Annotated in this window: 44 protein-coding genes; 4 read left to right on the top strand and 40 right to left on the bottom strand. The window is 72.2% G+C overall.

Going from position 1 to position 48,300, the window contains the following annotated elements:
• Positions 1-63: 63 nt before the first annotated feature.
• The 12 genes from coaBC to pyrR form a co-directional block, all read right to left on the bottom strand.
• Entirely contained in the window at positions 64-1,317 is a 1,254-nt protein-coding gene (gene coaBC, locus ACFYNS_RS25385) for a bifunctional phosphopantothenoylcysteine decarboxylase/phosphopantothenate--cysteine ligase CoaBC (protein ID WP_388605233.1), read from the bottom strand.
• 104 nt (positions 1,318-1,421) lie between these two features.
• A complete protein-coding gene (rpoZ, locus tag ACFYNS_RS25390) occupies positions 1,422-1,700 on the bottom strand; it encodes a DNA-directed RNA polymerase subunit omega (protein WP_019356160.1) in 279 nt (92 codons plus the stop codon).
• Between the two features lie 68 nt (positions 1,701-1,768).
• Positions 1,769-2,365, bottom strand: a complete 597-nt coding sequence (gene gmk / locus ACFYNS_RS25395; protein ID WP_360290405.1) for a guanylate kinase — start codon at positions 2,363-2,365, stop codon at positions 1,769-1,771.
• 37 nt (positions 2,366-2,402) lie between these two features.
• Positions 2,403-2,726, bottom strand: coding sequence for an integration host factor (locus tag ACFYNS_RS25400; protein WP_019356158.1), 324 nt, complete (start codon positions 2,724-2,726; stop codon positions 2,403-2,405).
• Between the two features lie 317 nt (positions 2,727-3,043).
• The gene (pyrF, locus tag ACFYNS_RS25405) at positions 3,044-3,913 is read right to left on the bottom strand and encodes an orotidine-5'-phosphate decarboxylase (protein WP_388605236.1); all 870 of its coding nucleotides are present in this window, start codon (positions 3,911-3,913) and stop codon (positions 3,044-3,046) included.
• Complete coding sequence (locus tag ACFYNS_RS25410) at positions 3,910-5,025, bottom strand: quinone-dependent dihydroorotate dehydrogenase (RefSeq protein WP_360290401.1); 1,116 nt, start codon at positions 5,023-5,025, stop codon at positions 3,910-3,912. The genes pyrF and ACFYNS_RS25410 overlap by 4 nt, the downstream gene beginning before the upstream one ends.
• 171 nt (positions 5,026-5,196) lie before the next feature.
• The gene (carB, locus tag ACFYNS_RS25415; RefSeq protein ID WP_360290399.1) at positions 5,197-8,517 is read right to left on the bottom strand and encodes a carbamoyl-phosphate synthase large subunit; all 3,321 of its coding nucleotides are present in this window, start codon (positions 8,515-8,517) and stop codon (positions 5,197-5,199) included.
• Entirely contained in the window at positions 8,510-9,664 is a 1,155-nt protein-coding gene (carA, locus tag ACFYNS_RS25420) for a glutamine-hydrolyzing carbamoyl-phosphate synthase small subunit (protein WP_360290428.1), read from the bottom strand. Before carA ends, carB begins: the two co-directional genes overlap by 8 nt.
• A complete protein-coding gene (locus ACFYNS_RS25425; protein WP_360290397.1) occupies positions 9,664-10,263 on the bottom strand; it encodes a hypothetical protein in 600 nt (199 codons plus the stop codon). The genes carA and ACFYNS_RS25425 overlap by 1 nt, the downstream gene beginning before the upstream one ends.
• Positions 10,264-10,277: 14 nt before the next feature.
• The gene (locus ACFYNS_RS25430; RefSeq protein WP_360290395.1) at positions 10,278-11,573 is read right to left on the bottom strand and encodes a dihydroorotase; all 1,296 of its coding nucleotides are present in this window, start codon (positions 11,571-11,573) and stop codon (positions 10,278-10,280) included.
• Between the two features lies 1 nt (position 11,574).
• A complete protein-coding gene (locus ACFYNS_RS25435; RefSeq protein ID WP_360290393.1) occupies positions 11,575-12,615 on the bottom strand; it encodes an aspartate carbamoyltransferase catalytic subunit in 1,041 nt (346 codons plus the stop codon).
• Between the two features lie 178 nt (positions 12,616-12,793).
• Positions 12,794-13,432, bottom strand: coding sequence for a bifunctional pyr operon transcriptional regulator/uracil phosphoribosyltransferase PyrR (gene pyrR / locus ACFYNS_RS25440; protein WP_360290391.1), 639 nt, complete (start codon positions 13,430-13,432; stop codon positions 12,794-12,796).
• Positions 13,433-13,671: 239 nt separating this feature from the next.
• Here pyrR and bldD point away from each other — a divergent pair, with 239 nt between their 5' ends.
• On the top strand, positions 13,672-14,172 hold the full coding sequence (bldD, locus tag ACFYNS_RS25445) for a transcriptional regulator BldD (RefSeq protein ID WP_019356149.1): 501 nt from the start codon (positions 13,672-13,674) through the stop codon (positions 14,170-14,172).
• Between the two features lie 309 nt (positions 14,173-14,481).
• Here the strand turns inward: bldD and nusB are convergent, their stop codons facing one another.
• From nusB to rpsD, 14 genes are all read right to left on the bottom strand, one after another.
• Positions 14,482-14,907, bottom strand: coding sequence for a transcription antitermination factor NusB (gene nusB, locus ACFYNS_RS25450; protein ID WP_019356148.1), 426 nt, complete (start codon positions 14,905-14,907; stop codon positions 14,482-14,484).
• 2 nt (positions 14,908-14,909) lie between these two features.
• Complete coding sequence (gene efp, locus ACFYNS_RS25455; RefSeq protein WP_075002913.1) at positions 14,910-15,476, bottom strand: elongation factor P; 567 nt, start codon at positions 15,474-15,476, stop codon at positions 14,910-14,912.
• A gap of 84 nt (positions 15,477-15,560) precedes the next feature.
• Positions 15,561-16,718, bottom strand: a complete 1,158-nt coding sequence (locus tag ACFYNS_RS25460; protein WP_360290388.1) for an aminopeptidase P family protein — start codon at positions 16,716-16,718, stop codon at positions 15,561-15,563.
• Between the two features lie 154 nt (positions 16,719-16,872).
• Entirely contained in the window at positions 16,873-17,847 is a 975-nt protein-coding gene (locus ACFYNS_RS25465; RefSeq protein WP_360290386.1) for an AAA family ATPase, read from the bottom strand.
• A gap of 260 nt (positions 17,848-18,107) precedes the next feature.
• The gene (gene aroB, locus ACFYNS_RS25470) at positions 18,108-19,208 is read right to left on the bottom strand and encodes a 3-dehydroquinate synthase (protein ID WP_360290384.1); all 1,101 of its coding nucleotides are present in this window, start codon (positions 19,206-19,208) and stop codon (positions 18,108-18,110) included.
• A complete protein-coding gene (locus tag ACFYNS_RS25475) occupies positions 19,205-19,738 on the bottom strand; it encodes a shikimate kinase (protein WP_360290382.1) in 534 nt (177 codons plus the stop codon). The genes aroB and ACFYNS_RS25475 overlap by 4 nt, the downstream gene beginning before the upstream one ends.
• Positions 19,735-20,919: a chorismate synthase gene (aroC, locus tag ACFYNS_RS25480; RefSeq protein ID WP_360290380.1), complete on the bottom strand. Its 1,185-nt coding sequence runs from the start codon at positions 20,917-20,919 to the stop codon at positions 19,735-19,737. The genes ACFYNS_RS25475 and aroC overlap by 4 nt, the downstream gene beginning before the upstream one ends.
• Before the next feature lie 214 nt (positions 20,920-21,133).
• Positions 21,134-22,054, bottom strand: coding sequence for a shikimate dehydrogenase (locus ACFYNS_RS25485; RefSeq protein ID WP_360290378.1), 921 nt, complete (start codon positions 22,052-22,054; stop codon positions 21,134-21,136).
• Between the two features lie 15 nt (positions 22,055-22,069).
• A complete protein-coding gene (gene mltG, locus ACFYNS_RS25490) occupies positions 22,070-23,932 on the bottom strand; it encodes an endolytic transglycosylase MltG (RefSeq protein WP_388605241.1) in 1,863 nt (620 codons plus the stop codon).
• A gap of 139 nt (positions 23,933-24,071) precedes the next feature.
• Positions 24,072-24,575: a Holliday junction resolvase RuvX gene (gene ruvX / locus ACFYNS_RS25495; RefSeq protein WP_388605243.1), complete on the bottom strand. Its 504-nt coding sequence runs from the start codon at positions 24,573-24,575 to the stop codon at positions 24,072-24,074.
• Positions 24,575-27,250 (bottom strand): alanine--tRNA ligase, encoded by a 2,676-nt coding sequence (gene alaS, locus ACFYNS_RS25500; RefSeq protein WP_360290372.1) that lies wholly within the window; start codon positions 27,248-27,250, stop codon positions 24,575-24,577. The genes ruvX and alaS overlap by 1 nt, the downstream gene beginning before the upstream one ends.
• Positions 27,250-27,663, bottom strand: a complete 414-nt coding sequence (locus ACFYNS_RS25505; RefSeq protein ID WP_388605245.1) for a DUF6167 family protein — start codon at positions 27,661-27,663, stop codon at positions 27,250-27,252. The genes alaS and ACFYNS_RS25505 overlap by 1 nt, the downstream gene beginning before the upstream one ends.
• A gap of 6 nt (positions 27,664-27,669) precedes the next feature.
• Positions 27,670-28,110: a DUF948 domain-containing protein gene (locus ACFYNS_RS25510; protein WP_276474285.1), complete on the bottom strand. Its 441-nt coding sequence runs from the start codon at positions 28,108-28,110 to the stop codon at positions 27,670-27,672.
• A 251-nt stretch (positions 28,111-28,361) separates the two neighbouring features.
• A complete protein-coding gene (gene rpsD / locus ACFYNS_RS25515) occupies positions 28,362-28,973 on the bottom strand; it encodes a 30S ribosomal protein S4 (RefSeq protein ID WP_360290368.1) in 612 nt (203 codons plus the stop codon).
• A gap of 55 nt (positions 28,974-29,028) precedes the next feature.
• Here rpsD and ACFYNS_RS25520 point away from each other — a divergent pair, with 55 nt between their 5' ends.
• Complete coding sequence (locus ACFYNS_RS25520; RefSeq protein WP_360290366.1) at positions 29,029-29,832, top strand: DUF2470 domain-containing protein; 804 nt, start codon at positions 29,029-29,031, stop codon at positions 29,830-29,832.
• A 170-nt stretch (positions 29,833-30,002) separates the two neighbouring features.
• Here ACFYNS_RS25520 and ACFYNS_RS25525 read toward each other — a convergent pair whose 3' ends face one another.
• From ACFYNS_RS25525 to ACFYNS_RS25540, 4 genes are all read right to left on the bottom strand, one after another.
• Positions 30,003-31,358 carry a replication-associated recombination protein A gene (locus ACFYNS_RS25525; protein ID WP_360290364.1) on the bottom strand — a complete coding sequence of 452 codons (1,356 nt, stop codon included), beginning with the start codon at positions 31,356-31,358 and terminating at the stop codon, positions 30,003-30,005.
• Positions 31,359-31,426: 68 nt separating this feature from the next.
• Positions 31,427-32,062, bottom strand: a complete 636-nt coding sequence (locus ACFYNS_RS25530; protein ID WP_360290362.1) for a vitamin K epoxide reductase family protein — start codon at positions 32,060-32,062, stop codon at positions 31,427-31,429.
• Positions 32,063-32,129: 67 nt separating this feature from the next.
• Positions 32,130-33,392 (bottom strand): histidine--tRNA ligase, encoded by a 1,263-nt coding sequence (hisS, locus tag ACFYNS_RS25535; protein WP_388605248.1) that lies wholly within the window; start codon positions 33,390-33,392, stop codon positions 32,130-32,132.
• Positions 33,393-33,403: 11 nt separating this feature from the next.
• The gene (locus tag ACFYNS_RS25540) at positions 33,404-34,129 is read right to left on the bottom strand and encodes an MBL fold metallo-hydrolase (RefSeq protein WP_075000326.1); all 726 of its coding nucleotides are present in this window, start codon (positions 34,127-34,129) and stop codon (positions 33,404-33,406) included.
• Between the two features lie 213 nt (positions 34,130-34,342).
• Here ACFYNS_RS25540 and ACFYNS_RS25545 point away from each other — a divergent pair, with 213 nt between their 5' ends.
• Both ACFYNS_RS25545 and ACFYNS_RS25550 read left to right on the top strand, forming a co-directional pair.
• Entirely contained in the window at positions 34,343-35,161 is an 819-nt protein-coding gene (locus tag ACFYNS_RS25545) for a peptidylprolyl isomerase (protein WP_360290426.1), read from the top strand.
• 193 nt (positions 35,162-35,354) lie between these two features.
• Positions 35,355-36,584: a DUF349 domain-containing protein gene (locus ACFYNS_RS25550; RefSeq protein ID WP_388605250.1), complete on the top strand. Its 1,230-nt coding sequence runs from the start codon at positions 35,355-35,357 to the stop codon at positions 36,582-36,584.
• A gap of 284 nt (positions 36,585-36,868) precedes the next feature.
• On the opposite strand, the gene ACFYNS_RS25555 is transcribed toward ACFYNS_RS25550, so the two are convergent.
• From ACFYNS_RS25555 to pdxT, 10 genes are all read right to left on the bottom strand, one after another.
• Complete coding sequence (locus ACFYNS_RS25555) at positions 36,869-39,466, bottom strand: bifunctional (p)ppGpp synthetase/guanosine-3',5'-bis(diphosphate) 3'-pyrophosphohydrolase (protein WP_360290355.1); 2,598 nt, start codon at positions 39,464-39,466, stop codon at positions 36,869-36,871.
• 235 nt (positions 39,467-39,701) lie between these two features.
• Positions 39,702-40,286, bottom strand: coding sequence for an adenine phosphoribosyltransferase (locus ACFYNS_RS25560; protein ID WP_360290353.1), 585 nt, complete (start codon positions 40,284-40,286; stop codon positions 39,702-39,704).
• A 4-nt stretch (positions 40,287-40,290) separates the two neighbouring features.
• Positions 40,291-41,475, bottom strand: a complete 1,185-nt coding sequence (secF, locus tag ACFYNS_RS25565) for a protein translocase subunit SecF (protein WP_360290351.1) — start codon at positions 41,473-41,475, stop codon at positions 40,291-40,293.
• A gap of 1 nt (position 41,476) precedes the next feature.
• On the bottom strand, positions 41,477-43,279 hold the full coding sequence (gene secD, locus ACFYNS_RS25570) for a protein translocase subunit SecD (protein ID WP_388605253.1): 1,803 nt from the start codon (positions 43,277-43,279) through the stop codon (positions 41,477-41,479).
• 138 nt (positions 43,280-43,417) lie between these two features.
• Entirely contained in the window at positions 43,418-43,966 is a 549-nt protein-coding gene (yajC, locus tag ACFYNS_RS25575) for a preprotein translocase subunit YajC (RefSeq protein WP_360298482.1), read from the bottom strand.
• A 164-nt stretch (positions 43,967-44,130) separates the two neighbouring features.
• Positions 44,131-45,189, bottom strand: a complete 1,059-nt coding sequence (gene ruvB / locus ACFYNS_RS25580) for a Holliday junction branch migration DNA helicase RuvB (protein ID WP_360298480.1) — start codon at positions 45,187-45,189, stop codon at positions 44,131-44,133.
• 4 nt (positions 45,190-45,193) lie between these two features.
• Positions 45,194-45,817 carry a Holliday junction branch migration protein RuvA gene (gene ruvA, locus ACFYNS_RS25585; RefSeq protein WP_360298477.1) on the bottom strand — a complete coding sequence of 208 codons (624 nt, stop codon included), beginning with the start codon at positions 45,815-45,817 and terminating at the stop codon, positions 45,194-45,196.
• The gene (ruvC, locus tag ACFYNS_RS25590; RefSeq protein WP_388605256.1) at positions 45,814-46,398 is read right to left on the bottom strand and encodes a crossover junction endodeoxyribonuclease RuvC; all 585 of its coding nucleotides are present in this window, start codon (positions 46,396-46,398) and stop codon (positions 45,814-45,816) included. Before ruvC ends, ruvA begins: the two co-directional genes overlap by 4 nt.
• Positions 46,399-46,671: 273 nt before the next feature.
• Positions 46,672-47,424, bottom strand: coding sequence for a YebC/PmpR family DNA-binding transcriptional regulator (locus tag ACFYNS_RS25595; protein ID WP_360298471.1), 753 nt, complete (start codon positions 47,422-47,424; stop codon positions 46,672-46,674).
• A gap of 59 nt (positions 47,425-47,483) precedes the next feature.
• Positions 47,484-48,074 (bottom strand): pyridoxal 5'-phosphate synthase glutaminase subunit PdxT, encoded by a 591-nt coding sequence (pdxT, locus tag ACFYNS_RS25600; protein WP_360298488.1) that lies wholly within the window; start codon positions 48,072-48,074, stop codon positions 47,484-47,486.
• Positions 48,075-48,300 lie beyond the last annotated feature (226 nt).

The raw sequence follows: 48,300 nt of genomic DNA on the forward strand, positions 1-48,300 counted from the left end.
GCGGTGATTCCGCGTCCACTCCTCGGGACGCCCGCCGCGCCGCGGATGACCGAGGGCCCCGGTTCAGTCCTGGGACAGCCCCGGGAGCCGCTCGGCGATCAGGTCCCAGACGGTATCCGCGAGTGCCTCCTTCGGCCCGTGCGGAACCGGCGTCTCGCTACCGTCGGTGCCCAGCACCACGGCCTCGTTCTCCGCCGAGCCGAAGGTCCTGCCCTCCCCCACCTCGTTGACGACAAGCAGGTCGCAGCCCTTGGCGGCGAGCTTGGCGCGGCCGTGTTCCAGCACCCGGTCCGTCTCGGCCGCGAAGCCGACCACCACCTGGCCGGGGCGGGTGCGATGCGCGGCGAGCTCGGCGAGGATGTCGGGGTTCCGGGCCAGCGCCAGTGGCTCGGGCTCCTGGCCGGCCTTCTTCTTGATCTTCCCGGTGGCATAGCCGGCCGGGCGGAAGTCGGCGACCGCCGCGGCCATCACCACCGCGTCCGCGTCGGCGGCCGCCGACGTCACGGCGGTGCGCAGCTCCTCCGCGCTGCCCACCCGCACCAGGTCCACGCCCGCCGGGTCCGGCAGTGCGCTGTTGGCGGAGACGAGCGTCACCCGCGCCCCGCGCGCCGCGGCGGTGCGGGCGAGCGCGTACCCCTGCTTGCCGGAGGAGCGGTTGCCCAGGAAACGCACCGGATCGAGCGGCTCACGGGTGCCGCCCGCGCTGACGACGACATGGCGTCCCGCGAGGTCGGGGCCGACTCCGTCCGCTCCGCGCTGCAGCACCCGCCGGCACACCTCGAAGAGCGCCTCCGGGTCCGGCAGCCGCCCCTTGCCGGTGTCCTTCCCGGTCAGCCGCCCGACGGCGGGCTCGACGACCAGCGCGCCGCGGCGCCGCAGCGTGGCGACGTTCTCCCGGGTGGCGGGGTGCTCCCACATCTCGGTGTGCATCGCGGGGGCGAAGACGACGGGGCAGCGTGCGGTGAGCAGGGTGTTGGTGAGCAGGTCGTCGGCGAGTCCGTGTGCGGCCTTGGCCAGCAGGTCCGCGGTCGCGGGGGCGACGACGACGAGGTCGGCGCCCTGGCCGATCCGTACGTGCGGCACCTCGTGCACCGTGTCCCACACCTCGGTGGCCACCGGGTGGCCGGTCAGCGCCGACCAGGTGGCGGCGCCGACGAAGTGCAGCGCCGAGGCGGTGGGCACCGCCCGGACGTCGTGCCCGCTCTCGGTGAGGCGCCGGGCCAGCTCGCACGCCTTGTAGGCGGCGATGCCGCCGCTCACTCCCAGCACGACCCTCGGCTTGCCGGCTGCCGTCCGGCCGTCCCGCTGCTGCGTCACTCGTCTCTCCCCACATGCCCGTACACGTGCCGTTATGCCCTTATGACACACCAGGGGCCCGGCAGCCGCGCTGCCGGGCCCCTGGTGGAAGCGGTGCCGACCGGCTACGGGACGACCGGCGGAGCCTCCACGGGCTCGGAGGTGAGAAGTCCGGCGTTGATCTCGCGGAGTGCGATGGACAGCGGCTTCTCGTGCACGTGGGTGTCCACCAGCGGGCCGACGTACTCGAGGAGGCCCTCACCGAGCTGGGAGTAGTACGCGTTGATCTGACGCGCGCGCTTGGCGGCGTAGATGACGAGGCTGTACTTCGAGTCGGTGGCCTCGAGCAGCTCATCAATCGGCGGGTTGATGATGCCCTCGGGCGTGGTGATGGAAGAGGACACTCTCTGCCTTCCGAAGGGTGGATGGAGCGGGAATCGACGCACGGGCAGCGCGCCGGGCGCGCTGGAGGTCAGCCGATACGCATCAAGGCTAGCAGCTCGGCGCTTACCTCCTCGACGGAGGTGTTGACCAGGGTCCGGTCGAACTCGGCCTCGGCCGCCAGCTCGGTGCGGGCCGCCTCCAGCCGCCGCTCGATGACCTCGGGCGCCTCGGTGCCCCGGCCGGTCAGCCTCCTGACCAGCTCCTCCCAGCTCGGAGGGGCCAGGAAGACGAGGTGCGCCTCGGGCATGGACTGCTGGACGAGCCGGGCGCCCTGCAGGTCGATCTCCAGCAGGACGGGCTCCCCCCGTTCGAGGTGCTCCAGTACCGCTCCCCGGGGGGTGCCGTAGCGGTTGCCCGCGAACTCCGCCCATTCGAGCAGGTCGCCGTTGGCGATCAGCTTGTCGAACTCCTCGTCGTCCACGAAGAAGTACTGCACACCGTGCCGCTCGCCCGGACGGGGCCTGCGGGTGGTGGCGGAGACGGAGAGCCAGACCTCTGGGTGCGCCTTGCGCAGGTGTGCGACGACCGTGCTCTTGCCGACCCCGGAGGGGCCGGAGAGCACGGTCAGCCGCGATGTGCCGACCGGGGGTGCCGGGGTCTCCCCCCGGGGAACTGCAGAACTCATGCAGCGATTATCCCGGTTTACGGGAGTGCCCGGGACCTCAGGCGTTGGCGCCACCGAACTCGCGCTCCAGCGCGGCGATCTGGTTGGACCCCAGACCGCGCACCCGGCGGCTCTCGGAGATCCCCAGTCGCTCCATGATCTGCTTGGCGCGGACCTTGCCGACGCCGGGCAGGGACTCCAGGAGCGCGGAGACCTTCATCTTGCCGATCACGTCGTTTTCCTGGCCCTGCTTGATGACCTCGTGCAGGGACGCGCCGGAGTGCTTGAGCCGGTTCTTGACCTCGGCGCGCTCCCGGCGAGCCGCGGCGGCCTTTTCGAGCGCGGCTGCGCGCTGTTCAGGGGTAAGGGGCGGAAGAGCCACGCCTGCGTCACCTCGGATGTCGAACTGTCGGATACGGATCGGTGAGGAACCTAGTAGGCCCGCACCTGCGGAGCAACGAGCAACGCGCCTGTTGGCGGTGCTCTGGACGGAGACTAGCGGGCATGAGCCCCGGAGTCAGCGAGAACAGACGAAAAGTCCAGGTCAGCCTCTGCCGACCCGGACTTTTCGGGACATAATTGGTGTGTTTTCAGCTCTCAGCGTGGGATCTTGGAAGCCGCGCGGCCCGCACCGGGCCGGGACCCGGCACGGAAAGCGACCCGATCCGGTGCGTGGACGGCCCCGGAAACCACGACGGCTCAGGTCACGGCAGTGCGGACCGCGTCCGCGAAGGCCGTCGCGGAATCCCTCAGTCCGTTTTCGTCGGGGCCGTGCCGGAGCACACCCCGGCTGACGCTCGGCACCACATTGCGGACCACGCCCCCGAAGACCGCGGGCAGGTCCGCGGGGGTCGCCCCCTGCGCCCCGATGCCCGGCGCGAGCAGCGGGCCGTTCACCGCCAGGTCGAACGCCGACAAATCACCGAGCGTGGCGCCGACGACCGCGCCGAAGGAGCCCAGCGGCTCGGCGCCCGCGTTCCGGTCCGCCAGCCGGCGCAGCACCGTCGCCGCCACCGTCGAGCCGTCCTCGCCGACCGCGCGCTGCACCTCCCGCCCCTCCGGGTTGGAGGTGAGCGCCAGCACGAACAGCCCCGCGCCGCTCGCCGCGGCTGCCTCGGCGGCCGGCGCGAGCGCGTCGAAGCCCAGATAGGGGCTCACGGTGAGCGCGTCGGAGAAGAGCGGGCTGCCCGCGTCGAGGTAGGCCGCGGCGTAGGCGTCCATGGTGGAGCCGATGTCGCCGCGCTTGGCGTCCATCACGACCAGTGCCCCGGCCGCCCGGGCCTCGGTCACCGTACGCTCCAGCACGGCGACGCCGCGCGAGCCGAAGCGCTCGTAGAAGGCCGACTGCGGCTTGAGCACGGCCACCCGGTCGGCCAGCGCCGCCACGACGGTGCGGCTGAACCGCTCCAGCCCGGCGATGTCGTCCGTCAGGCCCCAGGCGTGCAGCAGGGAGGCGTGCGGGTCGATCCCCACGCACAGCGGCCCCCGGGCGTCCATGGCGCGGCGCAACCGCGTCCCGAAGGGCTCCGGGGCCTCGGCGCCCCCCGTGGTCGTCCCCTGAGCTGTCATGCGGCGCCCTCCTGGCGGCGGTGTTCGGCGCCGACGGCCTCGGCGAGGGTGGCGTAGGGGCTGGCCGCCAGCAGCCGGGCCAGTCCCCGGTGCATCCGGCGCATCCAGAACGGGCCCTCGTACAGGAACGCCGTGTACCCCTGCACCAGGGTGGCGCCCGCCAGAATGCGGCGCCAGGCGTCCTCGGCGGTGCCGACACCGCCGACGCCGACCAGCACGAGCCGGTCGCCGACCCGCGCGTACAGCCGTCGCAGCACCTCCAGCGAGCGGTCGGCGACCGGCGCGCCGGACAGCCCGCCGGTCTCCGCCGCCAGCTCCGGGGCGCAGCGGAGGCCGAGCCCGTCCCGGGCGACGGTGGTGTTGGTCGCGATGATCCCGTCCAGGTCCAGCTCTACGGCCAGGTCGGCGACGGCGTCGACGTCCTCGTCCGCCAGGTCGGGCGCGATCTTGACCAGGAGCGGGACGCGGCGCGCGGGCACGGCGCGGTCGGCCGCCTCCCGTACGGCGGTCAGCAGCGGCCGCAGATGCTCGGTGGCCTGCAGGTTCCGCAGGCCGGGGGTGTTGGGCGAGGAGACGTTGACGACCAGGTAGTCGGCGTGCGGCGCCAGCGCCTCGGTGGAGGTGACGTAGTCGGCGACCGCCTCGGACTCCGGTACGGCCTTCGTCTTGCCGATGTTGACGCCCAGCGTCGGGCTGAAGACGGGTTCCCGGGCGGCCAGCCGCGCCGCGACGGCGGCCGCGCCCTCGTTGTTGAAGCCCATCCGGTTGATCAGCGCGCGGTCCTCGACCAGGCGGAACAGCCGCTTCTTCGGGTTGCCCGGCTGGGCGCTGCCGGTGACGGTGCCGACCTCGACGTGGTCGAAGCCGAGCATGGCGAGCCCGTCGATCCCCTCCGCGTTCTTGTCGAACCCGGCGGCGAGGCCGAACGGGCCGTGCATGCGGCGGCCCAGCGCCTCGACGCGGAGGCGCCGGTCGCGCGGGGCGAGTGCCGCTGCCGCGAAGGTGCGGAGCACGGGGGTGGCCGCCGCCCTGCGGATCCAGGAGAAGGCCAGGTGGTGGGCCCGCTCGGGGTCCATGCGGCAGAAGACGGTACGGAAGAGGAGTCTGTACATGTGGGAGGGGTTCCTGTGAGGGGAGCCGGCCGGCCCGCCCGTCCCGCCCCGGGGCCGTGCGGGCGGCGCCGCCGGGCCGCCCGGACGCGGGGGTCCGGGCGGGGTCCGGCTCGGCGGGCGCCGCCGGGGCTCCGGGGGCTCCGGAGGGGGACGGGACGGGCGGGGCCGGGGTCAGCTCCTGCGGGAGGCGACCAGGTGCCGGGCGTGCTCCTGCAGCGAGCGCACACTGACCTCGTCGCGGGCCATCGCGTCGATGCCCTGCACGGCGGCGGCCAGCGCCTGCACGGTCGTCAGGCAGGGCACCGCCCGGGCGACGGCCGCCGTGCGGATGTCGTAGCCGTCCAGCCGGCCGCCCGTGCCGTACGGGGTGTTGACGATCAGGTCGACCTCGCCGTCGTGGATGAGCTGCACGATGGTCGGCTCCCCGGCCGGGCCCGTGCCCTGGCTCTGCTTGCGGACGACGGTGGCGTTGATCCCGTTGCGCTTGAGAACCTCCGCGGTGCCGGAGGTCGCCAGCAACTCGAAGCCCATGGCCACCAGCTCCCGTGCCGGGAAGATCAGCGAGCGCTTGTCCCGGTTGGCGACCGAGACGAACGCCCGGCCCTTGCCCGGCAGGGCCCCGTACGCGGCGGCCTGGGACTTGGCGTAGGCGGTGCCGAACACCGAGTCGATGCCCATCACCTCGCCGGTCGAGCGCATCTCCGGGCCCAGCACGGTGTCCACGCCGCGGCCCTGCACATCGCGGAACCTGCTCCAGGGCATGACCGCCTCCTTGACGGAGATCGGCGCGTCCAGCGGCAGGTCGCCGCCGTCGCCCTCGGCGGGCAGCAGGCCCTCGGCGCGCAGCTCGGCGAGGGTGGCGCCCAGCGACACCCGGGCCGCGGCCTTCGCGAGCGGAACGGCGGTGGCCTTCGAGGTGAACGGCACCGTGCGGGAGGCGCGCGGGTTGGCCTCCAGCACGTAGAGGATGTCGCCGGCCATCGCGAACTGGATGTTGATCAGACCCCGCACCCCGACGCCGCGGGCGATGGCCTCGGTGGAGGCGCGCAGCCGCTTGATGTCGTAGCCGCCGAGGGTGATCGGGGGCAGCGCGCAGGCGGAGTCGCCGGAGTGGATGCCGGCCTCCTCGATGTGCTCCATGACGCCGCCGAGGTAGAGCTCGTGGCCGTCGTAGAGGGCGTCCACGTCGATCTCGATGGCGTCGTCGAGGAACCGGTCGATGAGGACCGGGTGCTGCTCGATCAGCCCGGCGTGCCGCTCCAGGTAGGACTCCAGCGACGCCTCGTCGTAGACGATCTCCATGCCGCGGCCGCCCAGCACGTAGGAGGGGCGGACCATGACGGGGTAGCCGATCTCGGCGGCGATGCCCTTGGCCTGCTCGAAGGAGAAGGCGGTGCCGTACTTGGGGGCGGGCAGCCCGGCCTCGGTGAGCACCCGGCCGAACGCGCCGCGCTCCTCGGCCAGCTCGATGGCCTCCGGCGAGGTGCCGACGATGGGCACGCCGTTGTCCTTGAGCGCCTGGGCGAGCCCCAGCGGGGTCTGGCCGCCCAGCTGGACGAGCACCCCGGCGACCGGGCCCGCCTGCTGCTCGGCGTGGACGACCTCCAGGACGTCCTCCAGGGTGAGCGGCTCGAAGTAGAGCCGGTCGGAGGTGTCGTAGTCGGTGGAGACGGTCTCCGGATTGCAGTTGACCATCACGGTCTCGTACCCGGCGTCGCCCAGCGCGAAGGAGGCGTGGACGCACGAGTAGTCGAACTCGATGCCCTGGCCGATGCGGTTGGGCCCGGAGCCGAGGATGATCACCGCGGGCTTCTCGCGGGGTGCGACCTCGCTCTCCTCGTCGTAGGAGGAGTAGAAGTACGGCGTCCGGGCGGCGAACTCGGCCGCGCAGGTGTCCACGGTCTTGTAGACCGGGCGGATGCCCAGCGCGTGCCGCACCTCGCGCACCACGTCCTCGCGCAGCGAGCGGACGGCGGCGATCTGCGCATCCGAGAAACCGTGCCGCTTCGCCTCTGCGAACATCGCCGGGCTCAGCTCGGGGGCCGCGGCGATCTCGTCGGCCGTCTCCTTGACGAGGAAGAGCTGGTCGATGAACCAGGGGTCGATCTTCGTCGCGTCGAAGACCTCCTGCGGGGTGGCGCCGGCCCGGATGGCGGCCATCACGGTGTTGATCCGGCCGTCGGTGGGGCGCTCGGCCTCGGTCAGCAGCTCGGCCTTGTCGCCGAGCTCGGCGACCGGGGTGGCGAAGTCGAACTGGCTGCCCTTCTTCTCCAGCGAGCGCAGCGCCTTGTTCAGCGCCTCGGTGAAGTTCCGGCCGATGGCCATGGCCTCGCCGACCGACTTCATGGTGGTGGTCAGCCGGGAGTCCGCGGCGGGGAACTTCTCGAAGGCGAACCGGGGGGCCTTGACCACGACGTAGTCGAGCGTGGGCTCGAAGGAGGCCGGGGTCTCCTCGGTGATGTCGTTGGGGATCTCGTCCAGCGTGTAGCCCACCGCGAGCTTCGCGGCGATCTTCGCGATGGGGAAGCCGGTGGCCTTGGAGGCGAGCGCCGAGGACCGGGAGACCCGCGGGTTCATCTCGATGACGACGATGCGGCCGTCGGCGGGGTTGACGGCGAACTGGATGTTGCAGCCGCCGGTGTCGACGCCGACCTCGCGGATGACCGCGATGCCGATGTCCCGGAGGATCTGGTACTCCCGGTCGGTGAGCGTCATGGCGGGCGCGACGGTGATCGAGTCGCCGGTGTGCACACCCATCGGGTCGAAGTTCTCGATGGAGCAGACGACCACGACGTTGTCGTTGTGGTCGCGCATCAGCTCCAGCTCGTACTCCTTCCAGCCGAGGATGGACTCCTCCAGGAGCACCTCGGTGGTGGGCGAGAGGGTGAGGCCCTGTCCGGCGATGCGGCGCAGCTCCTCCTCGTCGTGGGCGAAGCCGGAGCCGGCGCCGCCCATGGTGAAGGAGGGGCGCACGACGACCGGGTAGCCGCCGAGCTCCTCGACGCCGCGCAGCACGTCGTCCATGGAGTGGCAGATGTAGGAGCGCGCGGACTCGCCGTGCCCGATCTTGCCGCGGACGGCCTCGACGACCTCCTTGAACCGGTCGCGGTCCTCGCCCTTGTTGATGGCCTCGACGTTGGCGCCGATCAGCTCGACGCCGTGGGCGTCCAGGGTGCCAGCCTCGTGCAGGGAGATCGCGGTGTTGAGCGCCGTCTGGCCGCCGAGGGTGGGCAGCAGCGCGTCGGGGCGCTCCTTGGCGATGATCTTCTCGACGAAGTCGGGAGTGATCGGCTCGACGTAGGTGGCGTCGGCGATCTCCGGGTCGGTCATGATCGTGGCCGGGTTGGAGTTGACCAGGATCACGCGCAGGCCCTCGGCCTTGAGCACGCGGCACGCCTGGGTGCCGGAGTAGTCGAACTCGGCGGCCTGCCCGATGACGATCGGTCCTGAGCCGATGACCAGGACGGACTGGATATCGGTGCGCTTAGGCACGCTGGTCCTCCATGAGCTTGACGAAGCGGTCGAACAGGTAGGCGGCGTCGTGCGGTCCCGCTGCCGCTTCGGGGTGGTACTGGACGCTGAAGACGGGCCTGTCCAGGAGCCGCAGCCCCTCGACCACGCCGTCGTTCAGGCAGACGTGCGAGACCTCGGCACGTCCGTAGGGGGTCTCGGTGACGCGGTCGAGCGGCGCGTCCACGGCGAAGCCGTGGTTGTGCGCGGTGACCTCGACCTTGCCGGTCGTACGGTCCTGGACGGGCTGGTTGATCCCGCGGTGGCCGTACTTGAGCTTGAACGTGCCGAACCCGAGTGCGCGGCCGAGGATCTGGTTGCCGAAGCAGATGCCGAACAGCGGGGTGCCGCGGTCCAGGACCTCGCGCATCAGGGCCACCGGGTGCTCGGCCGTGGCCGGGTCGCCGGGGCCGTTGGAGAAGAAGACGCCGTCGGGCGCCACGGCGTAGACGTCCTCGGCCGTGGCGGTGGCGGGGAGCACGTGCACCTCCGCACCGCGCTCGGCCATCCGGTGCGGGGTCATGCCCTTGATGCCGAGGTCGACCGCCGCCACGGTGAAGCGCTTCTCGCCGACCGCGGGGACCACGTACGCCTGCCGGGTCGCGACCTCGCCCGCGAGGTCGGCGCCCTTCATCGCGGGTGCTTCCCGCACCCGGGCCAGCAGCTTCTCCTCGCCGTCCGCGCAGGCCCCGCCGGAGAAGATCCCGACGCGCATGGCGCCGCGCTCGCGCAGGTGGCGGGTGAGGGCGCGGGTGTCGACACCGCTGATGCCCACCACGCCCTGGTCGCGCAGCTCCTGGTCCAGGGTGCGGGTGGCACGCCAGTTGGAGGGGGTGCGCGCGGGGTCGCGGACGACATAGCCGGCCACCCAGATGCGGGCCGACTCGGGGTCCTCGTCGTTGACGCCGGTGTTGCCGACGTGCGGGGCCGTCATGACGACGACCTGACGGTGGTAGGAGGGGTCGGTGAGGGTCTCCTGGTACCCGGTCATCCCGGTGGAGAACACGGCTTCGCCGAAGGTCTCGCCCACGGCCCCGTAGGCGCGCCCGCGGAAGGTGCGGCCGTCCTCCAGGACGAGAAGGGCGGGTTCCGCCGTGGTTCCGGTCGCTCCCCTGGTGGAGGTCGTCATCATGCGCCTTCCTTGTGCTGCTGCATTGCCGCGACGCCGTTGTCGCCGCACATTGCGTTGATCTTCTCGACCCATCGGGCCTGCTCGGCGGAGTGGTCGAGGCGGAATCCGGAGTCCAGCCGCCGTCCGCCGTGCTCCCAGGTGACGACCAGCAGGCCGCCTTCGGTGAGCACCTTGCCGGCGATACCGGTGTCGAGGCGGGCGCCGCGCAGCCGGTCGGCGGGGACGAAGAAGTCCTGCGCCGCGGGCCGGTGGGCGTCCAGCCCCTGCGCGGTGAGCGTCAGCTCGGCGCGGCTGCGGGTGCCCAGGCCGTGCGCGACGATCCGGTCGAGCCACTGGCCCGCGCTCGTGGAGCCGTGGTAGCGGCCGGTGGCGGTCAGCAGCGGCTCGCCGGTGTCCGCGGGCCGCTGCGGCAGCTCCGGCAGGTCGCCCTGGAGGGTGCCGCGCCACTTCCAGCCCTGCCGCATCAGCCAGTAGAGGAGCGCGATGAACAGGACGAGACCCACGACCCAGCCGATCCGGGCGGCCCAGTCGGTGACCTGCTGTGACTTCTGCTCGGCTGCGAGGCCGAGCAGGGGGAGGTTGGTTGTTGCACTCACACCGCTCACACTGCTCACACGAGTTTCCCGTCAACGACCGTCGGCCGACCCCGCAGCCAGCTGCGGACGACGCGGCCGGGCAGCTCACGACCCTGGTAGGGGGTGTTGGCACTGCGGGAGGCGAAGCCCACGGGGTCCACCTGTCCACGGTAGTCCGCGTCCAGAAGAACCAGGTTCGCCGGCTCACCGGGTGAGACGGGGCGGCCGTGGCCCGTCAGGCGGCCGATGGCAGCGGGCCGGTGGGACATCCGGTCGGCGACCTGGGCCCAGTCCAGCAACCCGGTGTCGACCATGGTGTGCTGCACCACGGACAGCGCGGTCTCCAGCCCGACCATGCCCATGGCGGCCGCACCCCACTCGCAGTCCTTGTCCTCGTGCGGATGCGGGGCGTGGTCGGTGGCGACGCAGTCGATGGTGCCGTCGGCCAGCGCCTCGCGGAGCGCCAGCACGTCGGCCTCGGTGCGCAGCGGCGGGTTGACCTTGTAGACCGGGTTGTAGGACCGGACGAGCTCGTCGGTGAGCAGCAGGTGGTGCGGGGTGACCTCGGCGGTCACGTTCCAGCCCTTGGACTTGGCCCAGCGGACGATCTCCACGGAGCCGGCGGTCGACAGGTGGCAGATGTGCACCCGCGAGCCGACGTGCGCGGCGAGCAGCACGTCCCGGGCGATGATGGACTCCTCGGCGACGGCGGGCCAGCCCTGCAGGCCCAGCTCGGCCGAGACGATGCCCTCGTTCATCTGGGCACCGGCGGTCAGCCGCGGCTCCTGGGCGTGCTGGGCGACGACGCCGTCGAACGCCTTCACGTACTCCAGCGCGCGCCGCATGATCACCGCGTCGTCGACGCACTTGCCGTCGTCGGAGAAGACCCGCACCCCCGCGGCGGAGTCGTGCATGGCCCCCAGTTCGGCGAGCTGCTTGCCCTCCAGGCCGACGGTGACGGCGCCGACCGGGCGCACGTCGCAGTAGCCGTACTCCTTGCCCAGCCGCCACACCTGCTCGACCACGCCGGCGGTGTCGGCGACGGGGAAGGTGTTGGCCATGGCGTGCACGGCGGTGTAGCCGCCCTTGGCGGCGGCCCGGGTGCCCGTCAGCACGGTCTCGGAGTCCTCGCGGCCGGGCTCGCGCAGATGGGTGTGCAGGTCGACCAGGCCGGGCAGCAGCACGGCACCGCCGGTCTCGACCACCTCGGCGCCGGCCGCCTCCAGCCCCGGTCCGACACCGGCGATCACCGTGCCCTCGATCAGGACGTCCTGCGGCTCGCCGCCGAGGACCTTGGCACCGCGCAGCAGCGTCTTCTTCTGCTCAGTCATCTCAGTTGTCCTCCTCGGTACGGGCTGCCCCGGTGCGGGCTGCCGCAGTGGATGCGGCCTCGGCGGGCGCGGCCTCGGCGCGGCTCTCCTCGGAGCGGGAGAGGGCCGGTTCGGCCCCGCCGAGCAGCAGGTACATCACGGCCATCCGGATGCTGACGCCGTTGGCGACCTGTTCGACCGCGGTGCAGCGGGGCGAGTCGGCCACCTCGGCGGTGATCTCCATCCCGCGGTTCATCGGTCCGGGGTGCATCACCACGGCGTGCTCGGGCATCCGCGCCATGCGCTCGCCGTCGAGGCCGTAGCGGCGGGCGTACTCACGCTCGGTGGGGAAGAAGGCCGCGTTCATCCGCTCCCGCTGGACCCGCAGCATCATCACGGCGTCGGACTTGGCCAGCACGGCGTCCAGGTCGTAGGAGACCTCGCACGGCCAGCGCTCCACGCCGATGGGCAGCAGGGTGGGCGGCGCGACGAGCGTGACGTGGGCGCCCAGGGTGCTCAGCAGATGGACGTTGGAGCGGGCCACCCGGCTGTGCAGGATGTCGCCCACGATCGTGATCCGTCGGCCGTCGAGGGCGGCCCCCTCCCGGCCGACCAGCCGGCGGCGCACGGTGAAGGCGTCCAGCAGCGCCTGGGTGGGGTGCTCGTGGGTGCCGTCGCCCGCGTTGATGACGGAGCCGCCGATCCACTCGGAGGTGGCCAGCCGGTGCGGGGCCCCGGACTCGTGGTGCCGGATGACCACCGCGTCGGCCCCCATGGCCTCCAGGGTCAGCGCGGTGTCCTTGAGGGACTCGCCCTTGGAGACGGAGGAGCCCTTGGCGGAGAAGTTGATGACGTCGGCGGACAGCCGCTTGGCGGCCGCTTCGAAGGAGATCCGGGTGCGGGTGGAGTCCTCGAAGAAGAGGTTGACGATGGTGCGGCCGCGCAGAGTGGGCAGCTTCTTGATCGGCCGGTCGGCGAACCGGGCCATCTCCTCGGCGGTGTCGAGGATGAGGACGGCGTCGTCGCGGGTGAGGTCGGCGGCCGAGATGAGGTGACGCTTCATCTGTTGCCTTGGGCCTTCCGTGGGTGGGATGTGAGGTCGTCGCGAGAGCTCGCGCGCGGGCGCGCCGGGGCAGCGTGCGCGTGCGGGCAGACCGGGGAGAGCGCGCGCCGGAGCGTGCGGTGGGGTGCCGCGCGCGGCGGCATGCGCACCCCGCGGGCGCGTGCGGCGTGGTGGCGCGCTAGCCCGCCGGGGCGGCGCCGGGGCGCGCGTCTGCCGCTCTTTCGGCGCCGGGCGCCGCCTCAAACGCCTCGGAGGCGGGGACCCGGGTGCCGAGCAGGACGCCGTCGTGCCCGTCCTCCTCGGTGAGCTGGACCTTGACGGTCTCGCGCTGCGAGGTGGGCAGGTTCTTGCCGACGTAGTCGGCGCGGATCGGAAGCTCGCGGTGACCGCGGTCCACGAGGACGGCGAGTTGCACCGCCCGCGGACGGCCGATGTCACCCAGGGCATCCAGAGCGGCACGAATGGTGCGGCCGGAATAGAGCACGTCGTCGACGAGCACGACGAGCCGTCCGTCGACCCCGTCGGCCGGGATCTCGGTGTGCGCGAGGGTCCGCGCGGGGCCGAGGCGGAGATCGTCCCGGTACATCGTGATGTCGAGCGAGCCGACCGGGATGACGCTGCCGGTGATCTCCTGGAGCTTGGCCGCCAGCCGCCGGGCGAGGAAGACGCCGCGGGTGGGAATGCCGAGAAGTACCACGTCGTCGGCGCCCTTGGCGCGCTCGACGATCTCGTGGGCGATACGGGTGAGCACCCGCATGATGTCCGGGGCCTCCAGCACGGGGCGCGCCGGATGCAGGCTCGGAGTGTGGTCGTCCATGAAGAATCGGACCCCCTTCCCCGCCTCACGGGACGGGCCTTAAAGGACGTCTTGCTGTTGCTCGTCAACGCTACCAGGACCCGCTCACCGGTCCGTGCGAGGGGGCGGAGCCAGCCGTTCGGCCCCCCTCGGCTTGACGCGGCACATTACGCTGCGTAACCTCACAGTGAGTTACGAAGCGCGCGGCGCAGCGAACCGCATGGCGCAGCCGCTCAGCGAAACAGCGTCCGGGGAGCCATATGTCCAGCGAATACGCCAAACAGCTCGGAGCGAAGCTCCGCGCCATCCGCACCCAGCAGGGCCTCTCCCTCCACGGTGTCGAGGAGAAGTCCCAGGGCCGCTGGAAGGCGGTCGTGGTGGGCTCGTACGAGCGCGGCGACCGGGCCGTGACCGTGCAGCGCCTCGCCGAGCTGGCCGACTTCTACGGAGTGCCGGTGCAGGAACTGCTGCCGGGCACCACTCCGGGCGGGGCCGCCGAGCCGCCGCCGAAGCTGGTGCTCGACCTGGAGCGCCTGGCCCACGTCCCGGCCGACAAGGCCGGTCCGCTCCAGCGGTACGCGGCGACGATCCAATCGCAGCGCGGGGACTACAACGGCAAGGTCCTCTCCATCCGCCAGGACGACCTGCGGACCCTGGCCGTCATCTACGACCAGTCGCCCTCCGTGCTGACGGAGCAGCTCATCGGCTGGGGCGTGCTCGACGCGGACGCCCGCCGGGCCGTCTCGCACGAAGAGGTCTGACCCGCGCGCCGAGGAGGCGCGCCCCCTCGTCCCGTCGAGGGGCCGCCCCTCGGCGCGTCGGGCAGCACATCCGCCGCGCGCCGGGCTTCCTGCCCGCCGGGCGGCGGCGATCCGCTCCGCGGCGCAGACCGGCGGTGCCGGACCGGCCCCACCCGTCCTCGGACAGGTCGTGGTCGGTCCGGCACCGCCGGTTCCGTTTCGTGCGACCGCTCTTCCACCCCTCGCAGCAGTTCCCCCGGGCCGCCGGGCCGGGAACACCCGCTGCCGGCGGGAAGAGCGGATACCTCTCCCCGTCGCGGCGGGCGGGTGTCAGCGCAGGAGCGTCGGCTTGAGCTCCTTCAACCGGCCGAGCAGGCCGTTGACGAAGCCCGGCGACTCGTCCGTCGAGAACTCCTTGGCGAGCTGGACGGCCTCGTCGATGGCGACCGCGTCGGGCACCTCGTCCACCCACAGCAGCTCGTAGAGGCCCAGCCGCAGGATGCCCCGGTCCACATCGGGCATCCGGTCCAGGGTCCAGTCGACCGCGTAGGTGGACAGCAGCTCGTCGATCCGCGCGGCGTTGCCCGCGTAGCCCTCGACGAGGGTCATCGTGTACTCGGAGACCGGCGGCTGCCGGGAATCCGTCCGGGCGAGCCGCAACCAGTCCGCGAGCACGGTGCGCACGTCGGCCCCGCGCTGGTCGGCCTCGAAGAGGATCTGGAAGGCGCGCTTGCGGGCCTTGTTGCGTGCGGCCACGGTTAGCTGTTCACCCGGCCGAGGTACTCGCCGGAGCGCGTGTCGACCTTGATCTTCTCATCGGTCGTGATGAAGAGCGGCACCTGGATGCTGTAGCCCGTCTCCAGCTCGGCGGGCTTGGAGCCGCCGGTGGAGCGGTCACCCTGGACGCCCGGTTCGGTGTGCTTGATCTTGAGCTCGACAGCGGCGGGCAGCTCGACGTAGAGCACCTCGCCCTCGTGCTGCGCGACCGTGGCGTCGAAGCCCTCGATCAGATAGTTGGCCGCGTCACCGACGGTCTTGCGGTCGATGTGGAGCTGGTCGAAGGTCTGCATGTCCATGAAGACGAAGTAGTCGCCGTCCATGTACGAGAACTGCATGTCCCGTCGGTCCACAGTGGCCGTCTCGACCTTGGTGCCCGCGTTGAACGTCTTGTCGACGATCTTGCCGGAGAGGACGTTCTTCAGCTTCGTACGGACAAAAGCCGGCCCCTTGCCGGGCTTGACGTGCTGGAACTCGACAACGGACCAGAGCTGGCCGCCGTCGAGCTTGAGCACCATGCCGTTCTTGAGGTCGTTCGTGGATGCCACGGTTGCGGAATCTCCTGAGACTGCTGCGGAGACCAGGGTGACTGCCACGCCTCCGACGGCCCGTGGGCTGAGCCCCCGCGGGGGCTAGAGGGCGAGCAGCTCCTTGGTCGTGATGGTGAGTAGCTCGGGTCCGCCGTCCGCCTGCGGGCGGACGACGAGTGTGTCGTCGATCCGGACACCGCCCCGGCCCGGGAGATGGACCCCCGGTTCGACGGTGACCGGCACACAAGCGTCCAGTTTACCCACGGCCTCGGGCGAGAGCCGAGGGTCCTCACCGATTTCCAGGCCGACCCCGTGCCCGGTCGACTCCCCCAGCGCTGCCCCGTGCCCCGCCGCCGCCAGCACCTGGCGTGCGGCGCGGTCCACCTCACGGCACTCGGTACCCGGCCCCAGCGACTCCCGCGCAGCCCGCTGAGCGGCGAAGACGGTGTCGTAGAGCTCGATCTGCCACGTCTCGGGCGCGGTGCCGATGACGAAAGTACGGCCGATCTGACAGCCGTATCCCCGGTAGCGGGCGCCCAGCCGGACCGAGAGGAAATCCCCCTCCTCCACCCGCCGGTCGGTCGGCCGGTGGCCGGGCAGTCCGGAGTTGGGGCCGGCCGCGACCGAGGTGGGCAGCGCGGCGCCCTCGGCGCCGTGGTCGATGAGCCGGCGCTCCAGCTCCAGCGCGAGATGCCGTTCGGTGCGCCCCACCAGGATCGACTCCAGCAGCTCGCCGAGAGCCTGATCGGTGATCTCGGCGGCGACCCGCAGCGCGGAGATCTCCTCCTCGTCCTTGATCACCCGCTGCTGTTCCACCGCCAGGCCGAGGTCCGCGAGCCGCACCGAGGGCGCGACGGCCGCCAGCGCCCGGTGCCGCGCGACGGTCAGATGGTGCTCCTCCACGGCCAGTGCACCGGCACCGCTCCGTTCGGCGATCCCGGCGGCGGCCACGGCGGCGTCGTACCCGGCGGCGCCACGCGCCTCGGCGGAATCCGTCCCGCTCGGCACCTCCAGGGTGAGCTCGCGCAGGTCGTCGGCCGGATGGGCACCGTTGGCCGGCCCCTCCCCCGGAGCCGACACCAGGGTGTCCGCGCCGTCCGGACCCAGCAGCAGGACGCTGCCGGGTGCGGCGCGGCCGGTCAGATACCGGACATTGGCGGGACGGGAGATCAGCACCGCGTCGGCGGGACCGTCGTGGGCGGTGCTCGCCGCGCAGCGGTCACGCAGCCGGGCACGGCGGGACACATGCACCTCGGACATATGCCGAGGGTACGCAGCGTCCGGCCGGACGGCCGCCCGGACACGGCCGTGCGGGCGACCCGGGAACGATCGTCGGCTCACCTGCCGAACGGCGGGGCGGCCGGCCCGGGGAGCGCCCGCGGGAGGGCTCCCGCAGCAGCACTGCCGTCCCCGGTCACCAGCTCACCGGGCTGGCCAGGCTGCGGGCGACCACGTTGTCCAGCATGTGCGCGGTGCTGGCCACGTCCTGGCGGGAGTTGTCGATGATCGGCAGCCCGGAGCTGTACCAGCCCGCCATCCGGCCGTGGATGTGCGCCACCTCCTCGTCGGAGAGCCGCCTGTTGCCGGTGCGCTCCGCGTTCCGTTCCAGGACGATGTCCAGCCCGGGCAGCAGCACCACGGGAATGAGGCCGGGGCCCACGTGCCGCTTCCAGCCGCCGAGTCCGATGACGGGCCAGTCGGGGAAGACCGCGTCGTCCAGGATGCAGGAGATGCCGTTGGCCAGGAAGTTGCGTGCCGCGAAGCCGCAGGTCCGCCGGGCCAGACGGTACTGGGCCTCGGAGTTCTCGTTCCAGCCCGTCTGGGGGTCGGCGAAGCCCGAGTGCACCCACTCGCGCACGTCGTCGAGGCTGATGTGTGCCGTGGGGACCGCCCGGTGCCCGGCCCAGTAGCGGGCGACCGTGGTCTTGCCCGCACCGGCCGGCCCGATCAGGAGGACGGCGACCGCGGCCCGGGTGGCGTCCAACTGGGCCGGGGTGGCCCCGGGGGCCGGGACCTCGACCGGGGCGCCCGGAGGCAGCTTGACATGGCCCGTCGCCTCCCCCCCGGGGGGAGCGCTGCCCGGCTGCGGAGGTGCGCCCGCGGGGGGCGCGGGCGGCGCGGGGTCGGCCGGAGCCCCTTCCGGAACGGGACGCGGCTGCGGCTGAGGCGGCTGCGCAGGCTGCGGCGGCTGAGCCGGCTGGGGGGCCGGAGCGTGCGGGCGGGGCGGCTGTGGCGGAGGGTTCTGAGGGTGCGGGCGCGGCGGTGGCGCCTGCGGGTGGGGGTGCTGCGGCACCGGTTCCGGTGCCGAACGGGCACCGGGGGCCGGCGGGGGTGCGGACCACTGCGCCCCGAAGCCTCCGTAGGCGCCTCGGGCACCGTTGTGCTGCATCCGGACCCCAACTCCGTCCCGCGTGTGAAGGCGTTGCGGCGCAACGCCGGGTGTTGTGCGAATACTGACGGTACCTTCCCCGTCCGTCTTCGAGTGAACGGCCGGATCCGCTCCCGAGTGCCCGACGCGCGCGCCGAGAACCCCCGGTTCCCGCGCGACCCGGCCCGCCCGCCCCGCCCGCTGCGCGAGGGGCGAGGGGCGAGCCCCGGTCCCGCGGCCCCGGTCCGCCCGGGGCCGCCGCCCGGAGCCCGGGCAGGGTGTCAGGCGGCGATCTCGGCGTGCGCCGCCAGCAGCATCGCGGGGTCGGGGCTCTCCAGGACAGCCGGCTTGGCCAGCCCTTCGAGCACGATGAAGCGCAGCCGGTCGCCGCGCGACTTCTTGTCGACCTTCATGGTGTCCAGCAGCTTGGGCCACTGGTCGCCCCGGTAGCTGACGGGCAGTCCCACCGATTCCAGCACCGCGCGGTGCCGGTCGGCCGTCGCGTCGTCCAGGCGGCCGGCGATCCGGCCGAGTTCGGCGGCGAAGACCATGCCGACCGAGACGGCCGCACCGTGCCGCCAGTCGTAGCGCTCGTTCTTCTCGATCGCGTGGCCGAGAGTGTGCCCGTAGTTGAGGATCTCGCGGCGGCCCGACTCCTTCAGGTCCTCGGAGACCACCTCCGCCTTCACCCTGATCGAGCGCTCGATCAGTTCGGCGGTGTGCGGGCCCTGCGGGGTCCGCGCGGCCTCCGGATCGGACTCGATGAGCTCCAGGATGGCCGGGTCGGCGAGGAAACCCGCCTTGATGATCTCCGCGAGGCCGCTGACGTAGTCGTGCACCCCCAGCGACTCCAGCGCCGCGAGGTCGCACAGCACCCCGGCGGGCGGATGGAAGGCGCCCACCAGGTTCTTGCCCTCGGCGGTGTTGATACCGGTCTTGCCGCCCACCGCGGCGTCCACCATGCCCAGCACGGTGGTCGGCACCGCGACCCAGCGCACCCCGCGCAGCCAGGTGGCCGCGACGAAACCGGCCACGTCGGTGGTGGCACCGCCGCCGACGCCGACGATCACGTCGGTGCGGGTGAATCCGGTCTGGCCCAGCGCCTTCCAGCAGTAGGCCGCGACCTCCGCGGTCTTGGACTCCTCGGCATTGGGCAGCTGGACGGCGATGGCCTCGTACCCCTGGTCCGCCAGATCCTCGCGCAGCGCCTCCCCGGTCGAGGCCAGCGCCTCGGGGTGCAGGACGGCGACCCGCTGCGCGTCGGCGCCGAGCAGACCGGGGAGTTCGCCGAGGAGCTGCCGCCCCACGAGCACCTCGTAGGGGGCGGTGCCCGCGGTGCCGCCGACGGCGATCCGGGTGACGGCGGAGTCCTGGGTTGTCATTGCTGCTTCTCCGGCTGGGTGGACGGTGGCTGAAGGGCGGTGAGGATCTCGTCGGCGACCTGGTCGGGCGTGCGGTCCTCGGTGCTGACGACGACGCGGGCCACCTCGGTGTACAGCGGCCTGCGCTCCTCCATCAACCTGCGCCACTGCTGCCGCGGGTTGATGACGAGCAGGGGGCGCGGAGCGTCCAGCCCGACGCGCTTGACGGCCTCGGTCAGCCCCATCTCCAGGAACACCACCGGCCGTCCGGCCAGCAGCGCCCTGGTCTCCTCCGCGAGGACGGCGCCGCCGCCGAGGGCGAGCACTCCGCGGTGCTCGTCCAGCGCGGTGGCCACGGCCGCCCGCTCCAGCTCGCGGAAGTGCGGCTCACCCTCCTCCAGGAAGATGTCCGAGACGGACTTGCCCACCTGCTCCGCGACGTCCTGGTCGGTGTCGCGGCAGGTCACACCGAGCCGCTCGGCGAGGATCGCGCCGACGGTCGACTTGCCGACCCCCATCGGGCCGACGAGCACGACGAGGGGGCCGGTCACCGGATCTCCAGGTTGTCGAGGAAACCGCGGACGTTGCGGCGGGTCTCGGCGACGCTGTCCCCGCCGAACTTCTCGGCCACCGCGTCCGCCAGCACCAGTGCCACCATGGCCTCGGCCACGATGCCCGCCGCCGGCACGGCGCACACGTCGGACCGCTGGTGGTGCGCCTTGTCGGCCTCGCCGGTGCGCACGTCGACGGTGGCCAGGGCGCGCGGCACGGTCGCGATCGGCTTCATCGCGGCGCGGACACGCAGCAGCTCACCGGTGGACAGACCACCCTCGGTTCCACCGCTGCGCCCGGAGGAGCGGCGGATGCCGTCCGGGCCCGGGACGATCTCGTCGTGCGCCTGGGAGCCGGGCACCCGGGCCAGGGCGAAGCCGTCGCCCAACTCCACGCCCTTGATGGCCTGGATCCCCATGAGTGCCCCGGCCAGCCGCGCGTCCAGCCGCCGGTCCCCGTGCACGTGCGAGCCCAGACCGACGGGTACACCGTGCGCCACGACCTCGACGACCCCGCCGAGGGTGTCGCCGTCCTTGTGCGCCTGGTCGATCTGCGCGACCATCGCCTCGCTCGCCGCTGCGTCCAGGCAGCGCACCGGGTCGGCGTCCAGCCGGGCCACGTCACCGGGCTCCGGGACGGTGCCGTACGGCGCCTGCGCCGCGCCCAGTTCCACCACATGCGAGACGATCTCGACGCCGGTGGTCTCCCGCAGGTACGAGCGCGCGACCGTGCCGAGCGCGACACGGGCCGCGGTCTCGCGAGCCGAGGCGCGCTCCAGGACCGGCCGGGCCTCGTCGAAGCCGTACTTCTGCATGCCCGCCAGATCCGCGTGGCCGGGCCGCGGCCGGGTGAGCGGGGCGTTGCGGGCCGACTGCTCCAGTTCCGCGGGGTCGACCGGATCGGCCGCCATCACCTGCTGCCACTTGGGCCACTCGGTGTTCCCCACCATGACCGCGACCGGGGAGCCGATGCTGAGTCCGTGGCGTACGCCGCCGAGGAAGGTGACCTCGTCGCGCTCGAACTTCATCCGGGCGCCGCGGCCGTAGCCCAGGCGGCGCCGGGCCAGCTCGTCGGCGACCATGTCGGTGGTCACCGGGACACCGGAGGGCAGCCCCTCCAGAGTCGCCACGAGTGCGGGGCCGTGCGACTCCCCCGCGGTCAGCCAGCGCAACCTGCTCAACGGTGCTCCTCTCGGCCGCTTCGCGGCCCGTCCACGTTCCTGCGCACGATCCTCCCATGCCGCCGGTGAGGCGCTTGCCCCAAGCCCGCACCGTCCCGCTATGTGGGCAACGCCCGGGGCCGCAGCCCGGGCCGCCTCCGGGCCCGGGCGGGGACCGGCCGGGCAGGGTTTGGCCGGGCAGGGTCCGGCCGGGCAGGGCCCGGCGGCCACCGGGTCACCCCGCGCGGGCCGCCAGCTCCGCCTCGCCGGCCGCCCGCATGGCGGCGAGCGGTGCGGGGCCCCGGCCGGTCATCAGCTCCACCTGGAGCACGGCCTGGTGCACCAGCAGGTCGAGGCCGCCCAGGACCGGGCCGTGCCAGGCGGCGGCCAGCGCGGTCGGCCACGGATCGTAGAGGACGTCGAAGAGGGTGCCGCCCGCGGCGGGTGCGGCGGCGGCGAGTCCGTCGGTGGCGCCCGCGGGGGTGGTGGAGATGACCAAGGGGGCCGCCAGCCCTTCGGCGGCCCGTGCCCAGTCAGCCGTCCGTACGGGCACGCCGAGCCGCTCCCCCCAGCCCCGCATCTCACGGGCCCGCTCCGCGCTGCGCACATAGACAGTGATCTCGCCGATCCCGCCGATCCCGCCGGTCCCGCCGGTCCCGCCGATCTCGCCGATCCCGCTGCCGTCGCCGCTCCCGTCCGCGCAGATCTGCGCGAGGGCGGCCAGCGCCGAGGACGCGGTGGCGCCCGCGCCCAGCACGGTGGCGCTCTCCACGGAGCGGATGCCCCGCTCCCGGAGCGCGGCGACCATGCCCGGGACATCGGTGTTGTCCCCGGTGCGGCGCCCGTCCTCGGTGAAGAGCACGGTGTTGACGGCTTCCACGGAGGCGGCCGTCGGGCTGATCCCGTCGAGCAGCGGGATGACGGCCCGCTTGAGCGGCATGGTCAGGGACAGCCCCGCCCACCGGCCCGCCCCATCGTCCAGGCCGGCGAGGAAGTCGCCGATGCCCCGCTCGTCCACCTGGTACCGGTCGTAGGTCCAGTTGCCGAGGCCCAGCTCGGCGTAGGCGGCCCGGTGCAGCACCGGCGAGAGGGAGTGGGCGACCGGTGATCCGAGGACGGCTGCACGCCTGGCCTCCTGCCCGGTGGTGGCTGGCATCAGCCCCCGGCCTCCTTACTTCTTGCGCTGTTCCTTGTTGAAGTCTTCGACGTTCTTCTGGTGTTCCCGCGCGCTGTCGGTAAAGCGGGTGTCGCCGGGCTTGACCGTGACGAAGTACAGCCAGTCGCCCTCGGTCGGCTTGAGCGCCGCTTCGATGGCCTGGTGCCCGGGGTTGCCGATCGGGCCCGGCGGGAGCCCCTTGTGCAGGTAGGTGTTGTACGGCGAGGGGTACTTGGTGTCGGCCACCGAGGTGTTCAGGGTCGAGCGCCCCATCGCGTAGTTGATGGTGGAGTCGAAGCCCAGCCGCATGTCCTTCTCGAGCCGGTTGTGGATGACGCGGGAGACCTTGCCGAACTCGTGGTCCTGCTGGGCCTCCGCCTGGACGAGCGAGGCGATGGTGAGGATCTCCTTCGGGGCCTTGCCGCTCTTCTCGGCCTTCTCCTCCAGCCCGGTCCTGGCGTACTCGGACTCGGCCCGCTTGACCATCTTGCGCAGCACGTCCCGCGGCTTGCTCTCCTTGCCGATGCTGTACTTGGAGGGGAAGAGGAAACCTTCCGGCTTGCCGTCCGCCCAGTCGGGCAGGCCGATGTCGCCGGACTCGGCGGCCTTCTTCGTGGTCCCCTTCGCCACGTCCAGCTTCTTGTCGATCTCGGCGTAGATCTTCGAGGCCCGCCAGCCCTCGACGACGATGAGGCCGTTCTGACTGGCCGGGTCGAGCATCATCGCCACGGCGTCCGCGCCGGACATCCGCTTGCGGAGCGTGTAGGTACCGGCCTGGATGCTCTGCGCCTTCTCGTTTCCGTCGGCTGCTTCCACGAAGGCACCGGGGCTCTTGACCACGCCCCCCTTCTCGAGGACCTGCCCCATCTCGGCGAGCGAGGCGCCCTCCGGGATGTCGACCATGACCTCGCCGGAACCGCTGCCCGAGTAGTCGGGAGCCGCCCCGAAGTGGCTCTGGTAGAAGTCGTGGCCGACATACCCGACGACCCCCACCCCCGCCACGAGGGCGACGGCGATGACCAGCCCGCAGCCGCGCCGGCCCTTGGTCCTGCCGCCGCGCTCCCGGCCCCGGCGGCCCCGATCGCCGTGCTCGTCGTGGTCCCCGAAGTCGCCGTCTTCGTCGTAGTCCTCGTCGCGGTCCGCGAAGAAGGCGTGCTCGCCCTGGTCCGGGCCCGGGTCCCAGCCCGTCTCCGGGTCCGGTTCCGGCGCCTCCCGCGGCCGGGGCACCGGCTGCTGCTGCGGGTCCGCGGGGGCATGCGGATAGCCGCCCTGCCCCCCGTAGTGGCCGGACTGCGGTCCGGCGGGGTACTCGCCGGTCGGGTACTCGCCGGTCGGGTACTCGCCGGTGTGGTGGTTGCCGGGGAACGGGCCGGAGGGGTACTCACCGGGCGCGTACGGATCGCCGGGGTACTGCGGATGCGGGCCGCCGGCGGGGTACCCGCCCGTGCCGTGGCCCGCGTCGGGGTAGGCACCGGCCGGGTATCCGGGCTGATACCCGCCGGTGGCGTACTCCCCGGTGGCGTACTCCCCGGTCGGGTACTGGCCCGTGGGGTGGCCGCCGGTGCTGTATCCGTCCGCGGCGTAGGGGTCCGCGTAGTGCCCGGCGTGCGGGGGTGCCGGGTACCCGGGGTCGTACCCCGGACCGCCCGCGGGGGCCTGCTGTCCGGTGCCGTCCCAGCCGCCGGGGGCGTACTGCTGCGGGTACTGCTGCTCGGCGTACGGGGACCCGGGGTGGCCGGAATACTGCCCCTGCTGGGGAACCTGCTGCCAGCCGCCCTGGTACCCGGCCTGCTGGGCCGTGTTCCACTCCTGGTCCCCGTAGAGGGGGTCATCAGGGTGCCAGGGTTGGGAGCCATGGCCCTGGTCGTACTCAGTCATCGATCCCCTTGCCACGCGAGAGCGGCAGCCGTGACGCCCCGGAGCTGCCCCGGGGTCCCCGTACGGACGAACTGGGTCCGGGGCGCCGGGTGGGTGCAGCGGCGGCTGCCGTGTCGCGCGGAACGTTACCGTACAGCGATCAGACAACCACTTCGACGCACTGCCCCGGAGGCCGGCCGGAGGTCCGCTCGGTCTCCAGCGCGCTCTGCAGGATCACCACGGCGGCAGCCTGGTCGATGCGTGAACGTCCCTTTTTGGCACCGACCCCGGAGGCCCGCATCCCCTGCGCGGCCGTGACCGTCGACAGCCGTTCGTCGACGAGCCGGACCGGAACGGGTGTGATGTTTTTCGCCAACTCCTGCGCGAAATCACGGACCTTGGCGGCCGCCGGACCCTCGCCACCGTGCAGCGAACGCGGCAGCCCGACGACGACCTCCAACGGCTCGTACTCCGCGACCAGCGCCGCCAGCCGGCGCCGGGCGGCCGGGACGTCCCGGCCCGGGACCGTCTCCACCGGGGTGGCCAGGACCCCGTCGGGGTCGCTGGAGGCGACCCCGATCCTGGCGTCCCCGACATCCACAGCGAGCCGCCGGCCGCGCCGGAAGGGCGCGGCCTCCTCGGACGGCACGGCGCCGGGAACCATCAGGCGTTGCCTCCGGCCTCGGCGACCAGCCGCTCGACCGCGGCCACGGCCTCGTCAACGGCCTCCGGGTTCTGGCCGCCGCCCTGGGCGACGTCCGGCTTGCCGCCGCCACCGCCGCCGAGCGTCTTGGCGGCCGCGCGCACCAGATCACCGGCGCGCAGCCCGGACTCCCTGGCCGCCTCGTTGGTGGCGATGACCGTGAGCGGACGCCCGCCCGTGACGGCGAACAGCGCGACCACGGCGGGGCGGCTGCCGAGCCGCTGGCGGACATCCAGCACCAGGGTGCGCAGGTCGTCGGCCGTGGTGCCGTCCGGCACCCGGGCCGCGGCCAGCGCGGTGCCCCGCACGTCCTTGGCGTCTCCGGCGATCCCCGCGGCGGCCTGCAGCACCTTCTCGGCGCGGAACCGCTCGATCTCCTTCTCGGCGTCCTTCAGCCTGCCCAGCATCCCGGAGACCCGCTCGGGCAGGTCCTCGGAGCGGCCCTTGAGCAGCTCGGTCAGCTGCGAGACGACGGTGTGCTCACGGGCGAGGAACTTGTAGGCGTCCACCCCGACCAGCGCCTCGACGCGGCGCACACCCGAGCCGATGGAGGACTCGCCCAGCAGCTTGACCAGGCCGAGCTGCGCGGTGTTGTGCACGTGCGTGCCGCCGCACAGCTCCTTGGAGAAGTCGCCGATGGTCACCACGCGCACGGTCTGCCCGTACTTCTCGCCGAACTCGGCCAGCGCACCCTGCTTCTTGGCGTCGTCGATGCCCATGTACTCGGCGTGCACGTCCAGCTCGCGGGCCAGCACCTCGTTGATCTTCTGCTCGACGTCGGTGAGCACCGTGCCGGGAACGGCGGCGGGCGAACCGAAGTCGAAGCGGAACCGGCCCGGGGCGTTCTCCGAACCGGCCTGCGCGGCCGTCGGACCGAGCGCGTCGCGCAGCGCCTGATGGGTGAGGTGAGTGGCACTGTGCGCACGGGCGATGGAGCGGCGCCGGTCCCCGTCGATCTCCGCGTAGGCGGACGCGCCGACGGTGACCTCGCCGACCTGGACGGAGCCCTTGTGCACGCTGACACCGGGCACCGGCTGCTGGACGTCGCGCACCTGGACGACGGCGCCGCCCTCCAGCCGGATACGGCCGGTGTCGGCGAGCTGTCCGCCGCCCTCGGCGTAGAACGGGGTGCGGTCCAGGACGACCTCGACCTCGTCGCCCTCGCCGGCGGCGGGTGCGGAGATCCCGTCGACCAACAGACCGACGACCGTGGCCTCGCCGGAGGTGCCGGCGTAGCCGGTGAAGTCGGTGGACCCGGCGGTGTCGGCGATCTCGCGGTAGGCCGACAGGTCGGCGTGGCCGGTCTTCTTCGCCCTGGCGTCGGCCTTGGCGCGGTCCCGCTGCTCCTTCATCAGTCGGCGGAAGCCCTGCTCGTCCACCGACAGCCCCTGCTCGGCGGCCATCTCCAGGGTGAGGTCGATGGGGAAGCCCCAGGTGTCGTGGAGCTGGAAGGCCTTGTCGCCGGGCAGTACGGTGCTGCCCGCCTTCCGGGTCTCGGTGACGGCGGTGTCGAGGATGTTGGTACCGGCCCTCAACGTCTTGAGGAAGGCGGCCTCCTCGGCGAGCGCGACGGCCTCGATGCGCTTCCGGTCGGTGATCAGCTCCGGGTACTGCTGACCCATCGTCGTGATGACGACGTCGGTCAGGTCCTCCACGACCGGGCCGGTGGCGCCCAGGATGCGCATGTTGCGGATGGCACGGCGCATGATGCGGCGCAGCACATAGCCGCGGCCCTCGTTGCCGGGGGTGACCCCGTCCCCGATGAGCATGACGGAGGTGCGGATGTGGTCGCAGACCACCCGCAGCGACACGTCGGTGTCCTCCGCGGCGCCGTAGGCGACCCCGGTCAGCGCGGTGGCCTTGTCGATGACAGCGCGCGAGGTGTCGATCTCGTACATGTTGTGCACGCCCTGCAGGACCATCGCCAGGCGTTCCAGGCCGAGCCCGGTGTCGATGTTCTTGCTGGGCAGCTCACCGAGGATCTCGAAGTCGGTCTTGGTGGTGCCCTCGCCGCGCTCGTACTGCATGAACACGAGGTTCCACAGCTCGACGTAGCGCTCGTCGTTGACGGCGGGGCCGCCCTCGGGGCCGAACTCGGGGCCGCGGTCGTAGTTGATCTCCGAGCACGGCCCGCACGGGCCGGGTACGCCCATGGACCAGTAGTTCTCCTCCATCCCCAGGCGCTGGATGCGCTCGGGGGGCACGCCGACGACCTCGCGCCAGATGCGCTCGGCCTCGTCGTCCTGCTCGTAGACGGTGATCCACAGCCGCTCGGGGTCGAGTCCGTAGCCGCCCTGCTCCGGCGAGGACGTCAGCAGCTCCCAGGCGAGCTTCGCGGCCCCCTCCTTGAAGTAGTCGCCGAAGGAGAAGTTGCCGCACATCTGGAAGAAGGTGCCGTGCCGGGTGGTCTTGCCGACCTCTTCGATGTCCGGCGTCCGCACGCACTTCTGCACACTGGTGGCCCGCTGCCAGGGCGGGGTGACCTCGCCCAGGAAGTACGGCTTGAACGGCACCATGCCGGCGGGGACCAGCAGCAGCGTCGGGTCGTCCGCGATCAGCGACGCCGATGGCACCACATGGTGCCCCCGCTCCTCGAAGAAGCGCAGCCAGCGGCGGCGGATTTCAGCCGACTCCATCAGTGGTCCTCATTCCGGTCGTTCGGGTGGTTGGAGGTGGACTGGTGGTCCTGGTCGTCCTGGTGGGCGGGGAGCGCACCGCCGGGCTGCCGGGCGGCCTGCCCGCGCAGCACCGGCCGCTCCTGCTGCCGCGGGAGCGGGGCGGACGGCCCGGCCGGCAGCTCCCGGTACCGGTCGGCGTCCTCGGGGGCCGACAGGCCGAGCGCGTCCTTGAGTTCGCCCTCCCGCTGCGCCATGCCCGCGCGCACGTCGAGTGCGAACTCCCTCAGCCGGTGGCCGCCTTCGACGGCCTTGTCGGCGGCGCGCAGCGCCAGCGCGTCCGGCGCGAGGCTGCGGATCTTGCGCTGGACCTTGGTGGTGGCCCAGACACCGGCTGCGGCGCCGGTGGTGAACCAGAAGGCTCGGCGGATCATCCGGGCTCAGCCCCTTCCACGCTTGCGGCCGCCGCGGCGGGCGGCCGGTACGGTGCGGCCGACGACCACGCCTCGGCCCGCGCGCGGCTCCCGCTCCGATCCGTCCTTGCGCCCCAGTGCGCGGCGTACGCCGTAGCCGAAGGCCGCGACCTTGACGAGCGGGCCGCCGAAGGTGGTCGAGACGGTGGAGGAGAGCGCAGAGGCGTTGGAGGTGACCTCCTGGACGTCCGTCGCGATGGCGTCGACGCGGTCGAGCTGGGTCTGCGCGGAACGGACGGTCGCCGACGCCTCTCCCAGGAGGGGGACCGCCTGTTCCGTCACGCCTGTCACCAGCTTGGTCGCCGCCCTGAGCGTCTGCGCGAGCCTCACCAGCACGACGGCGAGGAACGACACCAGGATCGCCCAGAAGACGGCCACGAGGAGGCCGGCCACTTCTCCACCGGACACGCTGCACCGCTTCCCTTGAGGTCATGGGGGTCGGCCGCCGCTCGCCGGGTGGCCGACCGCGGCGGCGTACGCGGTACCGACCTTATCGCGCCGGACCGCCGCGTCCGTACCGCATTCCGGGGCGGCGCGGGCGCACCGCTCCAGCACGTCCGCGCCGCGGGGCGCCCGGGAACGCCGCAGCCCGCCGTGCCCGTACCGGAAGGAACCGGCGTCGGGCAGGCGGGCTGGCGGGGCCGACCGCAGCGGAACGGTCAGCGGGCGTAGTACTCGACCACGAGCTGCTCGTCGCAGATCACCGGGATCTCCTTGCGGTTGGGGTCCCGGTCCAGACGGAAGGCGAGTGCCTGCAGGTTGACCTGGAGGTAGCGCGGGGTCTCGCCCTCGCCCGCGTAGCCGCCCTCGCGGGCGACCTGGAAGGGGTGCTTGCTGCGGCTGCGCTCGCGGACCATCACCACGTCGTCGGGACGGACGCGGAAGGAGGGCTTGTCGACCTTCCGGTCGTTGACCGCGATGTGGCCGTGCACCACCATCTGCCGGGCCTGGTAGATCGTGCGGGCCAGGCCGGAGCGGAGCACGAGCGCGTCCAGCCGCCGCTCCAGCTCGATGACCAGGGCCTCACCCGTCTTGACCCCGGTCTTGCGGGCGCGGTCGTAGGCGCGGCGCATCTGGCTCTCGCTGATGTCGTACTGGGCGCGCAGCCGCTGCTTCTCCAGCAGCCGGACCTTGTAGTCACTGTTCTGCTTGCGGCCCCGGCCGTGCTCCCCGGGCGGGTACGGGCGCTGTTCGAAGTACTTGACGGCCTTCGGGGTCAGCGCGACGCCCAGGGCACGCGACTTCTTGACCTTGGGACGCGACTGGTTCACGTTGAACGGACCTCCGTGTAAGTTAGGTGAGCCTTACCTTAGCTGAGGAGCACGCATGTTTCGACCTGGGATCCCCCTGCCCGGCACCGACGCCGAGGAGGAACAGCCGCGTCCCGTGGAAGACGCCCGGCAGCCGACCGCCGCCGAACGCGTACGAACCCTCGCACAATCCAGCGTATCCGCCCTGCTGACCATTCCCGGAGCCGAGCCCGACCTGCGGGAACCCGGCTCCGGCATGCCCCAGACCCGCACCGTCACCCCGGAGGGCGACGTCCTGCTGCTGGTCGCCGCGGACTCGCCGGAGGCCCGGATGAGCGCGTACGCGCAGGACGACGACCTCACCGCGGTGATGGAGATCACGGATGTGGCACCCGTCTCCGTGCCGCACCGGGTGCGGGGCCGCGCCTGGATCGCCGGCTGGCTCACCCCGGTACGCGGCGAGGACCGCGCGGCCTGCGCCCGGCTGCTCGCCGAAGCGGCCCCCGCGGCTCCGGTCGCGGGGACCTCACGGCGGATGCTGCGGCTGGAGGTCGGCGAGTGCTGGATCGACGACCTGTGGGGCGCGGAGTCCGTGGAGCCCGACGCCTTCGCCGCCGCCGCGCCCGACCCGCTCGCCGACCACGAGGCGGAGCTGCTGCAGCACCTGGCCGCCGCCCACCGGGAGCAGGTGCACGGGCTGTGCGCCTGCCAGGGGTGGGAGCAGGCGGTCCCGGTGGCGCTCGACCGGTTCGGGCTGCGGGTGCGGGGCTGGAGTGCGCAAGGAGCCTGCGCTGACGCCCGCTTCGACTTCGCCGAGCCGGTCGGCACGGTGGCCGAGCTGCGCCACGCGATGCACGGGCTGTTCACCGCGGGCGGCTGACGGACCCGCCCGCGGGAACCCGAGAGCGGCCCGGCGGCTGCCGCGGGCTGTGCGGCGCCGGAGCCGGACCATGGCGCGGCCGCGGCGCGGTCGGCGTCCGTGGTCCGGCTCCGGGCCCGGCGCGGCCGGCGGACGAGGCGGGCTGCGGCGCGCCCGTCCCGTCCCGCGGTTCAGTCCTCCTCGCCGCGCAGCCGGGCGCGGACCCGGTCGGCGATGTCGGCGTAGCGGGCCTCGGCGCCGTAGCGGGTGGGTTCGTAGTACCGCCGCCCGTGCACCGCGTCGGGTGCGTACTGCTGGGCTGCGATCCCGCCCGGCAGGTCGTGCGGGTACTGGTAGCCCGCGCCGTGGCCGAGCTTCTGCGAGCCCTGGTAATGGCTGTCCCGCAGATGTGCCGGAACAGGCCCGGCCAGCCCCGCGCGGACGTCCGCGAGTGCCGCGTCGACCGCGAGGTAGGCAGCGTTCGACTTGGGTGCGAGGGCGAGCGCGACCGTGGCCTGGCCGAGGGTGATCCGCGCCTCGGGGAAGCCGATCATGGCGACGGCCTGCGCCGCGGCGACCGCCGTCTGCAGCGCCGTCGGATCCGCCAGCCCGATGTCCTCGCTCGCGGAGATCATCAGGCGCCGTGCGATGAACCGGGGGTCCTCGCCGGCCTCGATCATCCGCGCGAGGTAGTGCAGCGCGGCGTCCACATCGGAGCCACGGATGGACTTGATCAGCGCACTGGCCACGTCGTAGTGCTGGTCCCCGGCACGGTCGTACTTCACCGCGGCCCGGTCGACCGCCTCCTCCACCGTGGCCAGCGAGATCGCGGACTCGCCCTTGGCGAGCGCCGCGCCCGCGCCCGCCTCCAGCGCCGTCAGCGCCCGCCGGGCATCGCCCCCGGCGATCCGCAGCAGATGCGCCTCGGAGTCCTCGGGGAGCGTCACCTGAGCCGCCAGGCCCCGCTCCTCGGTCAGGGCGCGGCGCAGCAGCCCGCGGACGTCCTCGTCGGTCAGCGGCTCCAGCGTCAGCAGCAGCGAGCGGGACAGCAGCGGGGAGATCACCGAGAAGTAGGGGTTCTCGGTGGTGGCCGCGATCAGGGTCACCCAGCGGTTCTCCACCGCGGGCAGCAGGGAGTCCTGCTGGGCCTTGCTGAAGCGGTGGATCTCGTCGAGGAAGAGGACGGTGTCCTTGCCGTAGGCGCCGGAGGCGCGGCGCGCGCCGTCGATGACACTGCGTACTTCCTTGACCCCGGCGGTGATCGCCGACAGCTCCACGAACCGCTTGTCGGTGGCCTGGCTGACCACATAGGCCAGGGTCGTCTTCCCGGTGCCCGGCGGTCCCCACAGCAGCACGGACGAGGTTCCGGCCGGGCCGCCGCCGCCCTCCCCCACCAGGCGGCGCAGCGGAGATCCGGGGCGCAGCAGATGCTGCTGCCCCACGACCTCGTCCAGGGTGCGCGGGCGCATCCGGACGGCGAGGGGGCTGGCCGACGGGTCCTTCGCCTGGCGGTCCTCTGCTGCTGCGGTGAATAGGTCGGGCTCCACGACGGAAACCCTAAGTCAGCCCGCCGACAGTCGCGGCACCCAGCCCGCCGGACCGCGCGGAGCCGGCCTCAGCCGGTCCAGAAGTCCCACCAGCGGGTCAGCACCAGGATGCCGATCACCCCGATGTGCAGCACCGGCACCACCCACGGAAACTCGTCCGCGAAGCCGCGCACCGCCGCGGGAGCCGGCAGGAAACCGCTGCGGACGTTGTGCGCGGTCACATACCAGAACATGATGATCGTCGCGACCCACGCCAGGGAGCACCACAGGCACAGGTTCCCGATGGTGTACAGCGACTCGTACTGGAGCCAGGTCACGAAGCCGACGCCGAACAGACAGCCCGCGTTGAAGGTCAGCCAGTACCAGCGGGGGAAGGCGGCGCGGGTGAGCAGGGTGACGCCGACGCAGATGACGATGCCGTAGGCCACCAGCCCGATCATCGGGTTGGGCGCGCCGAAGGCCGAAGCCTGGTCGCTCTGCATGATGTTGCCGCAGGCGACGACCGGGTTGATGCTGCACGCCGGCTTGAAGTCCTTGTTCTCCAGGAGTTCGAACTTGTCGAGCGTGATCACCCAGGCCGCGAGCAGCCCCGCGGCTGCGGTGACGATGAGCATCCAGGAGAAGGCCCGGCTCGCTCCGACGGCACCCCCCTTCGGTGCGTTCGCGCCCGTGTGCGCCTCGTCGAGGGGTGCCGTCGTCGTCATAGCCGTTCTCGTCCCGTCATCAGGTCATGGCCGGTTGGGGCACATTCTGCCCCAACCGGCCCGCCGGTCACCGCAGCTCGGCTCGTACTTCGGCCACCACCCGGTCCAGCGGGAGGGCCTGCTGCTCGCCGCTGGCGAGGTCCTTGAGCTGGGCCACGCCCTCGGCGAGGTCGCGGTCCCCGAGCAGCAGCGCGAACCGGGCCCCGGAGCGGTCGGCCGATTTCATGGCGTTCTTCATGCCCTTGCCGCCGTAGGCCAGATCGGCCGCTACGCCTTCCCGGCGCAGCTCGGTGACCAGCCGGAAGAGCGCACGGCGTGCCTCGTCACCGAGCGGCACCGCGAACAGCTCGGTGGCCGGGGCCAGTTCGAGCTCGACCTCTTCGGCCTCCAGCGCCAGGACCGTGCGATCCACTCCCAGGGCCCAGCCGACGGACGGCAGCGCGGGACCGCCGATCATCTCGGAGAGGCCGTCGTACCGGCCGCCGCCGCCGATGGCCGACTGCGCGCCGAGGCCGTCGTGGACGAACTCGAAAGTGGTACGCGTGTAGTAGTCGAGTCCGCGCACCAGCCCGGGATCGTCCTCGAAGGGCACACCCGCCTCGGTGAGCAGCGCACGCACCTCCTCGTGGAACGCCTTGCACTCCGCGCACAGGTGGTCGCGCATCATCGGCGCACCGGCCAACTGCCGCCGCACGCTCTCCCGCTTGTCGTCCAGCACCCGCAGCGGGTTGATGTCGATCCGGGCGCGGGTGTCCTCGTCCAGGTCGAGGCCGCGCAGGAAGTCCTGGAGCGCAGCGCGGTAGACGGGGCGGCAGGTGCGGTCGCCGAGCGAGTTGAGCAGCAGCCGGAAGCCGGTCAGCCCCAGCGAGCGGTACGCGTCGCAGGCGAGGACGATCAACTCGGCGTCGAGCGTGGGGTCCTCGGTACCCACCGCTTCGGCCCCCACCTGCGAGAAGTGGCGGTAGCGCCCCTTCTGCGGGCGCTCGTAGCGGTAGTAGGAGCCCGAATACCACAGCTTCACCGGGAGATTGCCCGCCCGGTGCAGGTTGGCCTCCAGCGCGGCGCGCAGCACCGAAGCGGTGCCCTCGGGGCGCAGCGCCAACTCGTCGCCGCCCTTGGTGGTGAGGGTGTACATCTCCTTGGTCACGATGTCGGTGGACTCGCCGACTCCGCGTGCGAACAGCTCGACGCTCTCGAACCCGGGCGTCTCCACATATCCGTAGCCGGACCTGCGCAGCGGCGCGGCGATGGCCTCGCGCACGGCGAGATACCTCGCGGAGTCGGGCGGCAGGAGATCGTAGGTGCCCTTGGGGGCCTTGAAGGTGCTCATGTGGCTTCTCGTCACATTCCTCGTCGCGGGGCGGCCGCGGCGTCGCTGCCGCCGCCTCCCGGGCCGTGCTCCGCCACCTGTCGCAGAAAGGGGTTGGTGGCGCGCTCGCGGCCGATGGTCGTCTGGTGCATGTGCCCGGGCAGGACCACGGTCTCGTCCTCCAGCGGAAGGCACACGCGCGCCAGGGAGCGGAGGATCTCGTCCGGGTCGCCGCCGGGCAGATCGGTGCGTCCGATGGAGCCGGGGAACAGCAGGTCGCCCGAGAACAGCACCGGCGGGACATCCGCCTGCTCGGGCATCCGGAAGGTCACCGACCCCTTGGTATGGCCGGGAGCGTGCGCGACGCTCAGCTCCAGCCCCGCCAGGTCCAGGACCGCGCCGTCGGAGAGCTCCGCCACGTCGTCCGGCTCGCCGACCGTCAGCTCGCCCATCAGAGGCTGCCCGATCGTCATCCCCAGCGCCTTCTCCGGGTCGCTCATCATGTAGCGGTCGTCCGGGTGGATCCAGGCGGGTACGCCGTGCGCGCCGCAGACCGGGACGACGGACGCCACATGGTCGAGGTGGCCGTGCGTGAGGATCACCGCGACCGGCTTGAGCCGGTGCTTGGCGACGGCCTCCTCGACACCCTGCGCGGCCTGGTGGCCCGGATCGATGATCACGCACTCCTCGCCGGCGGCGGGGGCGACCAGGTAGCAGTTGGTCCCCCAGGCCCCGGCGGGGAACCCGGCAACGAGCACGATCGTCCTTCATTCGTCCGACAGCGGGAGCGGCGACGCGGCCGGGCAGGCCGTTCGCCGGTCAGGAGCTGCCAGCCTACCGGCGCGGGGGCGCGCGGAGCCAACCAGTAGCGGCGGCGCGTACCCGTGAGGGTGGCGTATACGGTACGTGAGGTCCCGCAGGTGCGACGCCTCGAAGACGCCCTCGCCAGACGCCTCGAAGGAGACGAGACCGTGGTCAGCAGTGAGCAGCGCAGAAAGCAGCTCGCCCGTGAGAAGTACGCGCGGCAGCTCAAGCGGCGGGAGGCGGCCCGCCGCAAGGCCCGCATACGCAACATATCGATCGCCCTCGGCCTGGTGATCGTGCTGGCCGCGGGCGGAGCCTACGCCGCCTCGGGCGGGCTGAACGGCGACAAGAAGAAGGACGAGTCCGACAGCGCCGCCGACCAGCCCTCCGCGCCGCCCACCAGCAAGGCTCCGGACCCCTGCGACAAGCCGGCCAAGGGCAAGCCCACCGGCAAGCAGTGGAAGAAGGAGCCGGCCATGAAGGTGGACGAGTCGGCGACCTACACCATGCAGCTGAGCACCACCTGCGGCGAGATCGACATCACCATGGACGCCGGCGAGGCCCCGCACACGGTCAACTCCTTCGACTTCCTGGCGGGCGAGAAGTTCTTCGACCACACCGCCTGCCACCGGATGACCGGCCCGCCCCAGCAGCTGTCCGTGCTGCAGTGCGGCGACCCGACCGGCACCGGCAGCGGCGATCCCGGCTACGAGCTGCCCGACGAGAACCTCAAGGGCGCGGAGTACCCGGCGGGTACCGTCGCGATGGCCAACAGCGGCCCCGACACCGGCGGCAGCCAGTTCTTCCTCGTCTACGAGGACAGCGAGCTGCCGCCCAAGTACACACCGTTCGGCAAGGTATCCGACTCCGGCATGAAGGTGCTGAAGAAGATCGCCAAGGCCGGGCTGACCCCGATGCGGGTCCAGGGCGACGGGCGGCCCAACGCCACCGTGGTGATCGACAAGGCCACGGTCAGCAAGTCCTGACGCTCGCCCGGTCTCCGGCCGGGTGGAGCGCCCACGACCGTCGCCGCCCGCGCGGTACCGTTCCCGACCGGCAAATTCGCCGCCGGCCGGATGCGGACAGCGCGGGCGCCGGTCGCCTATGTTGGCTGTGACGAGAACCGTGAACGATGCCGGGGGGCCACAGTCCCTCCGGGCATCTTGTGGAGGAGGCGCTGTGAGCAGCGACCCGTGGGGCCGCGTCGACGACGCGGGGACTGTGTACGTGCGTACGGCGGAGGGCGAGAAGGTCGTCGGGTCCTGGCAGGCGGGTTCGCCGGACGAGGCCCTCGCCTACTTCCAGCGCAAGTACGACGGTCTGGTCGTGGAGATCGACCTGCTTGAGCGCCGGGTGAGGACCACGGATCTGGCGGCCAAGGACGCCGAAGCCGCCATCGCGCACCTGCGCGAACAGGTGGACGCGCACCACGCCGTCGGCGACCTGGACGCGCTGCGCACCAGGCTCGACAAGCTCACCGAGGGCGTCGAGAAGCGCCGTGAGGAGCGCAGGGCCCGCAAGGTGCAGCAGGCCGAAGAGGCACGCCGGGCCAAGGAGGAGCTGGTCGCCGAGGCGGAGGAGCTGGCGGGCAGCGAGCAGTGGCGGGCCGCCGGGGAGCGGCTGCGGGCGCTGGTCGACACCTGGAAGGGCCTGCCGCGGCTGGACCGCAAGAGCGACGACGAGCTGTGGCACCGCTTCTCGCACGCGCGCTCGGCCTTCTCCAAGCGCCGCAAGGCGCACTTCGCGCAGTTGGACGCGCAGCGCGAGGAGGCACGGCAGCGCAAGGAGAAGCTGGTCACGGAGGCCGAGGCACTCTCCGGCTCGCGGGACTGGGGTCCCACCGCGGCCAAGTACCGCGAGCTGATGCAGGAGTGGAAGGCCGCCGGGCGGGCGCAGCGGGAGCACGAGGACGACCTGTGGGCCCGGTTCCGCGGCGCCCAGGACGTCTTCTTCCAGGCCCGCAGTGAGGTCTTCGCCGAGCGCGACAGCGAGCAGCGGGAGAACCTCGCGCGCAAGGAGGAGCTGGCCGCCGAGGCGGAGAAGCTGCTCCCGGTCACCGACCTGAAGGCCGCGCGGAGCACCTTCCGCGCGCTCAACGAGCGCTGGGACGCCGTCGGGCACGTGCCGCGGGACGCGCGACCGAAGGTCGAGGGGCGGATGCACACGGTCGAGCGGGCCATCCAGGAGGCCGAGGAAGCCGAGTGGCGGCGCAGCAACCCCGAGGCGCGGGCCCGTGCCGAGGGGCTGACCGGTCAGCTCCAGGACGCGGTGGACAAGCTGCGCGACCAGATCGACAAGGCCCGTGCTGCGGGGAACACCGCGAAGGTGGCCAAGCTGGAGCGCGAGCTGGAGGGCCGCCAGGCCCTCCTGGACCAGGCGCAGAAGGGCCTGCAGGAGTTCGGCGGCTGAGGGCTTCCGCGGGGCGGCGGTGCCCCGGCCCCGCCGCCCCGCGTCCCGCTGTCCCGGTTCGGCCTCCCGCTGTCGCGGATCGGTGTACCGCTGTCCGGATCGGTGTACCGCTGTCGCGGTTCGGCTCGCCCGTCTGTGCGGAGGCACCGGCCCATCGGAACCCCGGCCGGACCGGGTTCCGGCAGGGCGCCGACCGGGCACGGCCCCGTGTGCGCGCCGGAGAGCGCCCGGCGCGGCCGGAACTGCTGCGGGGAGCCCGGGCTGCCGGGCCTCGCTGTCCCCGGCTACTGCGGGCGCCTCGCCGAGGTGACGCGATAGACGTCGTAGACGCCCTCGACGCCGCGGACGGCCTTCAGCACATGTCCGAGGTGCTTGGGATCGCCCATCTCGAAGGTGAACCGGGAGATCGCGACCCGGTCGCGGGAGGTCTGCACCGCGGCCGAGAGGATGTTGACGTGCTGGTCGGACAGCACCCGGGTGACGTCCGAGAGCAGGCGGGAGCGGTCCAGCGCCTCGACCTGGATGGCGACCAGGAAGACCGAGGACTGGGTGGGCGCCCACTCGACCTCCAGGATCCGCTCGGGCTCCCGGGTGAGGGAGTCGACGTTCACACAGTCGGCGCGGTGCACCGAGACACCGTTGCCGCGGGTGACGAATCCGATGATCGGATCACCGGGCACGGGCGTGCAGCAGCGGGCCAGCTTGACCCACACGTCGGAGCCGGCGCCCTTGACGACGACGCCGGGGTCGGCGTTGGAGCGGCGCCGGGTGCTGCGCGCGGGCATCGGCGGCGCGGTCTCGGCGATGTCCTCCTTGGCCTCGTCCTCGCCGCCGAGCGCCTGCACCAGCTTGTGGCAGACGTGCTGGGCGGAGACGTGGCCCTCGCCGATGGCGGCGTAGAGCGCCGAGATGTCCGGGTAGCGCATCTCGTGCGCGAGAGTGACCAGCGAGTCGCCGGTCAGGATGCGCTGGATGGGCAGGTTCTGCTTGCGCATGGCCCGCGCGATGGCGTCCTTGCCCTGCTCGATCGCCTCGTCGCGCCGCTCACGGGTGAACCAGGCGCGGATCTTGTTGCGGGCACGGGGTGACTTGACGAAGCCGAGCCAGTCCCGCGAGGGCCCGGCACCGGCCGCCTTGGAGGTGAAGACCTCGACGGTGTCGCCGTTGTCGAGGGTGGACTCCAGCGGCACCAGACGGCCGTTGACGCGGGCGCCGATCGTCCGGTGGCCGACCTCGGTGTGGACGGCGTAGGCGAAGTCGACGGGGGTGGCGCTCGCCGGGAGCGCTATCACGTCGCCCTTGGGCGTGAAGACGAAGACCTCGTTGCGGGACAGATCGAACCGCAGGGACTCCAGGAACTCGCCGGGGTCCTCGGTCTCCTTCTGCCAGTCGAGCAGCTGGCGCAGCCACGACATGTCGTTGACCGTCTCGTCCGCGGCACCGCCCTTGCCCGCGCCCTTGGGCGCGTCGGTGCGGACCTTGGAGGCACCGGCGACCGCCTGCTGCTTGTACTTCCAGTGCGCGGCGATGCCGTACTCGGCGCGGCGGTGCATGTCGAAGGTGCGGATCTGCAGTTCGACGGGCTTGCCGCCGGGCCCTATGACCGTCGTGTGCAGCGACTGGTACATGTTGAACTTGGGCATCGCGATGTAGTCCTTGAACCGCCCCGGAACCGGGTTCCACCGGGCGTGGATGGTCCCCAGCGCGGCGTAGCAGTCGCGGACGGTGTCCACCAGGACGCGGATGCCCACCAGGTCGTAGATCTCCGCGAAGTCCCGGCCGCGGACGATCATCTTCTGGTAGACGCTGTAGTAGTGCTTCGGCCGCCCGGTGACGGTCGCCTTGATGCGCGCCGCCCGCAGGTCGGCCTGGACCTCGTCGGTGACGACGGCCAGGTACTCGTCCCGCTTGGGCGCCCGCTCGGCGACCAGCCGGACGATCTCGTCGTACATCTTGGGGTAGAGGATCGCGAACGCGAGGTCCTCCAGCTCCCACTTGATGGTGTTCATACCCAGCCGGTGGGCGAGCGGGGCGAAGATCTCCAGCGTCTCGCGGGCCTTCTGCTCCTGCTTGGAACGCTTGAGATAGCGCATCGTGCGCATGTTGTGGAGCCGGTCGGCGAGCTTGATGACCAGGACGCGGGGATCCTTGGCCATCGCGACGACCATCTTGCGCACCGTCTCGGCCTGGGCGGCCTCGCCGAACTTGACCTTGTCCAACTTGGTGACGCCGTCGACCAGGAGCGCCACCTGATCGCCGAAGTCCCGGCGCAGGGTGTCGAGCCCGTACTCGGTGTCCTCGACCGTGTCGTGCAGCAGCCCGGCCATCAGCGTGGCCGGGTCCATGCCCAGCTCGGCGAGGATCGTGGTGACGGCCAGCGGGTGGGTGATGTACGGGTCGCCGCTCTTGCGCTTCTGGCCCCGGTGCCAGCGCTCGGCCACCTGGTAGGCGCGCTCGATCTGGCGCAGCGTGGAGGACTCGATCTTGGGGTCGTTGCTGCGCACGATCCGCAGCAGCGGTTCCAGCACCGGGTTGAACGGGCTCGACCGCTGCACGCCCAGACGCGCCAGACGGGCGCGTACGCGGTTGGAGGAGCCGGAGCGGCCCGACACTCCGGAGACTGCGCGCGCGGGCGCCACACGGTCGCGAGCGCCGTCCTCGGCGCCCTTGGCGCGGTCCCCGCCCTTGCCACCGCGCGGTGGGGCGGCGGGGGTGCCGGACTGCTGCCCGGCGTGGTCCTGTGCACCGGAGCGGCCGCCGTTCCCGCTCTTCGAGGGCAGCCCGCCGTCGGCCGCGGCGCCGGACCGCTGCCGGGCCGCCTCGTCGGCGGCCTCCGCTTCCTGGCGCTGAGCGGCGGTGAGCTGCTGGGCCTCGTCTGGCAAGAGCACTCCTCGGTGGACCGCAGGTCGGACTGCCATGGTAGCCACCCCGACCGGACCGGGCCCTCCCGGACGGCGAAGCGGTGGACCCGCGGCCGCCGCGGGCCGCGCGGCCGGGCCCGGGGGGACGGCGCAGGCGGCCACCCTCCCCGGCTCGGCCCGGGTACTCCCGGGGGAACCGTATCGGGTGACCGCCTGGCGCCGGCCGGGGCCGGGGGGGTCGGTCGGGGACCTCGGCTCAGACGCTGACGAGGACGTCGAGCGGCGCACCGGCCAGGGCCCGCTCCACCCGCTCCCGCCCTTCGAGGAAGCCGAGCTCCAGCAGTATGGCCACGCCCGCGACCTCGGCACCGGTGCGCCTGATCAGCTCGACGGACGCTTCGGCGGTGCCGCCGGTGGCCAGTACGTCGTCGATCACCAGCACCCGGTCGCCCTCCGCGAGCCCCGAGGCGTGCACCTCGATCTGGGCGCTGCCGTACTCCAGGTCGTACGCCTGGGAGAGGGTGGCGCCGGGGAGCTTGCCGGACTTGCGCACGGGGACGAAGCCGATGCCCGAGCGGACGGCGGCGGGGGCGCCGAGGATGAACCCGCGCGCCTCGAGGCCGACGATCTTCGTCGCCCGGTGCCGCTCGGCGAGCCCGGCGAACGCGTCCGTGAGGACGGCGAACGCCCGGGCGTCGGCGAGCAGCGGGGTGATGTCCTTGAACATCACTCCGGGCTTGGGGTAGTCGGGCACATCATGGATTCGGCTGGTCAGCAGCTCCCGCACCTCGGCGGGGACAGGCAGGGCCGACGAGGCCGGCGAGGAATCCGTGGCACTCATCGGCTCACCTGCGCTTTCCGGACGGCCTGCCGCGGCCTCGGCCGCGGGAGGGCGGCTGGCGGCGCTGGCCCCCGACTCCCGCACCGGCGGCGGCGGGACCACCGCCGCGGCCGTTGTCCACGGAGACCGGCGGGCGGACGCCGCCCCCGCCTCCGCCGTCGCCCGGCTCGTCGCCGGGGTCCTCGCCCTGCTCGTCGTCCGGCTCGTTCGCCTCCCGCTCGGCGGCCTTGAGGCGCTTGTTCCGCACCCGCTTGGCGAGGGCCTTCATCTCGGGCTGGCGCTCCTTGAAGTCGGCCACCAGCGGGGTCGCGATGAAGATCGAGGAGTAGGCGCCGGCGGCCAGACCGACGAACAGCGAGAGCGCGATGTCGTTGAGCATGCCGCCACCGAGCATGCCGCCGCCGATGAACAGCAGACCGGCCACCGGCAGCAGCGCGACGACGGTGGTGTTGATGGAACGCACCAGCGTGCCGTTGATGCTGCGGTTGGCGATCTCGCTGTAGGTGTACTTGGTCTGCTTGGTGACGTTCTTGCTGCTCTCCCGCAGGCCGTCGAAGACCACGACCGTGTCGTAGAGCGAGTAGCCGAGAATCGTCAGCAGACCGATCACCGTGCCCGGGGTGACCTCGAACCCGACGAGCGAGTAGACACCGACGGTGATGGTGATGTCGTGGATCAGGGCGATGAGCGCGGCGAGCGCCATCCGCCACTCGAAGGCGATGGCGAGGTAGATCACCACCAGGATCATGAAGATCCCGAGTCCCTGCCACGCCTTGTTGGCGATCTGCTCGCCCCAGCTGGGACCGACCAGCTGGGCGTCGATCTTCTCCGGGTTCACCTTCAGCTCGTCGGCCAGCTCCTCCTTGACCTGGGTGGAGGTCTTGGTGTCGACGCTGGCGATCTGCACGCGCTTACCGCCGTCGCCCAGCTCCTGGACGATGGCCGTGTGCCCGGAGACCCGCTCGGCGGCCTCCGTGGTCTGCTGCACGGACGCCGAGGTCTTGGGCGTGGTGAAGACCGCACCGCCCTCGAACTCGATCCCCATGTTCAGGCCGCGGACCACGACCCCGACGATGGCCGTGATGGTGATCAGGATCGAGAGGCCGTACCAGAGCTTGCGGTGCCCGATGAAGTCGTAACCGACCTCACCGCGGTACAGCCGGGCGCCGAGAGTGCCGAGACGGGACACCTCAGACCTCCTTCGGGTCGGTGCTGACGGTGCGGCGGCCGCGCCGCAGCGGGGGCCGGGCTCCGAGCCGCTTGGGATCGAGTCCGGACCAGGGGTGCCCGTCGGCGAAGAACGGCTTGCGGGCGAGCAGCGTCATGACCGGCTTGGTGAAGAAGAAGACCACGACGACGTCGAGCGCGGTGGTCAGACCGAGAGTGAAGGCGAAGCCCTGCACCTTGCCGACCGAGACGATGAACAGGACCGCCGCGGCCAGGAACGAGACGAAGTCGGAGACCAGGATGGTGCGGCGGGCGCGCGGCCAGGCGCGCTCGACCGCGGGCCGCAGCGTGCGGCCCTCCCGTACCTCGTCCCGGATGCGTTCGAAGTAGACGATGAACGAGTCGGCCGTGATGCCGATGGCGACGATGGCGCCGCAGACCGCGGGGAGGTTGAGCGCGAAACTCATCGCCGGCCCCAGCAGCGTCATGATCGAGTACGTCATGGCCGCCGAGACGAGCAGGCTGAGGATGGCGATCAGCGAGAGGCCGCGGTAGTAGGCGACGAGGTAGACGATCACCAGCGCGAGCCCGATGGCGCCCGCGATGAGGCCCGCCTTGAGCTGGTCGCTGCCGAGCGCCGCGGTCACCGTGGTGACGTCCGACTCCTCGAAGGAGAGCGGCAGCGCACCGTAGGAGAGGATATTGCCCAGCTCCTCGGCGGACTCCTGGGTGAAGCTGCCGGAGATCTCCGCGTTGTTGGTCAGCTTCTGGTTGACGGTCGGGGCCGACTGGACCTGGCCGTCGAGCGCGATGGCGAACTGGTTCTGCGGCTGCGGCTTCTTCATCAGCTTGCCGGTGATCTCACCGAACTGGTCGGAGCCCTTGTCGCTGAACGACATCTGGACGATCCACTGACCGCGCTGCTGGTCGAAGACGGCCTTGGCCTTGCTGACGTTCTTGCCCTGCACGGCGACCGGACCGAGCGCGTACTTGATCGGGTCGTTGGCGTCGCAGGCGACGATCGGCTCGGAACCCTTGGTGCTCGCGGCCTTCTCGCTGGCCTTGGCGCGGGCCTCCTTGGTGGTGCAGTCGAGCGCGTTCAGCTGCTTGGCCAGCGCGGCCGGTACGCCGGGCTGCTGCGGCTGCTGGGGCGGCGCCGTGGGCGGCGGGCTCTTCTTGCCGCCGGACTCGCTCGCCGAGGGAGTGGGGCTCTTGTCCGTCGTGGCGGTCCTGGCCTTCAGCCCCTCGGTCACGGCCCGACCCTGACCGGAGGAGTCGGAGGAGGGATTCGCCTGGTCGCCCTGGCTGCCCTGCTCCTTCTCGTCCTTCTTATCCTTCTGGTCCTGGCTCTTGTCCTGCTTGCCGGAGCCGGAGGGCGAGGGGGACGAGGAGGGCTGGGGCTGCTGGGGCTTCCCGACCTGGGCCAGCGTCAGCACGGGCCGGAATGCGAGCTGCGCCGTGGTGCCCACCTGCTTGCGCGCCTGCTTGGAGTTGGTGCCCTTGGGGATGTTGACGATGATGTGCCGGTCGCCCTGGGTCTGGACCTCGGCCTCCGTCACACCGAGACCGTTGACGCGCCGCTCGATGATGCCGACGGCGGTGTTCATGTTGGTCTTGTTGATCGCGTCGGGCTTGCCCGGCTGATTCTTCGCCTCAAGGGTGATGCTGGTGCCACCCGCCAGGTCGATGCCCAGCCGGGGCGTCTTGTGGCCCGAGGCGAACATCCCCGCGACCAGCCCGGCCGTGATCACCAGAATCAGCCCTAGGGAGCGCCATGGCCTCCCCTTGGCGCCGGAGGCCCTGCGACCCCTTTTCGGTGCTGCCACCTTCTCGTCTCTCCCTGTCCAACCGCCCGTGCCGCCCCCGCGAGTTCGGCCGGGCGCGGCACAGCGGCGCGCGAAGTGGTCTGTGGACGTGCTACGCCGCCGGACCCGGTCCTCTCCCCCAGCCCGGCGGCGCTGACCTTACTTGGAGTCGGCGTCCTCGTCCCGCTTGGCGTCCTCGGCCTCGGCGGTGTCGGCCTTCGCCGCGTCCGCGCCCTTCGGCTCGTCGGACGCGTCGGCGGACTCCTCGCCCTCCTGCTTCCCGGCCTCCCCGGCGGCGTCGGCGTCGCCGTCGGCGTCCTTCTTCCGCAGGTCGGGCTTCGCGTCGGAGGAGGCGTCGTCCTCGTCCCGGGTCAGCGAGGACGCGTCGTCCGGGACGACGGTGTCGACGTCGAACTCCTCGCCCTCGGGACCGTTCGTGATGCGGTCGAACTCCTCGTCGGAGAGCACGGCGCCGATGGCGTTCTTGGCGAAGAGCGCGTGCGTGCCGGGCTCGATCTCCACGAGGACGCTGTCCTCGCGGATCTCCTTGACGACGGCGTACATGCCCCCGATGGTGCGGATGCCCGTGCCAGGCTGCATCTGGTCACGCATCTCAGCGGCCTGACGCTGCTTCTTCTTGGCGGAGCGAGTCATCAGGAACATGGCCCCGATGATCACAATGAACGGGAGCAGAGCAATAGGATCCACGGCGGAAGATATTCCTTCGCATGGCCGCGTCTCAGCGGCCTGGGTATTCGGGGTGGGCAAGCCTCCGCTAAGGGAGGGCGTCGGCGGAGTCTAAGCGAGCCTTCGCCGATGGAACAACGTCAAGCATGGCACCGAGGTTCCCCGCCCGACGAGTCTCCGCGCCGTCACGCTCCGAACAGGCCCGGTTGTCCCGGCCCTCCGGAAACCGGCCCCGAGGACTGCTGGGGCGGGGTGAGACCCAGGTGAGTCCATGCGGCCGGAGTGGCCACGCGGCCACGCGGAGTACGGGCCAGCAACCCCTCGCGCACGAGGAACGGCTCAGCCACTTCCTCCACTGTCTCACGCTCCTCGCCGACCGCGACGGCAAGCGTGGAGAGGCCGACGGGACCACCGCCGAAGAGCTTCAGCAGCGAGCCGAGCACGGCGCGGTCGAGCCGGTCGAGACCGCGCCCGTCCACCTCGTAGACCTCCAGCGCGGCGCCGGCCACCTCACGGGTGATGACGCCGTCCGCCTTGACCTGTGCGTAGTCCCGCACTCTGCGCAGCAACCGGTTGGCGATCCGCGGCGTGCCCCGGGAGCGCCCGGCGATCTCGACCGCGCCCTCCGGATCCGTGCGCACCTCCAGCAGCTCGGCGGAGCGGTGAACGACCTGCTCCAGTTCGGCGGGCTCGTAGAACTCCATGTGCGCCGTGAAGCCGAAGCGGTCCCGCAGCGGCGGCGGCAGCAGCCCGGCCCGGGTGGTGGCGCCCACCAGCGTGAAGGGCGGCAGCTCCAGCGGGATCGCCGTCGCACCCGGCCCCTTGCCGACGATCACGTCGACCCGGAAGTCCTCCATGGCCATGTAGAGCATCTCCTCGGCCGGACGGGACATCCGGTGGATCTCGTCCAGAAAGAGCACCTCGCCCTCCTGGAGGGAGGAGAGGATCGCCGCGAGATCGCCCGCGTGCTGGATGGCCGGGCCGGAGGTGATGCGGATGGGGGCGCCCATCTCCGCCGCGATGATCATCGACAGCGTGGTCTTGCCGAGCCCGGGCGCGCCGGACAGCAGGACATGGTCGGCGGTGCCGCCGCGAGCGCGCGCGGCACGCAGCACCAGATCGAGCTGCTCGCGCACCTTGGGCTGCCCGATGAACTCGCCCAACTGCTTGGGACGCAGCGCGGCTTCGACCGCCTGCTCGTCACCGTCGACCTCGGCGTCGACGAGCCGTTCCTCGGAACTCATCGCGTCACCGTGCCCGGTTCAGGGACTGCAGGGCGGCCTTCAACAGCACACCGACCTGGGGCTCGGCCCCTTCCGCGGCAACCGCCTCGGCCTGCGGTGCGACAGCCGTGACGGCTTCCTCCGCCTCCTTGGCGGCGTACCCCAGCCCGACCAGCGCCGCGTGCAGCTGTTCCTGCCAGCCCGCGGCCGCCCCGGCCGCGGCACGCGAGGCGGGCACCGCACCCAGCGGCGCTCCGAGCCGGTCCTTCAGCTCCAGCAGCAACTTCTGCGCGCCCTTCTTCCCGATCCCGGGCACGGCGGTCAGCGTCTTCTCGTCCCCGCCGGAGACGGCCAGCCGCAGCGCGTCGGGACTGTGCACCGCGAGCATCGCCTGAGCGAGCCGGGGCCCCACCCCGCTGGCGGTCTGCAGCAGTTCGAAGGTCTGCCGCTCGTCCTCGTCGGCGAACCCGTACAGGGTCAGCGAGTCCTCCCGCACGACCAGCGAGGTGGCGAGCCTGGCCTGCTCGCCGGTACGCAGCCCGGCGAGGGTGCCGGGGGTGCACTGGACCGCCATGCCGACCCCGCCGACCTCGATCACGGCGGAGTCGGGGCCGAGCGCGGCGACGGATCCCGAGACGGAGGCGATCATCGGACTGTGCCTTTCGTGCGGTGCTGCGGACTACCGGACTGCGGACGCCGGGTCGGCGCGGAGCGGGCCGGCTCCCGGGCGGCGAGGGCCTGCTGCAGCCGGTTCTGCGCGGGGCCCCGCCAGATGTGGCAGACCGCGAGGGCCAGTGCGTCGGCCGCGTCGGCGGGCTTCGGCGGGGCGGACAACCCGAGCAGGCGCGTCACCATCGCGCCGACCTGGGCCTTGTCGGCCCGCCCCGAACCGGTGACCGCGGCCTTGACCTCGCTGGGCGTGTGCAGCGCCACGGGCAGCCCGCGCCGGGCCGCGCACAGCATGGCAACAGCGCTGGCCTGCGCGGTGCCCATGACCGTGCGCACGTTGTGCTGGCTGAACACCCGCTCCACGGCGACCGCTTCGGGACGGTGCTCGTCCAGCCACTCCTCCAGCCCGCGCTCGATCAGCACCAGCCGGTCGGGGATCTCCGCCTCGGCGGGCGTGCGGACCACGCCGACGCCCGCCATGGTCAGCCGCCGCCCGGCCACCCCGTCGACCACGCCGACACCACAGCGGGTCAGCCCGGGATCGACCCCCAGCACACGCAATGCCCTCCCCCTCTCCGTACGCCCTGCGCAATCGTCCCTGTGTTCCCGCAGGTTATCGGGAAGCACCGACAGAACGCAGAACCGACGGCCCGGCGGAGGTGTCCCCGCCGGGCCGTCCGGAGCCGTTGCCGACGACCGGGCGCCGATCGCGGGCGCGGCCGCCACCGGGCCGCGACCGCGCCGCGTCCGCGTCACCGCTTACGCGGCAGCGCCGTGTCGCCGCTTACGCGGCAGCGCCGTGTCGCCGCTTACGCGGCAGCGCCGTGTCGCCGCTTACGCGTCGACCTTCGCCATCACATCGTCGGGTACGTCGAAGTTGGCGAAGACGTTCTGCACGTCGTCGCTGTCGTCCAGCGCGTCGATCAGCTTGAAGATCTTGCGCGCGCCGTCCTCGTCCAGCTCGACCTGCATGCTGGGGACGAAGCTCGCCTCGGCGGAGTCGTAGTCCATTCCGGCCTCGACGAGCGCGGTGCGCACCGCGACCAGGTCCGTGGCCTCGCTGATCACCTCGAAGTTCTCACCGAGGTCGTTGACCTCCTCGACACCCGCCTCCAGGACGGCGGCGAGGACGTCGTCCTCGGAGCGGTCGCCCTTCGGGACGATGACGACGCCCTTGCGGTTGAACAGGTAGGAGACCGAACCCGGGTCGGCCATGGAGCCGCCGTTGCGGGTCATGGCGACCCGGACGTCGGAGGCCGCGCGGTTGCGGTTGTCGGTCAGGCACTCGATCAGCACGGCGACACCGTTGGGGCCGTAGCCCTCGTACATGATCGTCTCGTACTCGGCGCCGCCCGCCTCCAGGCCCGCGCCGCGCTTGACCGCGCTGTCGATGTTCTTGTTGGGAACCGACTGCTTCTTCGCCTTCTGGATGGCGTCGTAGAGGGTCGGATTGCCCTCCACGTCAGCCCCGCCCATCCGAGCCGCGACCTCGATGTTCTTGATCAGCTTCGCGAAGAGCTTGCCGCGCTTGGCATCGATCACGGCCTTCTTGTGCTTGGTGGTAGCCCACTTAGAGTGGCCGGACACAGCCTCGCTCCTTCACAGTCCCAACTACTTCTCGACGCGGAGATCCTACCGCCAGCCACTCAGTGTGCCGACCGCACCATCTCCGTGAACAGCGCGTGCACCCGCTGGTCACCGGTGAGCTCCGGATGGAACGCAGTGGCCAGCAGATGGCGCTGCCGGACGGCCACCGGGTGGCCGTCGTAGGAGGCCAGCGTCTCAGCCGCCGCCCCCGTCGACTCCACCCAGGGGGCGCGGATGAAGACCCCCTCCACCGGGCCGCCGGGCACGGCCGGCATGTCGACCGCCGCCTCGAAGGACTCGTTCTGGCGCCCGAAAGCGTTACGGCGGACGATCATGTCGAGGCCGCCGACGGTCTCCTGCCCGGAGCGGGGGTCGAGAATCTTGTCGGCGAGCATGATCATCCCGGCGCAGGAGCCGTAGGCGGGCATCCCCCGGGACACCCGCTCACGCAGCGGTTCCATGAGGCCGAACGTGACCGCGAGCTTGCTGATCGTGGTCGACTCGCCGCCCGGGATGACCAGGCCGTCGACGGCGGCGAGTTCCTCGGGGCGCCGGACCTGCACAGGGTCGGCGCCCGACGCCCGGAGGGCGGCCAGATGCTCGCGGACGTCGCCCTGCAGGGCGAGCACGCCGATGGTCGGCGCAGACACGGTCACGGTGCGGTCCTTCTTCGTCGCTGGGCTGTTCACCGGGCGGAGCCCGGTCCTCGGGCGAAGCCCGGTCCTCGGGCGGACTGGTCCTCGGGCGGCCGGCCGGGGGGCCCCGCCCCGGGGGGCCCACCCCCCCCCCCCGCCCCCGCCGGGGGCCCCCCCCCCGCGGGGGGGGAGCTCCCGCTACCGCCCGGGGGGGGAGGTGTTTCCGAACAATGCCGCGCCC

Origin of the sequence: Streptomyces sp. NPDC006925 (genome assembly GCF_042869575.1) — a bacterium.
GTDB lineage: Bacteria > Actinomycetota > Actinomycetes > Streptomycetales > Streptomycetaceae > Streptomyces.

Excerpts from the sequence above, each read along its gene's own strand:
- gmk (WP_360290405.1), bottom strand. The coding sequence starts at position 2,365 with ATGAGTTCTGCAGTTCCCCGGGGGGAGACCCCGGCACCCCCGGTCGGC.
- pyrF (WP_388605236.1), bottom strand. The coding sequence starts at position 3,913 with ATGACAGCTCAGGGGACGACCACGGGGGGCGCCGAGGCCCCGGAGCCC.
- ACFYNS_RS25410 (WP_360290401.1), bottom strand. The coding sequence starts at position 5,025 with ATGTACAGACTCCTCTTCCGTACCGTCTTCTGCCGCATGGACCCCGAG.
- carA (WP_360290428.1), bottom strand. The coding sequence starts at position 9,664 with ATGACGACCTCCACCAGGGGAGCGACCGGAACCACGGCGGAACCCGCC.
- ACFYNS_RS25430 (WP_360290395.1), bottom strand. The coding sequence starts at position 11,573 with ATGACTGAGCAGAAGAAGACGCTGCTGCGCGGTGCCAAGGTCCTCGGC.
- ACFYNS_RS25435 (WP_360290393.1), bottom strand. The coding sequence starts at position 12,615 with ATGAAGCGTCACCTCATCTCGGCCGCCGACCTCACCCGCGACGACGCC.
- pyrR (WP_360290391.1), bottom strand. The coding sequence starts at position 13,432 with ATGGACGACCACACTCCGAGCCTGCATCCGGCGCGCCCCGTGCTGGAG.
- bldD (WP_019356149.1), top strand. The coding sequence starts at position 13,672 with ATGTCCAGCGAATACGCCAAACAGCTCGGAGCGAAGCTCCGCGCCATC.
- ACFYNS_RS25460 (WP_360290388.1), bottom strand. The coding sequence starts at position 16,718 with ATGTCCGAGGTGCATGTGTCCCGCCGTGCCCGGCTGCGTGACCGCTGC.
- ACFYNS_RS25465 (WP_360290386.1), bottom strand. The coding sequence starts at position 17,847 with ATGCAGCACAACGGTGCCCGAGGCGCCTACGGAGGCTTCGGGGCGCAG.
- aroB (WP_360290384.1), bottom strand. The coding sequence starts at position 19,208 with ATGACAACCCAGGACTCCGCCGTCACCCGGATCGCCGTCGGCGGCACC.
- ACFYNS_RS25485 (WP_360290378.1), bottom strand. The coding sequence starts at position 22,054 with ATGCCAGCCACCACCGGGCAGGAGGCCAGGCGTGCAGCCGTCCTCGGA.
- mltG (WP_388605241.1), bottom strand. The coding sequence starts at position 23,932 with ATGACTGAGTACGACCAGGGCCATGGCTCCCAACCCTGGCACCCTGAT.
- ruvX (WP_388605243.1), bottom strand. The coding sequence starts at position 24,575 with ATGGTTCCCGGCGCCGTGCCGTCCGAGGAGGCCGCGCCCTTCCGGCGC.
- alaS (WP_360290372.1), bottom strand. The coding sequence starts at position 27,250 with ATGGAGTCGGCTGAAATCCGCCGCCGCTGGCTGCGCTTCTTCGAGGAG.
- ACFYNS_RS25505 (WP_388605245.1), bottom strand. The coding sequence starts at position 27,663 with ATGATCCGCCGAGCCTTCTGGTTCACCACCGGCGCCGCAGCCGGTGTC.
- ACFYNS_RS25520 (WP_360290366.1), top strand. The coding sequence starts at position 29,029 with ATGTTTCGACCTGGGATCCCCCTGCCCGGCACCGACGCCGAGGAGGAA.
- ACFYNS_RS25530 (WP_360290362.1), bottom strand. The coding sequence starts at position 32,062 with ATGACGACGACGGCACCCCTCGACGAGGCGCACACGGGCGCGAACGCA.
- hisS (WP_388605248.1), bottom strand. The coding sequence starts at position 33,392 with ATGAGCACCTTCAAGGCCCCCAAGGGCACCTACGATCTCCTGCCGCCC.
- ACFYNS_RS25560 (WP_360290353.1), bottom strand. The coding sequence starts at position 40,286 with ATGAGTGCCACGGATTCCTCGCCGGCCTCGTCGGCCCTGCCTGTCCCC.
- ruvB (WP_360298480.1), bottom strand. The coding sequence starts at position 45,189 with ATGAGTTCCGAGGAACGGCTCGTCGACGCCGAGGTCGACGGTGACGAG.
- ruvA (WP_360298477.1), bottom strand. The coding sequence starts at position 45,817 with ATGATCGCCTCCGTCTCGGGATCCGTCGCCGCGCTCGGCCCCGACTCC.